This is a genomic window from Bradyrhizobium sp. FW305-F6 (assembly GCF_058782905.1).
In genome coordinates, this window is the sequence record NZ_JBYSYD010000006.1 from 224,923 (window position 1) to 282,100 (window position 57,178).

General features: G+C 64.5%; 48 protein-coding genes, 1 tRNA gene and 1 pseudogene (1 of these 50 cut by a window edge). 23 read left to right on the top strand and 27 right to left on the bottom strand.

The features are described from left to right. A protein-coding gene (locus AC3WLX_RS31430; RefSeq protein ID WP_492338850.1) for an indolepyruvate ferredoxin oxidoreductase family protein crosses the window boundary here: on the top strand, positions 1-447 show its end. Its footprint begins 3,003 nt before the window's first position; the window shows 447 of its 3,450 coding nt (coding positions 3,004-3,450); its start codon lies beyond the left edge, outside the window; its stop codon occupies positions 445-447. A 76-nt stretch (positions 448-523) separates the two neighbouring features. Beyond that, positions 524-1,948: an indoleacetamide hydrolase gene (gene iaaH / locus AC3WLX_RS31435; RefSeq protein WP_492338851.1), complete on the top strand. Its 1,425-nt coding sequence runs from the start codon at positions 524-526 to the stop codon at positions 1,946-1,948. Here the strand turns inward: iaaH and AC3WLX_RS31440 are convergent. Next, the gene (locus tag AC3WLX_RS31440; protein ID WP_492338852.1) at positions 1,943-2,854 is read right to left on the bottom strand and encodes a LysR family transcriptional regulator; all 912 of its coding nucleotides are present in this window, start codon (positions 2,852-2,854) and stop codon (positions 1,943-1,945) included. The genes iaaH and AC3WLX_RS31440 overlap by 6 nt on opposite strands. Positions 2,855-2,996: 142 nt before the next feature. Between AC3WLX_RS31440 and AC3WLX_RS31445 the strand changes: the two genes are divergently transcribed. The 3 genes from AC3WLX_RS31445 to AC3WLX_RS31455 are packed head-to-tail and all read left to right on the top strand — an operon-like array spanning position 2,997 to position 6,254. Further along, complete coding sequence (locus tag AC3WLX_RS31445) at positions 2,997-4,145, top strand: HlyD family secretion protein (protein ID WP_492338853.1); 1,149 nt, start codon at positions 2,997-2,999, stop codon at positions 4,143-4,145. Positions 4,146-4,149: 4 nt separating this feature from the next. After that, positions 4,150-5,766 carry an MDR family MFS transporter gene (locus AC3WLX_RS31450; protein WP_492338854.1) on the top strand — a complete coding sequence of 539 codons (1,617 nt, stop codon included), beginning with the start codon at positions 4,150-4,152 and terminating at the stop codon, positions 5,764-5,766. Between the two features lie 26 nt (positions 5,767-5,792). Beyond that, positions 5,793-6,254, top strand: coding sequence for a carboxymuconolactone decarboxylase family protein (locus AC3WLX_RS31455; RefSeq protein WP_492338855.1), 462 nt, complete (start codon positions 5,793-5,795; stop codon positions 6,252-6,254). 125 nt (positions 6,255-6,379) lie between these two features. Here the strand turns inward: AC3WLX_RS31455 and AC3WLX_RS31460 are convergent, their stop codons facing one another. The 6 genes from AC3WLX_RS31460 to AC3WLX_RS31485 form a co-directional block, all read right to left on the bottom strand. Next, a complete protein-coding gene (locus AC3WLX_RS31460) occupies positions 6,380-7,240 on the bottom strand; it encodes a D-amino-acid transaminase (protein WP_492338856.1) in 861 nt (286 codons plus the stop codon). Between the two features lie 188 nt (positions 7,241-7,428). Beyond that, positions 7,429-8,160, bottom strand: a complete 732-nt coding sequence (locus tag AC3WLX_RS31465; RefSeq protein ID WP_028180573.1) for an amino acid ABC transporter ATP-binding protein — start codon at positions 8,158-8,160, stop codon at positions 7,429-7,431. 190 nt (positions 8,161-8,350) lie between these two features. Further along, positions 8,351-9,043: an amino acid ABC transporter permease gene (locus tag AC3WLX_RS31470; protein WP_194391420.1), complete on the bottom strand. Its 693-nt coding sequence runs from the start codon at positions 9,041-9,043 to the stop codon at positions 8,351-8,353. 3 nt (positions 9,044-9,046) lie between these two features. Then, a complete protein-coding gene (locus tag AC3WLX_RS31475) occupies positions 9,047-9,778 on the bottom strand; it encodes an amino acid ABC transporter permease (RefSeq protein WP_291622275.1) in 732 nt (243 codons plus the stop codon). Positions 9,779-9,896: 118 nt separating this feature from the next. Continuing rightward, positions 9,897-10,808, bottom strand: coding sequence for an amino acid ABC transporter substrate-binding protein (locus tag AC3WLX_RS31480; protein ID WP_291622277.1), 912 nt, complete (start codon positions 10,806-10,808; stop codon positions 9,897-9,899). 87 nt (positions 10,809-10,895) lie between these two features. Further along, on the bottom strand, positions 10,896-12,293 hold the full coding sequence (locus AC3WLX_RS31485) for a M20 family metallopeptidase (RefSeq protein WP_492338857.1): 1,398 nt from the start codon (positions 12,291-12,293) through the stop codon (positions 10,896-10,898). Positions 12,294-12,493: 200 nt separating this feature from the next. On the opposite strand from AC3WLX_RS31485, the gene AC3WLX_RS31490 reads away from it, so the two are divergent. Continuing rightward, entirely contained in the window at positions 12,494-13,873 is a 1,380-nt protein-coding gene (locus AC3WLX_RS31490; protein WP_492338858.1) for an LLM class flavin-dependent oxidoreductase, read from the top strand. Between the two features lie 147 nt (positions 13,874-14,020). On the opposite strand, the gene AC3WLX_RS31495 is transcribed toward AC3WLX_RS31490, so the two are convergent. The 4 genes from AC3WLX_RS31495 to AC3WLX_RS31510 all read right to left on the bottom strand — a co-directional run bounded on the left by AC3WLX_RS31495 (position 14,021) and on the right by AC3WLX_RS31510 (position 19,348). Continuing rightward, complete coding sequence (locus AC3WLX_RS31495) at positions 14,021-15,682, bottom strand: thiamine pyrophosphate-binding protein (protein WP_492338859.1); 1,662 nt, start codon at positions 15,680-15,682, stop codon at positions 14,021-14,023. Between the two features lie 271 nt (positions 15,683-15,953). Then, entirely contained in the window at positions 15,954-16,457 is a 504-nt protein-coding gene (locus AC3WLX_RS31500) for a GFA family protein (RefSeq protein WP_492338860.1), read from the bottom strand. Between the two features lie 159 nt (positions 16,458-16,616). After that, positions 16,617-17,744, bottom strand: coding sequence for an alkene reductase (locus AC3WLX_RS31505; RefSeq protein ID WP_492338861.1), 1,128 nt, complete (start codon positions 17,742-17,744; stop codon positions 16,617-16,619). A gap of 107 nt (positions 17,745-17,851) precedes the next feature. Then, a complete protein-coding gene (locus AC3WLX_RS31510; RefSeq protein ID WP_492338862.1) occupies positions 17,852-19,348 on the bottom strand; it encodes an aldehyde dehydrogenase family protein in 1,497 nt (498 codons plus the stop codon). A gap of 182 nt (positions 19,349-19,530) precedes the next feature. On the opposite strand from AC3WLX_RS31510, the gene AC3WLX_RS31515 reads away from it, so the two are divergent. Then, positions 19,531-20,376: an SDR family NAD(P)-dependent oxidoreductase gene (locus AC3WLX_RS31515; RefSeq protein ID WP_492338863.1), complete on the top strand. Its 846-nt coding sequence runs from the start codon at positions 19,531-19,533 to the stop codon at positions 20,374-20,376. A gap of 62 nt (positions 20,377-20,438) precedes the next feature. On the opposite strand, the gene AC3WLX_RS31520 is transcribed toward AC3WLX_RS31515, so the two are convergent. From AC3WLX_RS31520 to AC3WLX_RS31530, 3 genes are all read right to left on the bottom strand, one after another. After that, a complete protein-coding gene (locus AC3WLX_RS31520) occupies positions 20,439-20,645 on the bottom strand; it encodes a hypothetical protein (protein WP_453949573.1) in 207 nt (68 codons plus the stop codon). Between the two features lie 169 nt (positions 20,646-20,814). Beyond that, positions 20,815-21,090, bottom strand: coding sequence for a YiaA/YiaB family inner membrane protein (locus AC3WLX_RS31525; RefSeq protein WP_097657431.1), 276 nt, complete (start codon positions 21,088-21,090; stop codon positions 20,815-20,817). Positions 21,091-21,129: 39 nt separating this feature from the next. Further along, complete coding sequence (locus AC3WLX_RS31530; protein ID WP_492338864.1) at positions 21,130-21,825, bottom strand: PspA/IM30 family protein; 696 nt, start codon at positions 21,823-21,825, stop codon at positions 21,130-21,132. Between the two features lie 102 nt (positions 21,826-21,927). Between AC3WLX_RS31530 and AC3WLX_RS31535 the strand changes: the two genes are divergently transcribed. From AC3WLX_RS31535 to AC3WLX_RS31545, 3 genes are all read left to right on the top strand, one after another. Further along, a complete protein-coding gene (locus AC3WLX_RS31535; protein ID WP_492338895.1) occupies positions 21,928-22,560 on the top strand; it encodes a TetR/AcrR family transcriptional regulator in 633 nt (210 codons plus the stop codon). 122 nt (positions 22,561-22,682) lie between these two features. Continuing rightward, positions 22,683-23,954, top strand: coding sequence for a DUF892 family protein (locus AC3WLX_RS31540; RefSeq protein ID WP_291627502.1), 1,272 nt, complete (start codon positions 22,683-22,685; stop codon positions 23,952-23,954). 131 nt (positions 23,955-24,085) lie between these two features. Then, on the top strand, positions 24,086-25,708 hold the full coding sequence (locus tag AC3WLX_RS31545; RefSeq protein ID WP_492338865.1) for an ABC transporter substrate-binding protein: 1,623 nt from the start codon (positions 24,086-24,088) through the stop codon (positions 25,706-25,708). Here the strand turns inward: AC3WLX_RS31545 and AC3WLX_RS31550 are convergent. Further along, positions 25,705-27,048, bottom strand: coding sequence for a glycoside hydrolase family 3 N-terminal domain-containing protein (locus AC3WLX_RS31550; RefSeq protein ID WP_492338866.1), 1,344 nt, complete (start codon positions 27,046-27,048; stop codon positions 25,705-25,707). The two genes, AC3WLX_RS31545 and AC3WLX_RS31550, sit on opposite strands and share 4 nt — an antisense overlap. Before the next feature lie 188 nt (positions 27,049-27,236). Here AC3WLX_RS31550 and AC3WLX_RS31555 point away from each other — a divergent pair, with 188 nt between their 5' ends. The 3 genes from AC3WLX_RS31555 to AC3WLX_RS31565 are packed head-to-tail and all read left to right on the top strand — an operon-like array spanning position 27,237 to position 31,039. After that, complete coding sequence (locus AC3WLX_RS31555) at positions 27,237-28,739, top strand: DUF4153 domain-containing protein (RefSeq protein ID WP_492338896.1); 1,503 nt, start codon at positions 27,237-27,239, stop codon at positions 28,737-28,739. Positions 28,740-28,751: 12 nt separating this feature from the next. Then, complete coding sequence (locus tag AC3WLX_RS31560; protein WP_492338867.1) at positions 28,752-29,456, top strand: response regulator transcription factor; 705 nt, start codon at positions 28,752-28,754, stop codon at positions 29,454-29,456. Next, entirely contained in the window at positions 29,453-31,039 is a 1,587-nt protein-coding gene (locus tag AC3WLX_RS31565; RefSeq protein ID WP_492338868.1) for an ATP-binding protein, read from the top strand. Before AC3WLX_RS31560 ends, AC3WLX_RS31565 begins: the two co-directional genes overlap by 4 nt. Positions 31,040-31,061: 22 nt before the next feature. On the opposite strand, the gene AC3WLX_RS31570 is transcribed toward AC3WLX_RS31565, so the two are convergent. Next, complete coding sequence (locus AC3WLX_RS31570) at positions 31,062-31,202, bottom strand: hypothetical protein (protein ID WP_492338869.1); 141 nt, start codon at positions 31,200-31,202, stop codon at positions 31,062-31,064. Between the two features lie 79 nt (positions 31,203-31,281). Between AC3WLX_RS31570 and AC3WLX_RS31575 the strand changes: the two genes are divergently transcribed. Further along, positions 31,282-31,851, top strand: a complete 570-nt coding sequence (locus AC3WLX_RS31575) for an alpha-ketoglutarate-dependent dioxygenase AlkB (protein ID WP_492338870.1) — start codon at positions 31,282-31,284, stop codon at positions 31,849-31,851. Between the two features lie 300 nt (positions 31,852-32,151). Then, entirely contained in the window at positions 32,152-33,081 is a 930-nt protein-coding gene (locus tag AC3WLX_RS31580; RefSeq protein WP_492338871.1) for an alpha/beta hydrolase, read from the top strand. 486 nt (positions 33,082-33,567) lie between these two features. Here the strand turns inward: AC3WLX_RS31580 and AC3WLX_RS31585 are convergent. The 3 genes and pseudogenes from AC3WLX_RS31585 to AC3WLX_RS31595 all read right to left on the bottom strand — a co-directional run. Further along, positions 33,568-33,824, bottom strand: a pseudogene (locus AC3WLX_RS31585) (adenylate/guanylate cyclase domain-containing protein); the annotation flags it as partial. Between the two features lie 88 nt (positions 33,825-33,912). Next, positions 33,913-35,646: a hypothetical protein gene (locus AC3WLX_RS31590; protein WP_492338872.1), complete on the bottom strand. Its 1,734-nt coding sequence runs from the start codon at positions 35,644-35,646 to the stop codon at positions 33,913-33,915. Between the two features lie 341 nt (positions 35,647-35,987). After that, positions 35,988-37,550: an adenylate/guanylate cyclase domain-containing protein gene (locus AC3WLX_RS31595; protein WP_492338873.1), complete on the bottom strand. Its 1,563-nt coding sequence runs from the start codon at positions 37,548-37,550 to the stop codon at positions 35,988-35,990. Between the two features lie 192 nt (positions 37,551-37,742). Here AC3WLX_RS31595 and AC3WLX_RS31600 point away from each other — a divergent pair, with 192 nt between their 5' ends. Beyond that, complete coding sequence (locus AC3WLX_RS31600) at positions 37,743-38,834, top strand: enolase C-terminal domain-like protein (RefSeq protein WP_492338874.1); 1,092 nt, start codon at positions 37,743-37,745, stop codon at positions 38,832-38,834. Between the two features lie 84 nt (positions 38,835-38,918). Here AC3WLX_RS31600 and mdoH read toward each other — a convergent pair whose 3' ends face one another. The 4 genes from mdoH to cpdR all read right to left on the bottom strand — a co-directional run bounded on the left by mdoH (position 38,919) and on the right by cpdR (position 43,307). Beyond that, the gene (mdoH, locus tag AC3WLX_RS31605; RefSeq protein ID WP_492338875.1) at positions 38,919-41,042 is read right to left on the bottom strand and encodes a glucans biosynthesis glucosyltransferase MdoH; all 2,124 of its coding nucleotides are present in this window, start codon (positions 41,040-41,042) and stop codon (positions 38,919-38,921) included. Next, a complete protein-coding gene (locus tag AC3WLX_RS31610) occupies positions 41,030-42,409 on the bottom strand; it encodes a glucan biosynthesis protein G (protein ID WP_492338897.1) in 1,380 nt (459 codons plus the stop codon). The genes mdoH and AC3WLX_RS31610 overlap by 13 nt, the downstream gene beginning before the upstream one ends. 389 nt (positions 42,410-42,798) lie before the next feature. Further along, a tRNA-Val gene (locus tag AC3WLX_RS31615) sits at positions 42,799-42,873 on the bottom strand. A 74-nt stretch (positions 42,874-42,947) separates the two neighbouring features. Continuing rightward, positions 42,948-43,307 (bottom strand): cell cycle two-component system response regulator CpdR, encoded by a 360-nt coding sequence (gene cpdR / locus AC3WLX_RS31620; protein ID WP_007597092.1) that lies wholly within the window; start codon positions 43,305-43,307, stop codon positions 42,948-42,950. Between the two features lie 330 nt (positions 43,308-43,637). Between cpdR and AC3WLX_RS31625 the strand changes: the two genes are divergently transcribed. Together AC3WLX_RS31625 and hisN are read left to right on the top strand one after the other, a co-directional pair. Continuing rightward, positions 43,638-44,528, top strand: coding sequence for an N-formylglutamate amidohydrolase (locus AC3WLX_RS31625; protein ID WP_492338876.1), 891 nt, complete (start codon positions 43,638-43,640; stop codon positions 44,526-44,528). A 550-nt stretch (positions 44,529-45,078) separates the two neighbouring features. Then, positions 45,079-45,864, top strand: coding sequence for a histidinol-phosphatase (gene hisN / locus AC3WLX_RS31630; RefSeq protein ID WP_492338877.1), 786 nt, complete (start codon positions 45,079-45,081; stop codon positions 45,862-45,864). Positions 45,865-46,130: 266 nt separating this feature from the next. Here hisN and AC3WLX_RS31635 read toward each other — a convergent pair whose 3' ends face one another. After that, positions 46,131-47,021, bottom strand: coding sequence for a LysR substrate-binding domain-containing protein (locus tag AC3WLX_RS31635; protein ID WP_492338898.1), 891 nt, complete (start codon positions 47,019-47,021; stop codon positions 46,131-46,133). 142 nt (positions 47,022-47,163) lie between these two features. Here AC3WLX_RS31635 and AC3WLX_RS31640 point away from each other — a divergent pair, with 142 nt between their 5' ends. After that, positions 47,164-47,916 carry a sulfite exporter TauE/SafE family protein gene (locus AC3WLX_RS31640; RefSeq protein WP_492338878.1) on the top strand — a complete coding sequence of 251 codons (753 nt, stop codon included), beginning with the start codon at positions 47,164-47,166 and terminating at the stop codon, positions 47,914-47,916. A gap of 5 nt (positions 47,917-47,921) precedes the next feature. Here the strand turns inward: AC3WLX_RS31640 and AC3WLX_RS31645 are convergent, their stop codons facing one another. Then, the gene (locus AC3WLX_RS31645) at positions 47,922-48,554 is read right to left on the bottom strand and encodes a LysE family translocator (protein ID WP_492338879.1); all 633 of its coding nucleotides are present in this window, start codon (positions 48,552-48,554) and stop codon (positions 47,922-47,924) included. Between the two features lie 214 nt (positions 48,555-48,768). Between AC3WLX_RS31645 and AC3WLX_RS31650 the strand changes: the two genes are divergently transcribed. After that, the gene (locus tag AC3WLX_RS31650) at positions 48,769-50,565 is read left to right on the top strand and encodes an adenylate/guanylate cyclase domain-containing protein (protein WP_291631368.1); all 1,797 of its coding nucleotides are present in this window, start codon (positions 48,769-48,771) and stop codon (positions 50,563-50,565) included. A 185-nt stretch (positions 50,566-50,750) separates the two neighbouring features. Then, complete coding sequence (locus AC3WLX_RS31655; protein ID WP_492338880.1) at positions 50,751-53,507, top strand: di-heme-cytochrome C peroxidase; 2,757 nt, start codon at positions 50,751-50,753, stop codon at positions 53,505-53,507. Between the two features lie 171 nt (positions 53,508-53,678). Here AC3WLX_RS31655 and AC3WLX_RS31660 read toward each other — a convergent pair whose 3' ends face one another. Beyond that, entirely contained in the window at positions 53,679-54,626 is a 948-nt protein-coding gene (locus AC3WLX_RS31660) for an alpha/beta fold hydrolase (RefSeq protein ID WP_492338881.1), read from the bottom strand. Between the two features lie 230 nt (positions 54,627-54,856). On the opposite strand from AC3WLX_RS31660, the gene AC3WLX_RS31665 reads away from it, so the two are divergent. Continuing rightward, a complete protein-coding gene (locus AC3WLX_RS31665; protein ID WP_036036693.1) occupies positions 54,857-55,321 on the top strand; it encodes an Hsp20 family protein in 465 nt (154 codons plus the stop codon). 163 nt (positions 55,322-55,484) lie between these two features. Next, the gene (locus AC3WLX_RS31670) at positions 55,485-56,255 is read left to right on the top strand and encodes an alpha/beta fold hydrolase (RefSeq protein WP_492338882.1); all 771 of its coding nucleotides are present in this window, start codon (positions 55,485-55,487) and stop codon (positions 56,253-56,255) included. Positions 56,256-56,412: 157 nt separating this feature from the next. On the opposite strand, the gene AC3WLX_RS31675 is transcribed toward AC3WLX_RS31670, so the two are convergent. Beyond that, entirely contained in the window at positions 56,413-57,165 is a 753-nt protein-coding gene (locus AC3WLX_RS31675) for a hypothetical protein (RefSeq protein WP_492338883.1), read from the bottom strand. Positions 57,166-57,178: the final 13 nt, after the last annotated feature.

The following is a 57,178-nucleotide window of genomic DNA, read 5'->3' on the forward strand; positions in this document are numbered from 1 at the left end:
AGCGGCTTCCTCGACGAGCTGAAGCGCGAATTCGAGGATGGCTTCAGCGTTCAATATCACCTTGCGCCTCCCTTCCTGCCCGCAAGGCGCGACGCACGCGGACGTCCTCGCAAGCGCGCTTTCGGGCAGTGGATCCAGGTGCCCCTCGCCATGCTGGCGCGCTTGAAGGGGCTGCGCGCGACGCCCTTCGATCCCTTCGGCTACACCAGGGAACGCCGCGCCGAGCGCGAGCTGATCGCCTGGTATGAGGGCCTGATCGGACGGATGCTCGGCAAGCTCGGCACGGCGCGCCTTCCGGATCTCGTGGCGATCGCGGGGGCGCCCATGGAAATCCGCGGGTATGGCCCGGTCAAGGACGCCGCGATCGCGAAGGTGAAGGCGGAGGTCGAGCGGCGACTCGCCGAATTGCCCACGCCGTTGGCGGCAAGGGTACGCGCCACCGGTTGACGCGGCGCCGGCGAAGCTTCAGCCTCTGAGCCTGGAGGGAGGCCCTGATGGCGCTCCCGCGATCGGGTGACGCATCATGGATTTCGACCAGCTGACACTGACCGAGGCCGCGGACAATCTCGGCGCCGGCAAGGTGACGAGCACCGCACTCACCAGGGAAGCTCTCGCCCGCGCCAAAGCCAACGCCGACCTCAACGCCTTCGTCACGCTGGACGAGACCGGCGCCCTGAAAGCCGCCGCGGCGTTCGACGCAGAGGGAGACAGGAGCAAGCCGCTCGGCGGCGTGCCCGTCGTGATCAAGGACAATATCGAGGTGGCCGGACTGCCCTGCAGCGCCGGCACACCCGCACTCAAGAACTACGTTCCAAAAGCCGATGCGCCAGTTGTGGTAAAGCTGCGCGATGCCGGAGCGATTATTCTCGGCAAGACCAGTATGCACGAACTGGCCTTCGGCATCTCCGGCTACAACACCGCGTTCAAGACCGGTGCCGAGTTCGGCGTGCGCAATGCCTATGACCGCACCCTGATCGCCGGCGGCTCGTCGTCCGGCACGGGCGCCGCAATCGGCGCGCGGATCGTCGCGGGCGGGCTCGGCACCGACACCGGCGGATCGGTGCGCGTGCCTGCCGCGCTGAACGGGTGCGCCTCGTTGAGACCAACGATCGGGCGCTATCCGCAAGAGGGCATCGCGCCGATCTCGCATACGCGCGATACCGCCGGGCCGATGGCCGCGACCATGGTCGACGTCGAGCTGCTCGATCGTGTGATCGCGGGCGGCGATGCGGTCGCGGCGGCCGACCTGAAGCAGGTTCGGGTCGGCATCGTGAAGACGATGTTGACCCGTCTCGATGCGGACACCGAAGCCGCTTTCCAGGCTGCCGTCGCGCAGATGAAGACCCACGGGGTCGGGATCGTCGAGATCGAGATCCCGCAGCTCGCCGAGCTCAACGGCCCCGTCGGCTTTCCCGTCGCACTGTATGAAGCCTATGACGACATGGTCTCGTATCTGAAGCATACCGGGACGGGCCTCACCATCGAAGCGCTGGCGAACGAGATCTCCAGTCCCGACGTGAAGGGCACCTATGACGGCCTCGTCATCCCGCGCAAGCTGCCGGGTCCCGACGGCACGCTGGTCGATGCCAAGCCAATCTACGATGCCGCAATCAAGACCGCGCGGCCCGCACTTCAGGCGCTCTACAGCGATATTTTTTCGCGCAACAGGCTCGACGCCATCGCATTTCCAACGACGCCGCGCGTTGCCATCCCCTCCAACCCGGACTCCAGCAGCCCCGAGAATTTCGCGCTGTTCATCCAGAACACCGACCCGGGCAGCAATGCGGGCATTCCCGGCATCCAGATCCCGATCGCGCTCGGCGCCAGCAGCGGGCTGCCGATCGGGCTCGAGCTCGACGGTCCTGCCGGCAGCGATCGCCGCCTGCTCGCGATCGGCATGGCGCTCGAAGCCGTGTTCGGTCGATTGCCGCCGCCGCGCCGCTCATGAATACGGGTTGATCAGCTTCTGCTGCTCGGCGCTGTGGTGCACGAGCAGGTCGATGAAGGTTCTGACCTTCGCCGACAGGTGATGACGGTGCGGATAGACCGCGTTCATCGAGAGCTCAATCGTGCGATATTCCGGCAAGAGGCGTACCAGGCGGCCGGCTTCGAGGTCGTCCTGGATCAGAAACCCCGCCATCAGGCAGACGGCGGCCCCCGCCAGCGCGACCTCGCGCAGCGCTTCGCCGCTGTTGGTGACGAAGGTGCCCGAAATGCGCACGGAAGCCGGCGTACCCTTGCGATCGAGGAAGCGCCATTCGTCGCCGAACGGATAGTTCAGGTGCCGGCCACAATTGTGCCCGGTGAGCTCGTCGAGCTTCTGCACCCGGCCGTGCTTCTCGATATAGTCATGCGAGCAGCACAGGACGTGGCGCCAGGTGGCGAGGCTCCGCACGATCAGGCTCGAATCCGGCGGTTGCGTCATGCGCAGGGCGACGTCGTAACCTTCCTCGATCAGATCAACCTCGGCCTCCCCCATGCGCAGGTCGATTCTGAGCTCTGGATAGGTCGATAGAAGTCGCGCCACGACCGGCGCGACCAGAGGCACCATGTGCGTGGCGAGGTGAATGCGCAGCGTTCCACGCGGCACCGACTGCAGTTCGCTCGCGATGTCGTCGGCCTGTTCGAGGTCGGCGAGAATCTGTGTTGAGCGGTCGTAATAGGCTTTGCCGATCTCGGTCAGGCTGACCTTCCTCGTGGTGCGGTTGAGCAGCCGCACACCCAGCCGATCTTCGAGCGCCTGAACGTGGTTGCTCACCATCGTCGTGGACATGTCGAGCCGGCGGGCCGCGGCCGAGAAGCCGCCGCTGTCGACCACGCGGACGAAGGCCGTGAGGCTGGTGAAACGGTCCATCTCGCAGCTCCGCGATTATCAAGTTCTGATGGATAATCCTTCCAATAGGTGGCGGATTATCACATCTGCCGGGATGACGCATCTTAATCCCATCAAGAAGGCGTCACGCCGAGGCGGGGCGCGCGGGGAATTCGAGGATGCCATGTCGAACGCTTATGTTACTGAAACCAATGAGAAAATCAGCCTTCGCCCATCCCGCCGAGCGATCCAGCGCGTGGCCCTCGCCTTGGCGTCGGCGCTCGGAATCGCCGCGGCCGGGCATTTCGGCTACGACTACGTCACCACCGGCCGCTATCTGGAATCCACCGATGACGCCTATGTGAAGGCGGACTCGACGATCATCGCGCCGAAGGTCTCCGGCTATATCGCAAAAGTGCTGGTCGGCGACAACGAGAGGGTTCGGGCCGGCCAGGTGTTGGCCAAGATCGACGACCGCGACTTCAAGGCCGCCCTCCACCAGGCCCGAGCCGAGGTCGCCGCCGCGCAAGCCTCCGTGCGCAACCTCGACGCACAGCTCGAACTGCAGCAGCCGATCATCGAGCAGAGCACCGCCGATGTCGCTGCCGCGGATGCCAACGCGAAATTCGCGCAGGAGGAGCGTGCCCGCTACGACGATCTCATGAAGACAGGTTCGGGCACGGTCCAGCGCGCGCAGCAGACCGATGCCGCGCTGCGCGCCAGCAATGCGCAATTGCAGCACGCCAAGTTCGGCCTGCTGGCCGCGCAGCGCAAGATCGAGGTTCTCACCACCCAGCGCGCCCAGGCTGCCGCACAGCTCGAACGCGCACGCGCGGTCGCGGAGCAGGCCGAGCTCAATCTGTCCTACACCGAGATCACTGCCCCGGTCGAGGGCACGGTCGGCGCCCGCAGCGTGCGCGTCGGCCAATACGTGCAAGCCGGCACGCAGCTGATGGCGGTGGTGCCGCTCGACGCCGTCTATGTCGTCGCCAATTTCAAGGAGACGCAGCTCACGAACGTACGCCCCGGCCAGCCGGTCGAGTTGCACGTCGACAGCTTCCGCAACACCACCCTGCGCGGCCATGTCGACAGCCTGGCGCCGGCCAGCGGACTGGAATTTGCGCTGCTGCCGCCCGACAATGCGACCGGCAACTTCACCAAGATCGTGCAGCGCGTGCCTGTGAAGATCGTGCTCGATGATCACCGCCTGACCGGCCTCCTGCGGCCCGGGATGTCCGCAGTGCCGACTGTCGACACCAAGCAGACGGTGCTCGCCGAACGCGGGACCGCCAAGCAGATCGCCGGCACGACGACGCGTCCGACCGGAGGCTGATGCCATGAGCACGCTCCAGCCGACGCGCGAAACCGCCGCCGATGCCGGGCACCCCGCCCGCGGCGAGGCAACCGCCCCCTCGGTATCCGCGAAGACCTGGATCGCGGTGATCGGCGCGACGCTCGGCGCCTTCATGGCGGTGCTGAACATCCAGATCGTCAACGCCTCGCTCGCCGACATCCAGGGCGCGATCGGCGCCGGCATCGACGACGGCGGCTGGATCTCGACGTCCTATCTGGTCGCCGAGATCGTGGTGATCCCGCTGTCGGGCTGGCTGGCTCAGGTGTTCTCGATCCGGATCTATCTGCTCACCAACGCGATCCTGTTCCTGGCTCTGTCCGCGGCCTGCGCGCTGGCGCAGGACCTGTCGCAGATGATCGTGCTGCGCGCCATCCAAGGCTTCACCGGCGGCGTGCTGATCCCGCTGGCCTTCACGCTCATCATCACCTTGCTGCCGCGCAGCAAGCAGCCGATGGGCCTCGCGCTGTTCGCCCTGTCGGCAACGTTCGCGCCGGCGATCGGCCCGACCATCGGCGGCTATCTCACCGAGAATTTCGGCTGGCAGTACATCTTCTACGTCAATCTGGTGCCCGGCGCGATCATGGTCGGCATGCTCTGGTACGCGCTCGAGGCCAAGCCGATGAAGCTGTCGTTGCTGCGCGAGGGCGACTGGATCGGCATCGTCACCATGGCGATCGGCCTCTCCGCGCTCCAGACCGTGTTGGAGGAGGGCAACAAGGACGACTGGTTCGGCTCGCCCTTCATCGTCAAGCTCAGCGTGATCGCATCGGTGGCACTGATCGCGTTCCTGGTCATCGAACTGACCGTGAACAAGCCGCTGCTCAATCTGCGCCTGCTGGTGCGACGCAATTTCGGCTTCGGCATGCTCGCGAACTTCCTGCTGGGGATCGCGTTGTACGGCTCGGTGTTCATCCTGCCGCAATACCTGGCCCGCATCCAGGGTTACAATGCCGAACAAATCGGCATGGTGCTGGCATGGACCGGCCTGCCGCAGCTCCTGCTGATCCCGCTGGTGCCACGCCTGATGCAGCGCGTCGACGCGCGGATCATCATCGGCATCGGGTTCGTGCTGTTCGCCGCCTCGAACTTCATGAACATTTATATGACAGCCGACTATGCTGCGGATCAGCTGCTGTGGCCCAACGTGGTCCGCGCGATCGGCCAGGCGCTGGTGATGGCGCCGCTGTCGGCGGTCGCCACCGCCGGCATCGAGGCCGAGAATGCCGGTTCAGCCTCCGGCCTTTTCAACATGATGCGCAACCTCGGAGGCGCCGTCGGCATCGCGCTGCTTCAGACGGTGCTGACCAAGCGCGAGCAGTATCACTCCAACGTGCTGATGCAGTCGGTCTCGGTGTTCGAGCAGGCGACACGCACGCGGCTGGAGCAACTCACCCAGTATTTCGTCAATCACGGCATCCTCGACCATGCCGAAGCGCTGCATCGCGCCTATGTCGCGATCGGCCGTATCGTGCAGAAGCAGGCCTATATACTCGCGTTCAGCGACACCTTCTATTTGCTCGGCATGGCGCTGATCGTGGCCCTGCTGGCCGTCCTGTTCCTGAAGAAGCCCGGCCAGACCTCGCCCGGTGCCGCCCACTGACCCCACCTCGAGAAGGGAGAACGACGATGAAGCCTCGCATGAACTACTACCAGGCCGCGCCCGATACGATCAAAGCGCTGATGGCGCTGGAGGCACAGATCCAGTCGACGGGCCTCGAAAAATCGCTGATCGAACTCGTCAAGATCCGGGCGTCGCAGATCAACGGCTGCGCCTTCTGCATCAACATGCACACCGAGGACGCGCGCAAGCGCGGCGAGACCGAGCAGCGCATCTATCTGCTCAACGCCTGGCGCGAATCACCGCTCTACACCGAGCGCGAGCGCGCCGCACTGGCCTGGACCGAAGCGGTGACGCTGATATCGGAGACACATGCGCCCGACGATGTCTACGAGCAGGTCCGCGCGCAGTTCTCCGAGGAGGAGACGGTGAACCTGACCGTGCTGATCGGCGCGATCAATGCCTGGAACAGGATCGCGATCGCTTTCCGCGCCGTGCATCCGGTGAAGGCAAAGGCGTCGGTGGCGTGAGCTAACCACGATGGTCGCGTAGGGTGGGCAAAGGCGCACTTGCGCCGTGCCTACCATCTCTCCACGAACTCAAAAAACGTGGGCACGCTTCGCTTTGCCCACCCTACGACAGGTGAGTGCGCGGCTCATACCGCCGTCGCCTTGGCGAACTCCACGTAGATCTCACGCAAGCGCGTTGCCACGGGGCCGGGCTTGCCGTCGCCGATCGTCTTGCCGTCGATGGCGACCACCGGCTGCACGAAGGAGGATGCGCTGGTGATGAAAGCCTCCTTGGCGGCGAGCGCCTCGGCCACCGTGAAAGAGCGCTCCTCGACGCGGAGTTGGCGCTCCTCGGCCAGCGTGATCACGGCCTTGCGGGTGCAGCCCGGCAGGATCGCATTCGAATTCTTGCGGGTGACGATGACATCGTCCTTGGTCAGGATGAACGCCGTGGACGAGCCGCCTTCGGTCACATAGCCGTCTTGCAGCATCCAGGCTTCGCCGGCGCCGGCTTCGGCGGCGGCTTGCTTGGCCAGCACTTGCGCCAGCAGCGCCACGCTCTTGATGTCGCGGCGCTCCCAGCGGATGTCGGGCACGGTGATGACGCTGATGCCGGTCTTCGCTATCGGGGCGTTGATGATGTCCTTCTCGGACGTGAACATCACCAGGCTCGGCTTGATGTCGCCTTTGGGGAAAGGGAAGTCGCGGCCCTTGTCGGCGCCGCGCGTGACCTGAAGGTAGACGAGGCCGCTCACGAGCTTGTTGCGCGCGATCAGTTCCTTTTGAATCTCGGTGATGCGCTCGATCGTCTCGGGCAGCCTCAGCTTGATCTCGCCGACCGACCGCTCCAGCCGCGCCAGATGCGAGGCATTGTCGACCAGCTTGCCGTCGAGCACAGCCGAGACCTCGTAGATGCCGTCGGCGAACAGGAAGCCGCGATCGAGCACCGAAATCTTCGCTTCCGAGAGCGGGACGAATGAGCCGTTGACGTAGGCGATCGAGTCCAAGGCGGGTCTCCTGGGAAGAAGGGGAATTTGGCGCGCTTATACGCGAAATGGGGGCGGCAAGCACCCCTCTATCCGTCATTCCGGGGCGGCGCGAAGCGACGAGCCCGGAATCCATTCCACCCCGGGCGTTGCCGCCCGATGGATTCCGGGCCTGCGCCTTCGGCGCATCCCGGAATGACGGCGGTAAATTAATGCGACAAAATCTTCGACAAGAACTTCTGCGCGCGGTCGCTACGGGGCTTGCCGAAGAAGTCTTCCTTCGCCGCGTCCTCGACGATCTCGCCGCGGTCCATGAAGATGACGCGGTTGGCGACCTTGCGGGCAAAACCCATCTCATGGGTGACAACCATCATGGTCATGCCCTCATGAGCGAGATCCACCATGACGTCGAGCACCTCGCTGACCATTTCCGGATCAAGCGCGGAAGTCGGCTCGTCGAACAGCATGACGATCGGATCCATGGCGAGCGCACGGGCGATCGCAACGCGCTGCTGTTGGCCGCCGGACAGGTTCGCGGGATACTTTTGCGCCTGTTCCTTGAGGCCGACACGCTCCAGCAGCTGCATGCCTTTCGCCTTCGCCTTGTCGCGCGAGCGATCGAGCACCTTCTCCTGCGCGAGGCAGAGATTGTCGATGATCTTCAGGTGAGGAAACAGCTCGAAGTGCTGGAACACCATGCCGACCCGCGAACGCAGCTTCGGGAGGTTGGTCTTGGGATCATTGACCTTGATGCCGTCGACCAGGATGTCCCCGCTCTGGAACGGCTCCAGCGCATTGACGCATTTGATCAGCGTCGACTTGCCCGAACCCGAGGGGCCGCAGACGACGACCACCTCGCCCTTGGTGACATTGGTGGTGCAGTCGGTCAGCACCTGGAAGCTCGGGCTGTACCATTTGTTGACGTGGCTGATTTCGATCATGAGCTTCTCAAATGCCTCAGCTGGCTCGGTTCACCTCTCCCTTGGGAGAGGTCGGCGCGGAGCGCCGGGTGAGGGGTACAGGTCTATCGTTGGAGCAAAACCCCTCACCCGGATCGCTGACGCGATCCGACCTCTCCCTATGGGAGAGGTGAAGAGGAGCTCGCTTCGATAGCTGAAATCCAATTTCCACCTAGCGAATGATGGCGATGCGCGCCTGGAGGCGGCGGACGCCGTAGGACGCGATACAGGAGATGGTGAAGTAGACCACGGCTGCGAACAGATACATTTCGACCAGGCGCCCGTCGCGCTGCGCCACCTTGCTGGCTGCGCCCAGGAAGTCCGTGATCGAGAGGACGTAGACCAGCGAGGTGTCCTGGAACAGCACGATGGTTTGCGTGATCAGCACCGGCAGCATGTTGCGGAAGGCCTGCGGCAGCACGACGTAGCGCATGGTCTGGGCGTAGGTCAGCCCCAGCGCACTCGCCGCGGCCGGCTGTCCGCGCGAGATCGACTGGATGCCGGCGCGCATGATCTCGGAGAAATATGCCGCCTCGAACATGATGAAGGTGATGAGCGAGGATGCGAAAGCGCCGACGCTGATCGGGCGCGAGGCGCCGGTCACCCACTGCCCGATATAGGGCACCAGGAAGTAGAACCAGAAAATCACCAGCACCAGCGGCAGCGAGCGCATGAAGTCGACATAGACGCCGGCGATGCGGCCGAGCAGCTTGTAGCCGGAGAGCCGCATCAGCGCGAGTGCCGTGCCGAAGATGAGGCCGCCGAGGGCGGCGAGCCCCGTCAGCGTCAGCGTGAAGGTCATGCCCTCGAAGAACAGGTAGGGCAGCGCGCGGCGGATGACGTCAAAATCGAGATTGCCGAACATCGCTTATTTCCCCGTGATGTAGCCGGGGATCGCGACCCAGCGCTCGAGGAAGCGCATTCCGGTCACGACGACGGCATTGACGAGGAGGTAGAGGATGGTCGCGGCGGTGAAGGCCTCGAACACCTGGAACGAGAATTCCTGCATCGAGCGCGCCTGCCCGGTCAACTCCAGCAGGCCGATCGTGATGGCCACCGCGGTGTTCTTGATGGTGTTGAGGAATTCGGAGGTCAGCGGCGGCAGGATGATGCGGAACGCCATCGGCAGCAGCACGTAGCGATAGCCCTGCACGGTGGTGAGGCCGAGCGCAGTCGCAGCCATCTTCTGCCCCCGCGGCAGCGAGCCGATGCCCGCCTGCAACTGCACGGCCACACGCGCGGACATGAAGAAGCCGATGCCGATCGCCGCCGTCCAGAACGGCGCGTTGGGCAATTGCTTCAGCCAGGTGCCGGCCGCCTTTGGCAACAGCTCCGGCAGCACGAAGAACCAGAGGAAGAGCTGCACCAGCAGCGGCATGTTGCGGAAGAATTCGACATAGGCGAAGCCGAACCAGTTCGCGCCTTTCGACGGCAGGGTGCGCATCACGCCGACGAGCGAGCCGGTGATCAGCGCGATGATCCAGGCCAGCGCCGCCGTCTTCAGGGTCAGCGCCAAGCCCGACAGCAGCATATCGAGATAGGTGCCGGTCCCCATCGGGTTCGGCTGGAAAAAGATTCCCCAGTTCCAGTTGTAGTTCACGTGTCCCCCGCGCGAACGCGCCCGTCATTGGACGTCTTGAGCGCCTATGCAAATGTCCGGCCACTCTGGTGTCAAGAGTGGCCGGACATGATTCCGATCGAAAGATCGAGGTTTTATCTTACTTGTAGTCGTCCGGGTTCGGCGAGTCCGTCGGCTTGGCGAACTCGTTCTTCAGCTCGGCCGAGATCGGCGTGTTGAGGTTCAGGCCCTTCGGCGGGATCTTCTGGGTGAACCACTTGCTGTAGATCTTCTCGGCTTCGCCGGAGGTGTAGAGCGCAGCCGTGGCCGCATCCACGACCTTCTTGAAGGCGGGGTCGTCCTTGCGCAGCATGATGCCGTAGGGCTCGGGCTTGGAGAACGCGTCCTTGGACACCTCATAGTCGCCCGGAGACTTCGAGCCGGCGACCAGGCTGGCGAGCAGGATGTCGTCCATGACGAAGGCGACCGCGCGGTCGGTCTCGACCATCAGGAAGGCTTCGGCGTGGTCCTTGGCCGGGATGATGTTGGCGCCGAGGCCCTTCGCAGCGTTGGCTTCGGTGAGCTGCTTGATGTTGGTGGTGCCGGCGGTCGAGACCACGGTCTTGCCCTTGAGGTCGTCGATCGACTTCAGGCCGCTCGACTTCTTGAAGACGTAGCGGCTGGCGGTCAGGAAGTGGGTGTTGGTGAAGGCGACCTGCTTCTGGCGCTCGGCATTGTTGGTGGTCGAGCCGCATTCGAGGTCGATGGTGCCGTTGGCCATCAGCGGGATGCGGGTTGCCGAGGTCACCGGGTTGAGTTTGACCTCGAGCTTGTCGAGCTTGAGCTCCTTCTTCACGGCCTCGACGATCTTGTAGCAAATGTCCATCGCGAAGCCGACGGGCTTCTGGTTGTCGTCAAGATAGGAGAACGGAATTGAGGAGTCGCGGAAACCGAGCGTGATGGCGCCGGTGTCCTTGATGTTCTTCAGGGTGCCGGTCAGCTCCTGGGCCCCGGCCTGGCTGACGACGAAGGTCGCGGCGAGCGCGAGCCCGATGTGGCGGAAATGTTTCACGTTCTTCTTCCCCTTTCGGATGATGCGGCCCGGATGCAAGCACAAATCGGGCCGGATTAGAATGTTACTTTTGGCTGGACCAAAGGCTCAGGTTAACGGGCCCGTCAGCGGCTTTGGCAACTCGCCGAGATCCCAGAACAGCCCGGCCATCACCGTCAAGGCCTCTTCCGTCAATGGCAGCAGGATGTGCTCATTGGGCGCATGCTGCGAGCAGCCGGGATAGGAGTGCGGCACCCAGATCGTCGGCAGGCCCAGGATTTCGGAGAACACGTCGTTGGGCAGCGAGCCGCCGAAATTCGGCAGCACCGCGGGTGCCTTGCCGGTGGTCGCTTGCACCGAATCCGCCGCCCATTTGATCCAGGGACTGTCGAAATCGGTCCGCGATGCAGCAAAGCTCTGGGCCGCCCGCACCTCGACCATCGGAAAACCCTTGGCGACGAGGTGCGCCCGGATGGCCTCGATCAGCCCCTCGATCCTGGTCCCGACCACGAAACGCAGTTGCAGCACAGCATTGGCATGGCCGGGAATGGCATTCGCCGGCTTCTCGATATTGCCCGAAGACATCGCCAGCACTTCCAGCGTGTTCCAGGCATAGAGCCGTTCGGCCGCCGACAGCCCCTCCTCGCCCCAGTTCTCCGCCAGCGCCGGCTCGTCCGCGGTCGGCACCACCTGCACGTCGGCGAGATAGGAGCGGATCTGGTTGGTCAGCCGCGGCGGCTTCAAGGCATCGAGCAGGAGACGGCCGCGCCCATCGACGAGTGTCGAGATCGCATTGACCAGGATGGTCGCGGGGTTGGCGAGCACGCCGCCCCAATTGCCGGAATGGTGTCCCCCGTCGCGCAGGTTCACGTCGAGGTGGATGCGGATGCCGCCGCGGCAGCCGAGAAACAGCGTCGGCCGTTCCGCGGACAGGCGCGGCCCGTCGGAGGCCATGAACAGGTCGGCCTTGAGCGCATCGCGATGAAGATCGCAGACCTTGCCGAGATCGGGCGAGCCGATCTCCTCGCCCATCTCGATGATGAATTTGGCGTTGAAGCCGAGCTTGCCGCCGCGAGCGTCGCGTACCGCACGCAGCGCCGCTATATTAATGCTGTGCTGGCCCTTGTTGTCGGCGGTGCCGCGGCCGTAGAGCCTTGTCCCCGCAACATTGGTGCGCCAGGGATCGCGGCCATCACGCCACTCGCCTTCCATGCCGTCGACGACATCGCCATGGCCGTAGACCAGCACGGTCGGCGCGGTCGCGCTCTCGTGATGCTCGGCGAACAGGAACGGCGCCTTGCCGCTCGGGGATTCGACGATACGGCTGGAAAAATCGAGCGCGGCGAAAGCCGGCTGCATCTCCTGCTCCAGATAGGCGCGCAACTCGGCGCCGCGCTGCGGGTTCTGGCTCTCGGTCTTGTAGGCGACGCGGCGGTCGAGTTCAGCGAGGAACGCGCCGGACTTGAAATCCTCACGGGCGCGGGCGATGGCGTCGGCTCTGGTCATACTGGCTTTTCGAGACTCTGAAGCGAAGGACCTTACCCCATATGGGTTGGCCTTCGAAAGTGGCGGGGACTTGGATCGTTGTGCTGCGCTTGTCGTGACTTTGGCCTTGCCAAGCGCAAGCGATATGCAAGAAGTTCGCCAAGTTGGGGCGCACCTCTATCATTCGAAGAGCGCTCAGTACAGGGCGCCGAAGGACCAGCATGGCCAAACAGATCAGGCTCAACGCCTTTGCGATGAATTGCGTCGCGCACCAGTCACCGGGCCTGTGGACCCATCCGCGCGACCGAACCGCCGATTATAACCGCCTGCCCTACTGGATCGATCTTGCCAAGACCCTGGAGCGCGGCCGCTTCGACGGGCTGTTCCTGGCGGACGTACTCGGTGTCTACGACGTCTATGGCAACAGCCCTGACGCAGCCTTGCGCAATGCAGCGCAGACGCCGTCGAACGAGCCGCTGCTGCTGCTGTCGGCGATGGCCGCGGTGACGCAAAATCTCGGCTTCGGCGTCACCAGCAATCTGTCGTTCGAGCCGCCCTACCCGTTCGCGCGCCGGATGTCGACGCTCGACCACCTCACCGAGGGGCGGATCGGCTGGAACGTCGTGACCGGCTATCTCGACAGCGCCGCGCGCGGTGCCGGCAAGGACAAGCAGACCGGGCACGACGACCGCTACGACATTGCCGACGAATATATGGAGGTGGTCTACAAGCTCTGGGAAGGCAGCTGGGAGGACGATGCCGTGCTGCGCGACCGCGAGCGCGGCATCTTCACCGATCCGGCAAAGGTTCATCGCGTCAATCATGACGGCGTGAACTTTCGCATCAACAACACCATTCATCTCAGCGAGCCCTCGCCGCAGCGCACGCCCGTGCTGTACCAGGCCGGCACCTCGCCGCGCGGCCGGCAATTCGCGGCCAAACATGCCGAATGCGTGTTCATGTCGGGACCTTCGGCCAAGATCATTGCGCCGCGCGTGTCGGCGATTCGCCAGGAGGCCGCCGCGCTCGGCCGCGATCCCGCGGAAATCCTGATGTTTAACATGATGACGATCATCCTCGGCAATACCGAAGCCGAGGCCGCGGCGAAATATGCCGACTACCGCTCGCACATCAATCCCGAAGGCGCGCTCGCGCTGATGTCGGGTTGGACCGGCATCGACTTCTCCGGCTACGAGCTCGACCAGCAAGTGCGTCACGTCCAGAACGATGCCGGCCGCAGCGCGCTCGACAACGTCACGCGCGGCGATCCGGACCGGGTCTGGACTGTGCGCGACGTCATCGAGCATGTCGGCATCGGCGGCGCCGGCCCGGTCGTGGTCGGCACGCCCGAAAGCGTCGCCGACAAGATCGAGGACTGGTTCGAGAAGACCGACGTCGACGGCCTCAACGTCGCCTTCGCGATCTCGCCCGGCGATTTCGAGGATATCGCCGACATGCTGGTGGCGGAGCTGACCCGGCGCGGGCGGTACAAGAGCGAGTATGCGAAGGGCACACTGCGGGAGAAGCTGTTCGGCGGCGGGCGTGCAAGGCTCGACGCGCCGCATCCGGCGGCGGGGTATCGGGTAGGGAAGAAGGGTTAGTATCCCACACACCTGCGTGTCATGCCCCGGCTTGACCGGGGCATCCAGTACGCCGCGGCATCTCGAGGAATCACAGCCGTCTCTGGAATACAGGATCGCCCGATCAAGTCGGGCGATGATAGTTGAGAGCGTGGAGGCAGCGCTGCCTTACACCTTCCCGTCCACCACCACCTCGATCAGCTTCGTCCCCGGCCGGCGAAACGCCGACGCCAGCGTGCCCTTCAGCTCTCTGGGATCGCTGATCTTGATCGCCTCGCAGCCTAGCGCCTTGGCCATGCCGGCGAAATCGACGGGCGGATCGACGAAGTCCATGCCGACGAAATTGTCGTCGCCATGGAAGGCGAGCAGGCGCTGCTTGATGATGCGATAGCCGCCATTGTTGACGATGACGACGTTGAGCGGCAGCTTGTGATGCGCCGCGGTCCACAGCGACTGGATCGAGTACATCGCGCTGCCATCGCCGGAGAAGCACACGACGGGGCGATCCGGATTAGCGATGCTGGCGCCCACGGACGCCGGCAGGCCCCAGCCGATGCCGCCCGAGGCAAGGCCATGATAGCCGAAGCGATCGCGGTGCGGCCGAAGCGCGGTCACCTGGCGACTGGAGGTGAGACCTTCGTCGACGAGAATGGCGTTATCAGGCATCGCATCGAGCATTTCCAGCACCAGGAAGTCCGGATCGATCGGTGTGTGGCCGGCGCTCTTGCTGATCTGCTCGACCAAAGCGGCGCGGCGCGCGGTCCAGTTGTTCGGCGCGAGCTCGGCAAGACGCTGCTTTGCGCGCCTCGCGAGGGTCGCGCCGCCTATCTCCTTCAACACCGGGATCAGCGCGCGCAGGGTCTCCTTCAGATCCGCTTTCAGCGCGATCTCGACGCCGTAGTTCTTGGCGATCTCCCAATCGACGAGTCCGATCTGCACGATGGCGAGGCCATCGGGCAGCGCGTCGACCTCGCTATAGACCGACATCCGCAGGGGATCGCCGCCGAGCGCGATCAGGAGATCGTAGGGCGCCAGCGTGTCGCGCGCGACCTTCTGCACGCGCGCCAGGGTGCCGGCGAAGCTCGGGCTTTCGGAGAGGAAATGCGCGCCATAGGGGGTCGACGATTGGTAAGCGGCCGCGCCCAACAGCTCGGCGAACTCGGCGGTCTCCGCGAGCGCATCGCTCTTGACCACCTCGTCCATGGTGACGATCACCGGGCGTTCGGCCTTGAGCAGACGTGCGGCAAACGCCCTCAATGCCTCGTCCGACGGTCGTGCGCGCGCATCGACGCGGGTGGAACGACCGAGATCGATGCCGGCCTCGCTGTTGAGGATGTCGCCGGGCAGCGAGATGAACACCGGTCCGGTCGGCGGCGTGGTCGCGACCTTGGCGGCGCGGCGCACGATGCGCGGCAGGTCCTCCAGCCGCGTCACCTCGACCGCCCATTTCACCAGCGGCTCGGCCATGCGTACCAGCGGGCCATAGAGCACCGGCTCCATCAGCCCATGGCCCTGCTCCTGCTGGCCCGCCGTGAGGATCATCGGCGTGCCCGTGAACTGGGCGTTGTAGAGCGAACCCATGGCATTGCCGAGGCCGGGCGCGACGTGGACGTTGCAGGCGACGAGCTTGCCGGAAGCGCGGCTGTAGCCGTCGGCAATCGCGACCACCAGGCTCTCCTGCATCGCCATCACATAGGTGAGATCGGGATGGTCCTTCAGCGCGTGCATGATCGGCAGCTCAGTAGTGCCGGGATTGCCGAACAGGTGCGTGATGCCTTCGTCCTTGAGCAGCGCGAGAAAGGCGGAGCGGCCGGTGATCTTGTTCTTCATGTTTCCTCCAGGAGCGGACCGTTGCCGCAAGGACGGAAAGCATGATGGCCGAAGTATCGGCTGAGGCGCAAGGAAGCGCGGTCATGGCTGCGTTGCGCGGGAGAGGCAAACTATTCTCTCGTGTCCCGGACGCGACGCAACGTGCAACGTTGCGGCGCAGAGCCGGGACCCACCTTTAGCGAGGTTGCCGATGCATGGGCCCCGGCTCAGCAGCGCACCGCTTCGCGCTGCGCAGCGTCCGGGGCACGAGAGGTGAGTGCGCGGCCCCGCGCTACATCTCCTCGCGCCCGAGCTCGAACGGATCCTCTCCGCTCGTGCGCTTCTTCTTTGTCGAGCGCTGCCAGACCACGCCGGGAAAGCCCTTCAGCGGCACCAAGGGCTCGCCCGCATAGGCCCATTCCTGCAGCTCCTCGATGGCGATGTGATAGAGCGGCTGGCGGCCGGTACGTTCCCTGAACAGCGCGCGCGGGATGTTGACCATGTGCGGCCCGCGCGGGCGCTCGTAGGCGATCGGGGTGCCGCAATGCGAACAGAAACTGCGTGCGGTCCTGGTCGCCTTGTCCTCGTAGCGGGCCAGCGTGGTCTTGCCGGACGTGATGCGAAAGCGCTTCTTCCAGCTTCCGACATAGGTTGCGTAGGCCGCGCCATGGGCGCGGCGGCTGGCGGCGGAGTGATCATGCCAGGCCCAGCGCGCGGGGACGTCGATCTCGAACGTGACCTTGCCGCAGAGGCACTGGCCGGTGGCGATCCCTGCGGCGGCTGCGGCTTTGGCCATGGGAGTCTCTCCGTCGTCATTGCGGCTGACGGTCGCGAGACACCCCAGCTCGTCATTCCGGGGCGATGCGAAGCATCGAGCCCGGAATCCATTTCACCTCCGGGCGCGCGGCCCGATGGATTCCGGGCTCATCGCTACGCGCCGCCCCGGAATGACAGATCAGGCCGGCGTCAGCTCATCATAGACCGGATAATCTGTATATCCCTTCTCCTCACCGCCGTAGAACGTCGCGCGGTTGTAAGGCGTGATCGGGTAGCCATGCTCGAGACGGCGCGGCAGATCGGGATTGGAAATGAAGATGCGGCCAAAGGCGATGATGTCCGCATGCCCTTCGGCGATCGCAGCATTCGCGGTCTCGCCGGTGAAGCCGCCGGCGGTCATCAGCACGCCGTTGTAGAGCGGACGGAACAGCACCATCGCCGACGGCACGTTCTGCCAGTTGACCTCGGCGCGTCCCGAGCCGCTCGAGCGCGGCTCGATGAAATGCAGGTACGCTAGGCCCAGCTTGTCGAGCGCCTTCACCACATGGGTGTAGAGCGGCATCGGATCGGGCTCGCCCGAATCATTGGCGATGCCATAGGGCGACAGCCGCACGGCGACGCGGTTCGCACCCCAGACGTCGATCGCGGCCTGAGTCACCTCGAGCAGCAGCCGCGCGCGGTTCTCGATCGAGCCGCCATATTGATCGGTGCGCTGGTTACTGCGCGACTGCAGGAACTGCTCCAGTAGATAGCCGTTGGCGCCGTGGATCTCGACGCCGTCGAAGCCTGCGGCGAGCGCGTTCTTGGCGCCCTGCCGGAACGCCTCGACGATGCCCTTGACCTCCTCGGTCTCCAGCGCGCGGGGCGTCTCGTAATCGGCGATCTTGCCGTCGGCGGTCATCGCCTTCATGCCCTCAGCCTTGATCGGGATCGCCGAGGCCGAAACCGGCAGAGCGCCGCCGTGGAAGGAGGAATGCGAGACGCGGCCGACATGCCAGAGCTGGAGGAAGATGATGCCGCCCTTGGCGTGCACGGCATCCGTCACCTTGCGCCAGCCCGCGATCTGCGCCTCCGAATAGATGCCTGGTGTCGCCGGGTTGCCGCGGCCATGCGAGAGCACCGGCGAGGCTTCGGCAATGATCAGGCCGCCTTTCGTGGCGCGCTGGCCGTAATATTCGGCGTTGAGCGGACGCGGCGAAAAGCTCTCGCGCTCGGCCCGCATGCGCGTCAGCGGCGCCATCGCGACGCGATGCGCAAGCTTGTACGGACCGACCTGCAACGGCTTAAACAACGCTTCGAATGTCATGGGGTCCCCGGATATCTGTGAAAGGATGCGGATCATAGAGCGAGGGGCGGCACCCGAAAAGGCGCCGCCCCAGGCAGATATTCTCTCTGACGGAACGGGACAGAACCTTACGCCGTCTTGATCCAGACGGCCTTCACGTTGAGATATTCCTCCACATGCTGCTTGCCGGATTCGCGGCCGTAGCCGCTCATCTTGTAGCCGCCGAACGGCACGGCCGGATCCATCGCCTGATAGCAATTCACCCAGACCGAGCCGGCGCGCAGCGATTTTGCCACCGCATGGGCCTTGCTGACGTCGCGCGTCCACAGGCCGGAGCCGAGACCGAACGTGGTGTTGTTGGCGCGCTTGACCAGTTCGTTCATGTCCTTGAAGGCGATCGCCGAGATGACGGGACCGAAGATTTCCTCCTGCGCGATACGCATGTTGTCCTCGACGCCCGCGAACACGGTCGGTGAGACGAAGAAGCCTTTCGACAGCGCGCCCTCGGTGGCGCGGCCACCACCGGCGAGCGCCTTGGCGCCTTCCTTCTGGCCGATGTCGAGATAGCCGGTGACGCGCTTGAGTTGCTCCTCGGACACGAGCGGGCCGATCTGCACGTTGGGATCGAGGCCGTTGCCCACCTGCAGCTTCTTGCCGAACTCGGCGACGCGGCCGACGAACTCGTCATAGATCGACTGCTCGACGAACAGGCGCGTGCCGGCGCTGCAGATCTGGCCGGAATTTGCGAACACCGCCATCGCGGCACCAGGGACGGCGGCATCGAGATCAGCGTCCGCGAAAACGATATCCGGCGACTTGCCGCCGAGCTCGAGCGACACGCGCTTGAGGTTGCCGGCGGAGGCGCGGATGATCGACTGGCCCGTCACATGCGAGCCGGTGAAGGCGACCTTGTCGACGTCATGATGCGAGGCGAGCGCCGCGCCCGCGGTCTCACCATAGCCGGGAACGACGTTGATGACGCCGGGCGGCACGCCGGCTTCCATGGCAAGCTCGGCGATGCGCAGCGAGGTCAGCGGCGCCTCTTCGGCGGGCTTGAGCACGACGGTGCAGCCGGTCGCGATCGCAGGCCCGATCTTCCAGATCGTCGCGGTGAGCGGGCCGTTCCAGGGGATGATGGCGCCGACGACGCCGACCGGCTCCTTGAGCGTGTAGGAGAAGATTTCGCCGGGCAGCGAATTCTCGATGGTCTCGCCATGGATCGCCGTGGTCTGGCCGGCATAGTAGCGCAGCATGCCGACGGCGCGCAGGCGGTAGGCGCGGGTGCGGCTGAGCGGCGCGCCCATGTCGAGCGTGTCGAGCTGCGACAATTCGTCAAAGTTCTTCTCGACGAGATCGGCGAGCTTCAGAAGCAGGTTCTGCCGCTCGAACGGCTTGACCTTGCTCCAGGGACCTTCGAAGGCGCGGCGGGCGGCGGCGACCGCGCGATCGATATCTTCCTTGTCACCTTCAGCGACGGTTGCAAGCAGCTCGCCGGTCGCGGGATTGCGGGTCTCGAAACGCTTGCCCGAGGCCGCGTCGACCCACTTGCCGTCGATCAGCATCTGCTTGTAGGACCCGTTTGCGAACGGATGGCGCGTGATCGGAATAGCCTGCGACACAGCCATGGCTGCACTCCCTGTCAGAAAATTGATTGGTTCGATCTGGGCGGGATCGTTCGTCCAGAGGATACAGCCGTGCCGGAGAGGCGTAAAGGCAGCGTCGAACGAAGACCTCCCATGCCGACTTGTGCTGGGTCGCGCACCCGACATGTTATCATGCGAGCACGCCCCTCTTGCGGAGACATCCCATGCCACACCCAGCCATCGTCAAAGACAACGTTGCCGTGATCACGGGTGGCGCAGCCGGCATCGGATTTGCCGCTGCCTCCGCGTTTGCGCGCGCCGGAATGAAGGTGTGTATCGCCGATGTCGACGAGACGCGGCTCGCAGAAGCCGCAACGAAACTGTCATCGATCACGGGTGCCGCCGACGTGATGACCGCAGTCGTCGATGTCGGCAAGGTCGAGAGCCTGACGGAACTCGAGCGCGTGGTCCGAGCGCGGTTCGGCGGCACCGATATCCTGATGAACAATGCCGGAATCCAACCGGGCAGCACGCTGTTCGGAGAGCCCGATCATTGGCAGCGCATCATCGATGTCAACATGTGGGGCATCATCAACGGCTCGCGGATATTCGCGCCGGGCATGATCGCGCGCCGCAGGCGCGGCCTCATCATCAACACGGGATCAAAGCAAGGCATCACCACACCGCCGGGCGATCCCGCCTACAACGTCTCGAAGGCCGGCGTGAAAGCGTTCACCGAGGCGCTTCAGCACGAGCTGCGCAACACCAGGGACTGTCACGTCACGGCACATCTGCTGATTCCCGGCTTCGTCTTCACCGGCCTCACCGCGAAGGGACGAACCGAGAAGCCGGCCGCCGCCTGGACGCCGGAACAGACCGTCGATTTCATGCTGGCGCGGCTGGAGGCTGGCGATTTCTACATCCTGTGCCCCGACAACGACGTGCCGCGAGCGCTCGACGAGAAGCGCATGTTATGGGCCGCCGGCGACATCGTCGAGAACCGCCCGCCGCTGTCGCGCTGGCATCCGGATTACGCGGATGCGTTTACGAGATTTGTAAAGGAAAACTGACTGTCAGATCCTCATGGTGAGGAGCTGCCAGCGGGAAGGCTCGGCGAAATCAGATTGCTAGCCTACAGCGTTTCCTGCTGGTGGCCGCAATTCTTGCAGGCGAACTTGACGCGGTTCTGGCCCTTCTCGGCCTGCACCCGGTTCGGGGCACCGCATTTGCCGCAGACCGCCTCGATGCGGGTCGTGCCCTGCTTGACGACGATGGTCTTCTTTTCCATGGATTCGCGGATCAGGCGCTCGGCCTCCTCACGCAGCGATTGTTTCGACAAAGCTCGTCTCCGCCTCTGGAAAGCGCGCGAGCCATATCGCACCTGCGGTCGCAGCACAATGCGGGATACGAATCCGAGGTGCGATCAAGACGTCATGGCCAGACAGAAAGCCGCGGGACGGTGCTCCGCGGCTCTCTCGTTGTCGCCCTCGCTTTCAAGCGGCCTTCGCCTAGGCGGCCTTGGACACTTCCATCAGCAGGCGCTCGGCCTTGGCGTCCTCGATGCGATTGACCAGCCGGCTGCTCTCGTGGTTGTCGCGCACGGTCTTGGTCAGAGTGATGCAGGTCTGGACCAGCATGACGATGCCCATGGTGAGGTAGCCCTTCATCCAGACGTCGATGGGCAGGAAGAAGACGCCGATGGCGACGAGGAAGGCGGAGGCTGCGAAGGATGCGTAGGTGAAGGTGACCCAGGCACTGCTGTGGGGCTGGCCGTTCTGATTCATGATGGTCTCCTGTTGGTTCGATGATGATGGGAACTGGGGTCAAGCGGCCGGCGCGCGCTTGGACTTCAACCTGGCGAGCACGTCGTCTGCCGTCGTCTTGAGCCGCGGGCCAAAGCCCTGCTCGGCCAATCTCTCGGCGGTCGCGATGGGACCCGTGGCCGCATCCAGCTCGACCAGCGCATCGTCCGCGGCCTGGGCCTCCATCTGCCGCTCGCGCAGACGCCGCAGCGTGCCCTCGGCTTCCGGCAATGTGGATTCGTAGGGACGCGCAGCCTCGATGCCGCTGCGACGAAGCGAGCGCACCGCCTCCGAGGCACGGGCGAGGCGCCGGCCACGATCGAGTTCGGTGATCCGGGCCTGTGCGGTGGTCACGTGCCGTTTCAGCCGGGCGATCTCGGTTGCGAACAGCGCGCGCGCCGTCATCGCCGCATCGCGGTCGGCCTCCAGGCCGGCGATGGCGTCGGCGGCGTCCCTGGCGAGGTCATCACGGCCACCGTCCAGCGCGGCGACCGCGCGGGTCTCGAGGTCGGCGATGCGGGCGCAGGTCGCCTCGAGTTTGCGGCCCTCCTGCTGGTCCTGCGCAATCGCCAGCGCCAGCGTTCGCTTGCTGCGTTCGAGGGCGGCGGCTGCATCGCGCATCTGCTGGTCGAGGACCAGAAGGGCAGTACGGTCCTCTAGTTCCTCTCCAGCTGCGGCCACGCTGCCGCGGAAAAGTGTCACGACTGTCTTGAACATTGTCTGCTCCCTGTTATGAGCGCTGCTCACAACAGCTTTGTAGCAACAACCTTGAACATCGTTCAAGAATTATTTGAGCATCGCTCAAGAATTCGGTTAGAGATGACTAAAGCCTTGGCACGGCGGGAAAAATTACGGACCGAACTGATCCAGGCGGCCGAACAGATGATCGCGGAGCGGGGGTTGGCGGGCCTGAAAACCCGCGACCTAGCCCGCGAGATGGGCTGCGCCAATGGCGCGGTCTACAATCTCGTGGCGGATGTCGACGAGCTGATCCTGCGCGTGGGCTCACGCACTTTGCACCGGCTCGATGAGGCGCTCAGTGTCGCCATCGGTGCGGGCGAGCCGTCGCCGCGCGACTCCCTGGTCCGCATCGCAATCGCCTATTGTGATTTCGCAGCCGCAAACCTCCAGCTTTGGCGCGCGCTGTTCGAACACCGCATGGCGGCCGACAAGCTCGTCCCCGATTGGTCCGCCCACGACCAGATGCAGCTGTTCCGTCACATCTACCAGCCGTTGGCAGCGCTGTTACCGGAGCGAAGCCCGGAGGAACTCGGCATCACTGCCCGCAGCCTGTTCTCGGCTGTGCATGGCATGGTGGCGCTGGGATTGGAGCAGAAGCTGGTTGCCGTGCCTCTGCCGGCCTTGCGCGAGGAAATCGCCACCCTCGTGCGTGCGATGATCGACGGACTGATCGCGCAAGCAGCGGAAAGCCGGCTGACACAAGCCCGCTGACTGGGCGCAGGACCGGCATCACGTCAGGCTACGTGCCCAACCTCAATCTCGCGGATTGCTAGGAACGAACATTCCGAGGGCTCGTTGTCGCGCATAGATTCCCTCACAGCGCGAGCCCTCCCATGTATCACCACGTCAAGAAGCTGATGTTCACCGTGCGCGTCGACGAACCCGATCCGCGCTTCGGCAATATGCTCCTCGAGCAGTTTGGCGGCGCCAACGGCGAACTTGCGGCGGCGATGCAATACTCGATTCAAGGGCTGAATTGCGAGGACCCCGATCGTAAGGACCTCTTGATGGATATCGGCACCGAAGAGCTCAGCCATCTCGAGGTCGTCGGTTGCCTTGCCCGCATGCATCTCGCGCCGTCGAAGAATGACCGCCAGGCAGCCGAAGCCGATCCGTTGATTGCGATCGCCGGCGGCGGCGGCGTCAATCTGTTCAACTCGCAGGGAAATCCCTGGACCGCCGACTATCTCAAGATCACCGGCGAGCTCGACGTCGATCTCCGCAGCAATATTGCCGCCGAGGCGCGTGCCAAGATCGTCTATGAGCGACTGATCAATTTCTGCGACGATGCCGGCAGCAAGGACGCGCTGCAGTTCCTGATGACGCGGGAGATCACACATATGAAGGCGTTCGCGCGCGCGCTCGAAAGCCTGTCCAAGCCGGCCTTCAGCATCGGCAGGCTCGCTCCGACGCCTGGTCTCGTGAACCAGTACTTCAACGATTCCACCGGCAGCGGCGAGCACGGCGAAATCGACACCCGCGGCCCCTGGAATGAAGGTGAAGACTGGGTCTTCACGGAATCGCCGGCGTTGCAATCCACCGATCCCAACGGTGCGACACCGATCGTCACCGAGAGCTCGTCGCCCGTCGACGAGTCCGGCCTGACCGACCTCCTGCTCCACGAGCTGCGCGACATTCTCCATGCCGAGAAGCAGCTGACGAAGGCGCTTCCCAAGATGGCGCAGGCCGCGCGCTTCGACCAGCTGCGCGAGCTGTTCGAGCAGCACCTGGTCGAGACCGAGAACCAGGTCGAGCGCATCAACGAATGCTTCGAGCTCCTCGGCGAGACGGCCCGCGCCAAGCCTTGCAAGGGCATGATGGGCCTGATCGAGGAAGGCCAGGAGGTCATGAAGGAAGCCGAGGAGAAGGAGGACGCGGCCGCCGACCTCGCGCTGATCTCCGCGGCCCAACGCGTCGAACATTACGAGATGTCCGGCTACACCACGGCGCGCAACCTCGCACAGCAGCTCCGGCACAGCGCGGTTGTCGCGCTGCTGTCCAAATCGCTGGCGGAGGAGGAGAATTCCGATCTCCTGCTCAACCAGATCGCACGCTCGTTGATGTCGGTCGCAAAGATGCCGGCCGCGCTGGAGCAGGCTGAATAAGGAGCGCCGCTCGAGCAACGCGTATCCGATCAGTTAAGCCGCCTCGCATCTGGTGCGGGGCGGCTTGGCGCTTCTTTGCTATGGCATACACCTTGCCTCTCGATGCCCGACAATGCGGACAGGAGGCACCCTTGAGCGTTTCACCCTTCGATTTGAGCCGCCGCAAGGTCCTGCTCGGCGGCCTCGGTGCCGCCGGTATGGCAACATTTGCTCCCCACCTTGCTTGGGCGCAGGGGCGCAGCGAGACGTTGCTGGTGGTGCAGGAGCTCGGGCCGAACTCGCTGGACATGCAGGGTGTTGGCTCCAACCAGACCGTGAACGGCCTGTCCTGGAATTGCTACGACCGGCTGCTCACCTATGCCGCGAAGACACTGCCGGACGGCACGTTGTCGTATGACCGCGAGAAGCTCGCGCCGGAGCTCGCCGAGAGCTGGGAGGTCGCGCCCGACGGCATGTCCTGCACCTTCCGCCTGCGGAAGGATGCTAAATTCCACGACGGTACGCCGGTGACCGCCAAGGACGTCAAATGGTCGTTCGACCGCGCCGTGAAGGTCGGCGGCTTCCCGACCTTCCAGATGTCGGCGGGGTCACTGGAGAAACCGGAACAGTTCGTGGTGGTCGATGACCACACTTTCCGCATCGATTATGTGCGCAAAGACAAGATGCTGCTGTTCAACCTCGCCGTCGTCGTGCCCTTCATCATCAATTCCGAGCTCGCCAGGAAGAGCGCGACGCCGGAAGACCCGTGGGCGCTGGCTTGGCTGAAGAACAACGAGGCCGGCGGCGGCGCTTACAAGATCGAGAGCTGGAAGCCGGGCAGCGAGACCGTGCTGATGCGCTTCGACGACTGGAAGAGCGGGCCGCTGCCGAAGGTGAAGCGCGTGATCGCGCGCGACGTTCCTTCCGCCGGCACGCGCCGTGCCATGCTGGAGCGGGGCGATGCGGATATTTCCAGCGGCTTTGCGCCGCGCGATTTCGAGCAGATCATCAGGGAGGGCAAGGTCAAGGTCTCGGGCGTGCCGATCCCGAACGCGCTGTGGTACGTCGCACTGAATACCGCGAAGCCGCCGTTCGACAATGTCAAGCTGCGCCAGGCGATCGCTTGGGCCATGCCGTATCAGCAGATCCAGACCAGCGCCTTCTTCGGCCGCGCCGTTCCCATGTATGGCGGCCCGACCCACGCCTCAAAGGCGGTCTGGCCGCAGCCGTTTCCTTACGTCACCGATCTCGACAGGGCCAAGGCTTTGCTGAAGGAGGCAGGCTTCGAATCCGGCCTAGAGACGACGCTTTCGCTGGACGCCGGGACCGCGACTGTCGGCGAGCCGACAGCGATCCTCATCCAGGAGAGCCTCGCGAAGATCGGTATCAAGGCCGCTATCGAAAAGATCCCTGGCGCCAATTGGCGCACGACGCTGAACAAGAAGGAGCTGCCGCTCGCCCTCAACCGCTTCAGCGGGTGGCTGGATTATCCCGAATACTACTTCTACTGGAACTTCCACGGCAACAACTCGATCTTCAACATTTCCTCCTACCAGAACAAGGAGATGGACGCGCTGATCGACAAGGCGCGCTTCAGCACCGATGCCGCGGAGTACGACAAGGCGGTGAAGGATTTCATCACGCTCTGCATGCGCGACGTTCCCGTCGTTCCGCTCAACCAGCCGATCCACGACGTTGCCATGCAGAAGGCCGTCACCGGCTACCAGTTCTGGTTTCACCGCGAACCGGACTACCGGCAGTTCGCGAAGGGCTAATCCCTATCGACGACTCGTATCGTACTTGACGCTGCGCGCGCCTGCTCGATTGAAAAGGCGCGCACCAGCCGCGCCGCGCTCGCGCGCAGCATCGCGACGCCGAGCTTGCCTTGTCGCGATCCTTCGAGAGCACAGGCAAAGACCCTGTAGAACTGCGCGCCGTCATAGGCAACCAGCAGCAGATCGACGCCGGCATTGATCGCTTCGACCACGGCCTTGCAGACGTCGTTCTGGTAGATCGCGCCCATGACGAGGTCGTCGGTCATGACCACGCCCTGGTAACCCCACCTCTGGCGAATGATGCCGTCGACGACGCGTTTCGAATGCGAGGCGGCGCGATCGGGGTCGACGGCGGTCAACGTGACATGACCGACCATCAGCGCGCTGCGCGAGTGCGACAGCACCTGCCGGAACGGCAGCCAGTCCGTTGCTTCCAGCTCCGTCACCGGCGTATCGAGATTGGCGCTGAAGTGGTGGGTGTCGCTGCGTACGCGGCCGATGCCCGGAAAATGCTTCAGCGTGGCACCGACGCCGGATTCCTCGAGGCCGCTCACATAGGAAGTCGCGATGGCGCTGACCACGGCGGGATCTGACGCGATCGCACGCTGTCCTATCAAGGTATGGAAATCGAGACGGTTGCGCTGCGCCTGCGGCTTCAGATCGAGCACCGGCGCGAGGTTGAGGTTGACGCCAAGCCCTGCGAGCTCGCGCCCGTGAATGCGGCCGAACTCTTCGGCCTTGGCCCGCCGGTCGTCGGGGGCGAGCCCGGCGAGCGTTGCCAGCGCCGGCAGCTTCGTCAGCGGCGGCGCGAGATGCCCGACGATGCCCCCTTCCTGGTCCGCGGCGACGAGCAGCGGCGGCAGGTCGGCTGCGCGCCTGATGTCCTGGAGCGCCGCGATCTCGTCGCGCAGCGCGTCGACCATCCGTCCCCGGATATTGTGCCGGGTGACATAGACGCCGCCGATCAGGCCCAGCTCGGCGAGGCGAGCGACCTCGGGGAAGGAGGAATAGCCGACCATGAAGTGAGGCCCGAGCTGCCGCGCCTCGGCGGTGCCGGCGCCGAGAACCCGATGCTTGCGCAGCTCGAACGTCAGATGCGCTGCGAACATCAACACCGGTGGCAGGCACCAGAGCATGATCAGCGCCTTGCCGGCAAAGCTGCGCCAGCGCCCTCCCCACAGCAGGACCAGCACGATCGCCACGCTTGCGACGACAAGCGCGACGTTTCCGGCGCCACGCAGCACGAGCAGATAGGGATCGTTCTTGTTGAAGGCTACGAATGCAACGATGGGTGCGGTCAGCCAGAGCAGGACGAGGCCGATTCGGCGGAGGAATTTCATGGTGCGTCACACGTGATGAGTGGCGAATGCTTCGCACCTAACAAGGCGAACCATGTTGCGCGAGAGCCAAATCCGCGCCTGCACGAAATCTGCAAAAGACTCCTGAAGCCGTGCAGACGATGGACCCGCCTTCTGCACAAGCGCCGTTCAGACTTGCCATGCCATCCATTACGAAGGGTTTTCTGGACATGACGAGCCTGGCTTCGACGATCGCAGCCGACATCCAACCGGACAAACATTCCGCAATTCCGGCCAAGCTCGGCTGCGCGCTGGTGCTGGCCGCGCTCGCCGACTGGCTGTTCTATGGCGAGCGGATCGGGCTGTCGCTGACGCTGTTTGCGATCGTGATCGCCGGCGTGTCGTTGTTCTTCAATCACGCAGCGCTGGACCTGCGGCGCGGCGTGATCGGCTCGGTCATTCTCGTTGCCGGCCTCGTGCCGGCCGTCGAGGAGCTGAACACGCTGTCGTTCCTGATCCTCATTGCCTCGCTGACGATTGCGCTGCTGCTCGTGACCAATGCGGAAACGACCGACCTTGCCGACAGAGCACGGGCGATACGCAACTTCGTCCTGTTCGGCCCCTTCAGGTTGTTCCCCGAGGCGCTCCAGATTTTCGACATCTCGGCCTTCACCCGCAGCGTCGCGCTCTGGCTGCTGCCGGCGACGCTCGGCACCGTATTCGTCGCATTGTTCGCGGCGGCCAATCCGGTGATCGAGCAGTGGATCTCCCTGCTCAATCCGAAGGTTGCCTTGGAATATGTCCGCGTGTGGCGTGTGCTGTTCTGGGTCTTGATGCTGGCCCTGGTCTGGCCGTTCATCCATGTGCGCTGGCGGCGCCGGAAGGTGGTCATGCCGGCCGCGGCCGATGAACCCGTGCCGCCGCCGCTCCCGCCCTTCGTCTCGGCCGAATTCCTCGGCCCCGCCACCGTCCTGCGCTCGCTGATCCTGTTCAACCTGCTGTTCGCGGCGCAATCCGTCCTCGACGGTCTCTATCTCTGGGGACGCGTGGCGCTGCCCGACAACATGACTTATGCGGCCTATGCCCATCGCGGCGCCTATCCGCTGATCGCAACCGCCCTGCTCGCCGCCGCCTTCGTGCTGGTCGCGATGAGGCCGGGAGGACCCGCGGAGCAATCGAAAGTGATCAGGCCGCTGGTCTATCTCTGGGTCGGCCAGAACGTCCTCTTGGTCGCGTCCTCCATCCTCCGGCTCGATCTCTACGTCGACATCTATATGCTGACCTACTGGCGCGTCGCGGCCTTCATCTGGATGGGGCTGGTGGCGCTGGGGCTGATCCTGATCGTGGCCCGAATCGCGCTCAACCGCTCCAACCGCTGGCTCATCAGCGCCAACCTGATCGCGCTGACGGTCGTGCTGTACGGTGCTTCGCTGGTGAACTTCGATGCGTTCATTGCCGACTATAATGTGAGCCACAGCAGTGAAACGTCGGGCAAGGGCGTGTCGATCGATGCAAACTATCTCCTTACGCTCGGACCGCAGGCGCTGCCGGCGCTCGACAAGGTCATTGCCCATCGTCCTGGCGATGACTGTCTTGCGCGGCGCCGCGATCGGCTTGTAGAAACCCAACGGCTGGACATGGAATGGCGAGCCTGGGGCGTCCGGAGCTGGCGGTTGCAGCGCAGGCTCGATGCGCTTGCCAGGCGCCCGCGTGACAGTCAGCCGGCAGGGTGAGCGGAGAGACCTTTGGCGCATCGCATTCTGATCGTCGACGACGAGAGCCACATCCGCGAGGTCGTCCGCGTCGCGCTCAAGAAGGCCGGCATGGACGTCATCGAGGCGCGCGACGGCAAGGAGGCGCTGAGCCGCTTTGCCGCCGACAAGCCCGACCTGATCGTACTCGACATCGGCATGCCCGAGTTCGACGGTCTCGAGGTCTGCCGCGAGATTCGCAAAGGCTCCGACGTGCCGATCCTGTTCCTGTCGGCGCGCGACGAGGAGATCGACCGCATCCTCGGCCTCGAGATCGGCGGCGACGACTACGTCACCAAGCCGTTCAGCCCGCGCGAGCTGGTGGCGCGGGTCAACGTCATCCTGCGCCGCCTCAGCCCGCGCAACGGCGAGGCCAAGGCCGGGCCCACCGCACTGGCGCAAGGCGGCCTGCTGATCGATCCCGAGCAGCATCTGGCCTCATTCGCCGGCACGCCGCTGAAGCTGACCGCGATCGAGTTCGGCATCCTCCGCGCTTTCCTGACGCGGCCGACCTCGGTGTTCAACCGCGAGCAGCTGATGCGGGCGGCCTACCAGCTCAACATCCAGGTCTCCGACCGCACCATCGACAGCCATATCCGCAACATCCGCGCCAAGCTGGCGGCGCTGAATTGCGAGAGCGTGATCGAGACCATCCATGGCGTCGGCTTCAAGCTCGGCCGTTGCGAGCAAGAGGCATGAGCGCAGCGCCTGAGAAATGGCGGCCCTCGCTTGGGCTCGTCATCTTCACGGTGCTGGCCACCGTCGCCATCCTGCCGCTGGTCGGCCTGTTCTTCTTCCGCCTCTACGACAACCAGCTGATCCGCCAGACCCAGGCCGAGCTGATCGCACAGAGCCGCGTGCTGGCGACGATCTATGCGCAGGAGGTCGCGGCACGGCTCGACGGCGGCCTGACGCTCGGCCCGGAGGTGCCGCCGGGCGTGTTGCCCGACCCAGGCGACCCCGTCACGCCGATCCGTCCCGCGCTCGACCTTACCGCGAACGACCTGTTGCGGCGGCGGCCCGATGCGCTCCGTGCGCCGCAAGCCGCGCAGGCAGCCTATGTCGAGATCGGCGCCCGGCTGACGCCGATCATCCGCGAGACCCAGAAGGTGACGCTCGCCGGCTTTCGCATCCTCGATTGGCAGGGCGTGGTGATCGCCGGGCGGCAGGAGGTCGGGCAGTCGCTCGCCCATATCGAGGAGGTCGCGGATGCGCTTCACGGGCAGTACCGCGCCACCTTGCGCAACCGTGTGCCAGACAAGCCGCCGCCGCCGATCTATTCCTTCAGCCGTGGCCTCGGCGTTCACGTGTTCTCGGCGATGCCCGTGATCGTCAACAACCGCGTCGCCGGGGTGATCTACACCACGCGGACGCCGAGCAATATTTTTGACCACCTCTACCAGGAGCGCGGCAAGTTCGTGCTGGCCGGGCTCGCCGTGATCCTCGGCACGATCGCGATCGGCCTCGTGTTCGCGCGGACCATCACGCTGCCGATGCGCGAGCTGGTCGAGCGTGCCGCGAGAATCGGCCGCGGCGACCGCGAGGCGTTCCAGCCGCTGAAGCACTACGGCACGCGCGAGTTCGCCCAGCTCTCGCACAGCTTCCTCGGCATGGCCGAGCAGCTGGCGCGCCGCTCCGACTACATCGCGACCTTCTCGGCCCATCTCACCCACGAGCTGAAATCTCCGCTGACCTCGATCAAGGGCGCGGCCGAGCTGTTGCAGGATTCGGTTCAGGGCAAGGCCGGGGGCCTGACGCCGGCCGAGCAGAACACGTTCATCGCCAACATCCTGTCGGACACAAAGCGGCTGGAGGCGATGGCGCAGCGGCTGCGGGAGCTCGCCCGCGCCGAGAGCCTGCCGCAGAACGAGCGCACCGAACTGGCGCCGGTGATCGCCGATCTCAGGGCCAGGTTTCCGGCAAGCGCGATCGAGGCCAGCGGCAGTCTCGACCGGGCGATCGGCATGTCCGGCGAGAAGGCGCTGATCGTGCTGTCGCACATCACCGACAATGCGATGCGGCACAAGGCGCGGACGATCCGGCTGGAGGCGGTGGACGAGCGGACGACCCTGCGGCTGACCGTGAGCAATGACGGCGAGGCGATCTCGGCGCCGAACCGCGACAGGATCTTCGATGCGTTCTTCACCACCCGCCGCGACCAGGGCGGCACCGGGATGGGTCTCGCGATCGCGCGCGCGGTGATGGCAAGCCATGGCGGCTCGATCAGCCTCAAGCCGACCGGCGACGGCGCGGCCTTCGAACTCCAGTTCCCTGTGATCTGAGGCGCGACGCGCGGATCATGCCTCAGATCGCGAACACCCAGGCGGCGACGATGGTGCCGATGGTGACGAGACCAGCGATGGTCCAGCCAGCCGCGTATTCCAGCTCCGGATAACCGGTCGCGCGCATGATCTCGACCGGATCGGCGGTATGCTTCTCTGCCATGACAGCCTCGCACGTTTCTTCCCGCGTCATAGATAAGTCGCAGCAGCCGCCACTAGGTTCCATCACGGAAATGCGAGGAATGACGCAGCTCGGATTATTTTCCGACCCGCAAGCAGGTCCTGTCGGCCTTCGCTATGCGGACGATTTCATCGAGCGCGCCGCCGAGCAGGAGCTGATCGGCCGCATCGCAGCATTGCCGCTGCAGCGCTTCCAGTTCGGCGCTTTCGAGGGCAATCGCCGCGTGGCCTCGTTCGGCTACCGCTACGACTACACCCTGCAGCGCTTGGCCGAAGCCGAGCCCATCCCGGACTGGGTACGGCCGGTCGCGCAACAGGTCGAGGCGTGGGCGGGGCTGTTGGAGGGCAGCGTCCGGCAGGTGCTGTGTACCGAATATGAGGCCGGCGTCGGCATCGGCTGGCACCGCGACAAGCCGCATTTCGACAAGGTGCTCGGCCTGTCGCTCGGCTCGCCTTGCAAATTCCGCTTCCGCCGCCGCACCGGCGAGACGTGGGAGCGCCACACGATCGAGGCCCTGCCGCGCTCGCTCTACATGATGGACGGCGAGGCGCGCTCGGGGTGGGAGCACAGCATTCCGCCGGTCGAGGCGCGGCGCTATTCCATCACCTTCCGGACCATGAAGCGGGCCTGACCGGTCGTCCAAAACAAAGCCGCGAAAACAACCCCATGCACAGTAGACAGCCGTTTCCTGCTCGCGGCCGGGCGGCGCGGGACAAGGCCCTGACGGTTCGAGACAAAATGGCCGCGCGCCGCAATTCGACCGTGCTTGCGTCCTGAGGCGACGGCATGCGAGGAAGTTGCCTGGTTGCGCGCCGGCGGCGTTCCGGCCAAGGCGCCGCGAATTCGCCTCAAGGCGGCTGACTAATGAGGCAAATTGAAAAGACAGACCGGATCAGCGAGCCCATATGAGCCCGGCAGCGCCGACAGCACCATGAAGCATTATCTGACAGTTTGCCTGTTCCTGACCATGACCGCGGCCTCCGCCCACGCGCCGGTGCCGGGCCGGCTCTCGCCGCGGTCCGACCTCATGCAGGTGGGCCTCACCGATTCCGACACCATCGCCGGCGGCACCGCGCGGCTGTGCGAGCAGGTGAGCTTCTCGCGCGGCCTGCGCTATGGCGAGAGCGAGGCCAATGTGCTCGACGTCGCGACCAGCGCGACCAAGGCGGATACGCCGCGGCCGGTGCTGCTGTTCGTGACCGGCGACACCTTCACCGGCGACCGCTCCGCGCCGGAGCTGTCGCGCCAGATCCAGGACCAGGCCATGTGCTTTGCCGCGCGCAACGGCATGATCGGGGTCCGCGTCAATTATCGCCTGGCGCCCGCGGCGACCTGGCCGGCCGGCGCGTCCGACGTGGCGGCGGCGCTGTCCTGGGTCCACGGCAATATCGACCTGTTCAACGGCGATCGCCGCGAGATCGTGGCCGTCGGCTACGGCGCCGGCGCCTTCCATCTCGCGACGATGCTGGCGCATCCCGAGTTGCAGAGCGAGGGCGCCGACGTCGCCGGCGTTGTGCTGGTGTCCGGGATCTACCGGGCCGGCAAGGACGCCAGCGACAGCGAGAAGGCCTATCTCGGCACTGACGCCGCCAAGTACGACAAGCGCTCGGTCTTCCCCGGCATCCTCAATGTCGACGTGCCGATCGTGCTGGCCTGGGCCGCGGACGATTCCGCCGGCCTCGTGGCGCAGGGCGAGACCTTGAAAAAGACGCTGTGCGGTGCCGGCCATTGCCCACGCAGTACGCTGCTGCGCAGCCGCGAAGGTATCGCGAGCGCCTTCGGCCTCGACGGCTCCGGCGAGAGCCTCGCCGAGCCGACGCTGCTGCTGGTGCGTCAGCTGGAGGCGCGGGGGCTGCCGTAGACGAGGCGCGGCTCCGCTATTGACAAGCCACACCCTGGCTGGCCCTTCCTGCACCTTCCCTCGCGAGAAGGTCAGGGAGTGCGGCATCGCACGGGGACTCGCTCAGTGAGAGAGCACCCCGCGCGCAATACCCTGTCAACATCCCTGCCGTTTCGTTCATCTTTACGCGCTCGTTGAAGGCGTCCCGAGCCACAGGATTGCCAAACGTTCGACTTACATCCGTTTGCCTCGGTGCGGATTGAGCCGACTTCGTGGGGCCGGCGATGCCGGGGGCCAACAAGAGGTATCGTCGAATTTCACGACGGCGGAACAGCTACTAATCTTTCTCAGATCGTCGCCGTTACCCACGATAACATCCGGCCAAATTCAGTCAAAATGATATGGGCACCGCCTTGCGGAGAGAGTTAGGAGACGAGTGCTCATACGCTTCCTAGTCGGCAATTACGCAAGTCTGATCACACCCATGCCGGCTTGAGCGACGCCGGCTGCGCTGCCGAAATTCCCACATTGCAATAGTCGGAATCTGATACCCATGAGAGAGTGGAACGGCTGCTCGATGCAGGACGCCCGCCGTTTTGCGTTGAGCTCCGCAAGGCGCTGCTGCATGCACCAAGCCATTGCAGACAGGCCTCTGCGTCCTCGCGGTCGCCCTTGGTCCTGGGGTCGCCAAATAAGATCCGCAGGGCATCACCGATGAACTTGTCGACGGCACCACCATATCCGAGGGCGATCGCCCGCGCCTCTTTCTAGACCTCAGCGGGCAATTCAAAATGAAGCAAGGACGAGGAGCGCCGGGCCTTGACGGTTGAACGTAGACGCCGACCGCTCCGGTCACCATCCAAGTATTGCTCGCACGTCCGCAAGTGCCGCTGTTGGCCCGCGTTGCCAGACGATGATAGAGGCAGCAGCAACCAACGAAAGGAACACAATACCGACAAAACGCCTCCACGGCCGCTTTCTCTCCTCTGCTGCTATTGCCTGCGCTTCCATCGCGGCCGGTAACGAAGGCGGAGGAGGCGGCGACCTAGGCTCGGGCTTTGCTTGGGGCTGCTTATTTTGGGGCCATAGGAGTTCAAAGTCTGCTTCTTCGCCACCCATTGTCGCCGTATCCCAAGGTTCGCTTTCCACAAGGGTTTTCAACGTTTGAACGGATAGCTTTGAAACGATTCTCTTAAGCTCTCGATCCGTCGGTGGTTCATCCAGTCGGTCCCGAAGTCGATTACGGATTTGAATCAATCGATCCAGAAACAAATCGCCGTAATTTTGGACAACGGCACCGTCCCGGTAAGATTGGCCAATTATCTGTTGGATCGGGACCAACGTGCCCCTTTGATCTGTGGTAACCATGGCTCGCCAAGCACGAGTTTTGTGTCGGTATTGCAGCATGGCCATTGCTGCCTCATGCCGCATAAAATCGGCATCTCGCAGATTACCATCCTCGGTCCATCGTTCCGCGAGCGTCTTCGCCAATGATTGAGCGGAAGCAAATCCGCTGTTCAATCCCCGACCGGGCCAGAAGTGTATGGCGCTTGCGGCATCACCCAATAGCGCGCCGTAAATGGCATTCGATGACCGCGTCGGCGGAATGAGCTCTGCCGTAAAGCGGGGCCTTTGTGCCATTTGCAGACGAAAGGCCGTTATGCCAGTAAGGTTGTCTGCATCGACGTCGAACAGCTTGAGACCTTCCAAGACGCGCGGCCACAGCGCCGACGCGTTTACTTTAGCGTCCAGCGCGGGTTTAAAATAAGTGTTGTGCGTAGGGCAAACAAAATCGTCTTGCGGCCGCCTTCTTACCATCAAGCACGGATTAGACTGAATACAGTCGAGAAATTCCATCCTTTCCTTATTGAACCCAACGACCTCCCTCACCTCTTCAGGTGCTAGGCGCATGTTGAGAAAACCGTCGCCCCGAAGGGAGTTCAGTAGATATCGGTTCTGCGCTACAGTTAGAACGACGGCGGTAGAGTCGGGCAGCTTGGACTTAACTCGCAGACCCAAGACGGTATCTTGAAGGGGTGCCGTACCGTCGATCGAATAGATGCCTAAGTCCTCTCGACCAAAGCGGGTGAGATAGGCTGCTCGGGTAGTCCCTGAAATTCCGTCACAGATTACCAACACCCGCTTTCCATTAAGATTGGCACCTTCTGGGTCAGGCTCAAAATTTTGAGCGATAAGCGTAATATGGCTCGTGCCTTCTGCAAGCTCCAAGAGCTTGTCTTCAACATAAGAGATGCGGATGTTCCTTGGCGGCCCCAAGCTTGCGGGAGAGTCGGGCCCAATAGGCCACATCTCGGAAAAGGCTTCCTTGTCAGCGAACAATGCTTCCTTTACGCTTTTCGGAAACCGCGAGTACTGTCGGCTTTGAATGGTTACGACTTGTTGTCTTCTGGCGTTTCCATCCTCTTTCCCGCGCCAAACAATATCTCCGGCCTTTGATCTGGTCCAACGGCCATCGAAGATCTCGATTGCAACATCCTCGGGCATCAAATCGCGAAGCGTCAGCGCGAAAAGAAGACCAACGGGTCCACCGCCGGCCACCGCTACGTTGAGAGTTGGTCTTGGCATGCACAAAATTCCGCAAGGCATCAACAAATTATGGTTGCAACTTTAGTTTGCCTCGCCACAAGTTCAAGAGACTTTTTGCCATCCTTCACGTTGCCCGTAACGCGCCCCACCGACCAACCGGACGTATTCGCCGACGAGCAGAGGGGTTACCTTTTGGCCTTCAAGCGCGCTGCTTTTACTCGATAGGAGGCTACGCCAGAGACCATGCGTCGCTTCTAGTACAAATCGCCGCCGAGCAACTGCGGGAGCTCACCTCAGGGAAAACTCGCCGGCGGGGGCTAACACCTGCCAAACCAACAGCTGCCTCACCGCAAGCGGTAGAGGCGCCCTCCTTTGCCCTTTCACGCCGGCTTCAGCGAGGCCAGCGCGTTCTCCAGCAGCGAGCGCACGCGTGCGGCGTCGCCTGATTTCACCACGGCGGGATCGAGGTAGAGCTCGAGGCCCGGTGCGCGCTCGGTGATGATGCCGCTGCTCTCGGCCGCTCCGTCGGACAACGCATCGACCGAATAGGGGATCACCTCGCGGCTGATGCCCTTCATCGTGATCGCCGGCAGCGCGTGGGCGCGGACGATGTCGCTGACCAGCGCGAAGGTCTCGTAGCTCAAGACGATGCCGCCGGGCTCGGCGATGGATTGCAGGCGCGCGGCGAGGTTCGCCTCCGCGCCGATGATGGTGTAGTCCATGCGGTCGGAGCTGCCGAAATTGCCGACATTGCAATAGCCGGAATTGATGCCCATGCGCGAGCGGAACGGCTGCTCGATGCCGGATGCCCGCCATTTCGCATTGAGCTCGGCAAGCCGCTGCTGCATGCGCCAGGCCATCTGGAGACACGCCTGCGCATCGGCGCGGTCGCCCCTGGTCTCGGGATCGCCGAAGAAGATCAGCATGGCGTCGCCGATGAACTTGTCGACGGTGCCGCCATATTCATGAGCGATCACCGACATCTCCGTGAAATATTCGTTGAGCAGCTGCGTCAGCTGCTCGGGCTGGAGCCGCTCCGCGGTCGCCGTGAAGTTCTGGATGTCGGAGAAGAAGATGGTGAGCTTCTTGCGCTCGGTGTGGATGGTAACGTCCTTCTGGCCCGAGAAGATGCCCTTGTAGACCTGCGGCGGGATGTAGCGCGAGATCTTCATCGACAGCGACGCCAGGAAGTCGTTGGCGGATTCGAGCTCCTTGTTCATGTTCTTGATGCGGCGCGCCTGGCGGCGCTGCAGCGACAGGAACGCCAGCCCGCTCCCGGCGGCGATCAGGAAATAAGCCAGCAGGAACTTGAACGAGAAGATGTTGGCGGCGATCGGCTGGGCGATGATCACCTCCTGGATACCTCTGACGTCGCCGACCTTCCAGTCCTTCTTCGGGCTCTCGGGATGGCTGTTGTGGCAACTGACACAGGCCGGCCCCATCGTCACGGGGGCGACGAGACGGACCTTGTCGTTGAACAAAGAAGTCTCGGTCTCCACGATCTTCTGCTCGGGATCCTTGCGAAGCGCCTCCAGGGCATCCTTCTCGAACTTGTCGAGCTGGTGCGGGGCGCGGTTCTGGAACGGAAAGTCCGAGACGAAGCGATAGGTGATGTTCTCCTGCTGCGCGCCGATCACCCGGCCGAGCTCCAGCGACAAGGTCGCCGGGATCGGGATCGCGCCGGGGATGGATTCGTAATTGTGCGCGACCTTGGTGCTTCCATTGGGGTTGGCGAGCACGCGCCCGACCACGTTGGAGGCGTAATAGCTGCGCACGCTCGTGATCACCGAGTTGAGATCGATCGCCTGCCGACGCAGCGCCGTCTTGCTCAGCTCGGTCAGGTCCAGCCACACCGCGAGCGGCAGGGCGAGCAGGAGGAAGACGATCACGGCACCCGTGAAGATGCTGCTCTTGCGCTGTTCTCCGGAGATCTCTTGTTTCACCCTGTGGCTCCGTTGTGTGCGATTTTGTCGCAAATCTTCTGGAATCCGCGGCAAACACTGCGGCGGCACAGAGCCAAGATTTGCCGGCCGGCGCAACCCCATTTTATGGTGGGTCGGACCAGGCGCCTTTTCGTTTGATCACGGATGCTTAAGATCGGCGCCGACCTGCATCCGCTCCGCCGGGAGAGACCCATGACCGAGACCATCCGCATCAAGCGCTTCCGGGCACGTCCCGTGATCGTGCCGATGAACCTGCCGCTCCAGACCGCGACCGGGGCCGTCGCAAAGGCCCCGCTGGTGCTGATCGACTGCGAGACCGACCAGGGCGCAGTAGGCCATTCCTATCTGTTCTCGCTCACGCCCTCGGCCTTGAAGCCGCTGGCCGCGATGGTCGCGGAGATGTCGGACCTGCTCGCCGGCGACGAGCTGCTGCCCTTCGAGATCGAACGCAAGCTGAGCCAGCGCTTCACGCTGCTGGGCCTCGCCGGCCTGCAGCGGCTGGCGCAATCCGGCATCGACATGGCGGCCTGGGATGCGCTGGCGCGCGCACGCGGCCTGCCGCTCGCGCGCCTGCTCGGCGGCGCGCCAAAGCCGGTCCAGGCCTACAATTCGAAGGGCCTCGGCATCATGCCGGCCGGCGCCGCGGTGGACGAAGCCCACAAGCTGCTGGCCGAGGGATTTCGGGCGGCCAAGATCCGCGTCGGCCGTCCCGATGCGCGGGAGGATCTCGCCGTCGTGCGCGCGGTGCGCAAGGCCGTAGGCGATCGGGTCACGCTGATGTGCGACTACAATCAGGCGCTGACGGTGACCGAGGCCATCCGCCGCGGCGAGATGCTCGACGACGAGGGCCTCACCTGGATCGAGGAGCCGATCCGCCATGACGATTATGCCGGCTGCGCCCGCATTGCCGACGCGCTGCGTACGCCGGTGCAGATCGGCGAAAACTTCGACAGCGCCTTCTCGATGCAGTCCGCGCTCTCCGCGGAAGCCTGCGACTACGTGATGCCTGATGTCCAGCGCATCGGCGGCGTCACCGGCTGGCTCCGAGCCGCCGCGCTGGCGCATGCCGCCGGCATCGAGATGTCCACGCACCTGTTCTCGGAAGTGAGCGCGCATCTGCTCTGCGTCACGCCGACCGCGCACTGGCTGGAATATGTCGACTGGGCCGACGCGGTGCTGGCGACGCGGCTCAAGATCAAGGACGGCTTTGCGCTGCCGGGCGAGGAGCCGGGCAACGGGATTGCGTGGGATGAGGCGGCGGTGAAGAAATATCTGGTGGGATAGGCCTTGATCGGCAGACGCTCCTTCGCGTCTTCTTCATTGCTGATGTTGCAACCGGTGAACAGCCGACCACCCGCCGGCGCGTGTTCATTGTTTCTGCAATATCGCCGGCAACACCGAACCGTCGTTCAAGATCGAAAAAACTTCCCGGGAGGACAGATGGGCGATGGCCTCCTCGAAAGTATCGCTCGCATCGACCTTGGCACGGCCGACCGCCAGATTCGCGTCGATCGTGTCGGGCCGGACGGCGCGTGGAAGCGGCAGCTGTGCGACGTGGAAGGCCAAAAGCCTGGCATCTTCGCGCAGTTCCAGCAACGCGGGCCTGATCCCTGCATCCGGCGATTCGCTCAGTTGGTTTGCTCGACGTAGCACCGAAGGCGGCGCTACCTCCTCGGGCGTGACGAACAATTTGTCGGACGCGGGCCTGGCAGTCAGCGCGCCGATGGGAACCGCGAACAGCAGCCCAACGACGACCGGGGACATCCAGAGCAGAAGGGGCAGCGAAACCGCGTACGCACTTGCCGCCATCGCAACGCCGCACAAGGTCGGGACGCTGTATTTTCGATAGAGCTCGCGGCGCTCCACCGTGCCGTCGTCCCGCCTTTGCGTCTGCCAGCCAGCATCGCGGCCGGCCAGGATCTCGACCACCGCGATCGACTGAAAGATCATCATCACGGGCGCCATCAACGCGGATACCACGACCTCTGCGAAGACTCCGGCCGAGGCCCGCAAAGCGCCGCCGAATTGTCGTCGCACCGGGCGCCGTATCCAAAGCAGCACCAGGCTGAGCAGCTTGGGCAACAGCAGCAGCGCCATGGTGGCGACGAACACCCAGATGGCGAGCACCGAATCCTGGGCCGGCCAGGTCGGAAACAGGGAGAAACCCTTGGGAAAATACTCCGGACGCGCGAAGCGGGCCTGCAGCGAGATCAGCATTCCCAACAGCAGGAACAGCAGCCACAGCGGCGCCGTCAAATATGCTCCGATTCCCACCATGAAATGCAGGCGCGACACCCAATGCAGGCCCCGCGCAGGCACGACAGCGAGATGCTGGAGATTGCCCTGACACCAGCGTCGGTCGCGCGCGGCGAAGTCGAGCAGCGACGGCGGCACCTCTTCGTAGCTTCCGCCGAGCATCGGCAACATGTAGATGCCCCACCCGGCTCGCCGCAGCAGCGCGGCTTCGACGAAATCGTGGCTGAGGATGTGTCCTCCGAAGGGCTTGCGCCCGCGCAGCTGCGGCAGTGCCGCCGCTTCGGCGAACGCCCTCACGCGGATGATCGCATTGTGGCCCCAGTAGTTGCCTTCGGAGCCGTGCCACCAGGCAACGCCGGCGGCGATCATCGGTCCGTACAAGCGGCCCGCGAATTGCTGGACGCGGCTGAACAGACTTCGCGCGTTGACGATCATCGGGAGCGTCTGGACGAGCCCGGCACTGGGATTGGTCTCGATGGCATTCACCAATCGGACGACGGTCTGGCCGCTCATGAGACTGTCGGCGTCGAGCACGATCATGAAGTCGTAGACGCCGCCGAACCGCGTGATCCACTCGGAGATGTTGCCGGCCTTCCGCTCCCTGTTCTCGGCGCGGTGGCGATAATACAGCCGTGTTCCGACGTCCTGCCGCAGCGCGAGCAGCGCTTTTTCTTCGGCGACCCAGATGTCGGGATCGGTGCTGTCGCTCAGAACGAACCAGTCGAACAGCTCTCCGTGCGCGGTCGCCTCCAAGGATTCGATCATTGCACGGAGCCGCGCCGTCAATCGGTGCGGGTCTTCGTTGTAGGTGGGAAGCAGCATGGCGGTGCGGCTTGCAATGGCAGGCAGTTCCGCGCCGGAAGCCAAGGCACCCTCGTCCGGACGATGGGTCAGCAGCACAACGAAGCCCGCCACGGCGGAGGCGAACGAAAACGCGACCCAGGCGAGCAGGACCAGAAAGAGCGCCAGCACCATGCCTTCGAGGACCGTGACGCCGCCGACCTGCAGCACGCGATACATCTCGTAGCCGCCCGCCCACGTGAGCGCCGCCGTCGAGAGCAGGATGAGGCCGCGCCGCCAAACCATCGTGCGGGCGATCTGCGCAGGAATGCGGTCCAATACCCGGTTCTTTCCGAGGTCGCCCGGCGCCATCGGAAGGGGGGACTCGTGCGGCAGCAGGCGTTGGCTCGCGATCTCGCCAACAACCGGCCGCGGTGCCGTGCTCAGGGGGCCCATCGGTAGACCCAGACTTCCGACAAGGGCTTGTCGCCTTGGGCCAGAAACGCCCGAAGCTCGATCGGCTCACCCTTCACCTGGCACTGGAAGCTGAGCCGCCAACCGCCGGTATAGGGATTGGGCTGCGTGACGATGTTCTTGATCTCGGATTTTTCCGCCGCCACCACGCCCTTGACGCCGGCAGGATCGATCCCTTTCAAGTTGTCGCCGAGCAGATCGAGCACGAAGAGGCGCGCATCCTCGCCCTTTGCCCCTATCGCGCTTCGCGTGAACCTGGCGAGCGAATGCGGCTTCGGGCTATCTGGTCCCCAATGCAGCCGATAGGTGTAGTTGTGCTCGCCCTTGGCCTGCAGCGGATTCTTCGGCCGCCAGAATGCGGCGATGTTGTCGTGAACTTCCTCCTTGGTCGGGATCTCGAACAGCATGACCCCGCCCTCGCCCCAATCGCCGATCGGCTCCATCCAGAGGCTTGGGCGTTTCTCGAAGCTGGATTCGATGTCCTGGTAGGCGGCGAAGTTTCTCTCCCGCTGCATCAAGCCGAACCCGCGCGGATTGAGATCCTGGAAGGTGCTGATCTGGAGGTCGCGGGGATTGCTGAGCGGCCGCCACAGGCTTTCGCCCTGCCCGTTGAAGATCGCAAGTCCATCGGAATCGTGGACCGAGGGGCGGAAATCGTCGATGCCGTTGCGGTCGTTCGGACCGTAGAAGAACATGCTGGTCATGGGCGCGAGTCCGGCCCGCTGCAGTTCGACGCGCGGGTAGACCGACATTTCGACGTCGAAAACCGTCGTGTCCCCTGGCCGCACCGTGAATCGGTAGCTCGCTGCGCAGCTCTTGCTGTCCAGCAGGGCATGGATCACCAGCGAGGTCGCACCCGGCGCCGGCCGCTCGAGCCAGAAGGTCTTGAAGAGCGGAAATTCCTCGCCCTTGGCTTCGCCGGTATCGATCGAAAGTGCCCGGGCGGAAAGCCCGTAAGTCTGTCCCTTGGCCACGGCGCGGAAGTAGCTCGCGCCCAGGAAGACGCAGACTTCGTCGTAATAGTCGGCGCGGTTCATGGGCGCGTGTATGCGGAAGCCCGCGAACCCAAGATCGGCATCCTCGAACGCCGGCACCTTCTCACCGAACGAAAAGTCCGCCTTGCGATACTTGAGCTCGGTTGCCTTTCCGTCCGCGACCTCGAAAATGTTCACTCTGTTCTTGTAGAGGAAGCCGCGATGGAAGAACTGCGCTTCGAAGGGAAGCTTCGTGCCGCGCCAGAGCGCGCGCTCGGGCAAATAGCGGATCGAACGATACTGATCGTAGTCGAGCTCCTGTAATCCACCCGGCAGCTTCTCGTCCGGCGCCTCGTACGGCTTCCCGGCCAGCATACGGGCAAGATCCCTCACCTTGGACGATCCGAATGCCTCCTCCGACGCGCGAGCGGCGGCAAAACCGCTTCGCGACGCGAGCAGCAACGCCGGCAGCGCTGCCGACCCTTGAACAAGCTGGCGTCGGTTCACGCGTTCTCCTCGCTCCTGCTGCCGCGGCCAAGCAACGGCCGCCGCGCCCGCGAGTTCCACAGGCTGCGAGATAGAGAAATATGCCAGGGCCGCAGCGCCGAAAGAGCAGAGCAAGCGGCCCTGTGCGTGACCTTCGGAGTGATGTCCGAATTCGGGCACCAACCCCATCTCAATGGGGCAGCCCGCACGGATATGGAAATCTCGTGGAAACCACTCCTTCAAGCCTCAGGCGCGGAGCGCCAAATCATTGAAGAAAATGGTGGGCACGACAGGGATCGAACCTGTGACCCCTACCATGTCAAGGTAGTGCTCTCCCGCTGAGCTACGTGCCCTAATAGTCCACTTGTGTCGGGTGGGGTCCCTATAACGGCTCAGGGGAGCCGGCGCAAGGACGGAAGGGGCCGATTCAGGCCGCCAGCATCTTGTTCACTTCGCTGACCAATTCGCGCAGGTGCACCGGCTTGGACAGCACCTTGGCGTTCTTGGGGGCATCCGAATCCGAGTTCAGGGCGACCGCGGCAAAGCCGGTGATGAACATGATCTTGATGTCGGGGTCGAGTTCCGAAGCCCGGCGGGCGAGCTCGATGCCGTCCATCTCGGGCATCACGATGTCGGTGAGCAGCATCTCGAACGGCTCTTCCCGCAGCCGCTGATAGGCGGCCATGCCGTTGTCGTGGGACGAGACCTGAAAACCGGCGTTTTCCAGCGCCTTGACCAGGAAGCGGCGCATGTCGTTGTCGTCTTCGGCGAGCAGGATCTTTGGCATGGCAGGAATCGTCGCATCCCCAGAGGATATCAGCAGAGGTCACTAAGCCCGACAGACGGTAAATTTGGGGTGAAAATCTTTACCCTGGGCCGGCGGCGCGACCGCACTCTTGTGAACCCGAAAGCGGCGCGAATCAATCGAGCTGCCCAAGCATGTCCCCGCCTCCCTGCCTGCAAGGTTAAGACCTGTTCCAATGACCATCACATCTTTTCGCTTGGCAGAATGGTTGCGATTCCGGACAATGAGGACACATAAGAGCCGCTCGATCGGCCGAATCGATGCGATCCGGCCCCTGCCGGATCCCGGCGCGAAGGGACGAAGCCTGAGAAGATGACCCGGTTTGACGGCGACATGTCGCCCGCCTTCGAGATCTTCGAGCCTGCCGAATGGCGCGCGCCCGTCATCTTCAACTCGCCCCATTCCGGCTCGATCTATCCGGACGAATTTCTGGCGGCCTCGCGGATCGACCTGCCGACGTTGCGGCGCTCGGAAGACTCGTTCATGGACGAGCTGATCGGGCATTTGAGCGAGCGCGGCTTTCCGACCGTGCGGGTCAACTTTCCCCGCTCCTATGTCGACGTCAACCGCGAGCCCTATGAGCTCGACCCTCGCATGTTCAGCGGGCGGCTGCCGAGCTTTGCCAATACCCGCTCGATGCGGGTCGCCGGCGGGCTCGGCACCATTCCACGCGTGGTCGGCGACGGCCAGGAGATCTATCGCGAACGCATCCTGGTCGACGACGCGCTGGGCCGGATCGAGACGCTGTACAAGCCCTACCATCGCGCGCTGCGCCGGCTGATCAACAAGGTGCACCAGATGTTCGGCACCGTGGTGCTGGTCGACTGCCACTCGATGCCGTCGGTCGGCGTCAGCAGGGACGAGCCGCGCCGGCCCGACGTCGTGATCGGCGACCGCTACGGCACCAGCTGCACGCCGCTGCTGCCCGATCGCGTCGAGGAGACCATGAGCGGGCTCGGCTATTCGATCGGCCGCAACAAGCCCTATGCCGGCGGCTTCATCACCGAGCATTACGGCAATCCCGCAAGCGGCCTGCACGCAGTGCAGCTCGAGCTCAATCGCGCGATCTACATGGACGAGCGGCGCCGCGAGCGGAGCGCACGCTTCGCGCAAGTCGCCTCCGACTTCGGTGTTCTTGCCGACGTGCTGGCGACCACGATCCCGTTCGCCGATCTCGGCCCGTTCCAGGCCGCGGCGGAGTAGCTCCTCTCCAACGTCGATGTCTCGGTCGGTCCCTTGGGAGTCCCTCGGGAGTCCCTTGGGTGCGCGCGTGTTTCGCTTCTCAGCCTTGCGCGCCTTGAAATGAAAGCGGCGGCGGCAAGAAAAAAGGGCCGCTCGCGAATGACGCAAGCGGCCCAAGTCTAGGGAGGAAACGCCCAAGGAGGGCAGCGGTAACGCCAAGCGCTACCGCACCGCAACAATATGCGACCGCGACGCACAAAGCGCAAGGGCTTTTGCGCTGTTTCCCATGCAAAACGCACATGGCTCAAATGCTCTCGCGGAAACCCAGATTCAGTTCCTTTGATAAGGGAATTCAATGGGTTGATAGTCGTTTGCATACGAACAAGGCAAGCGCGGAACTAAGTTTTCAAGTCAATGATCGATTTTTGGCCAGCAGGTGACCGGGATGAGGCAGCGCACCCCGGAATGCAAAATACCGGGGTGCAAGATCAAGACAGCGCTGCACGCCGCAGGCGAATTGAGCTAGGCAGGGGCGAGCTTCATCCAACTTTCGCTTCCTAGGATTCGCCCCGTGACGGTGATCGACTTCTCCGCCTTCATCGGACGGCTCGCCACCGCCTCCGGCGAAACCATCCTGCCGTTCTTCCGCACCTCGCTGTCGATCGACGACAAGAGCAAGACCAGGGATTTCGATCCCGTAACGGAGGCCGACCGCGCCGCGGAGGCGGTGATGCGGCGGCTGATCAAGGCCAACTTCCCCCAGCACGGCATCGTCGGCGAGGAATTCGGCAACGAGAACGAGGACGCAGACTATGTCTGGGTGCTCGATCCCATCGACGGCACCAAGTCCTTCATCGGCGGCTTTCCGATCTGGGGCACTCTGATCGCGCTGCTGCACAAGGGCGTGCCGGTGTTCGGCATGATGCACCAGCCGTTCATCGGCGAGCGCTTTTCCGGCGACAACGGTTCAGCCAATTACAAGGGCCCCTCCGGCGAGCGCCGGCTCCAGGTCCGCCGCTGCGCGTCGCTGTCGGAAGCCACGACCTACACCACCAGCCCCCTGCTGATGAACGAGAACGACCGCGCCGTCTTCAGCCGTATCGAGAGGAGCGCGCGGCTGTCGCGCTATGGCGGCGACTGCTATTCCTATTGCATGCTCGCCGCGGGTCACGTCGACCTCGTCGTCGAGACCGAGCTGAAGCCCTACGACATCGCGGCACTGATCCCGATCGTGACCGGCGCTGGCGGCGTCGTCACCACCTGGGAGGGCAAACCGGCCCAGGGCGGTGGCCGCATCATCGCCGCCGGCGACGCGCGGGTTCACGAGGAAGCGTTGAAGCTTTTGAACCAGTCGTGAGCGGGCGGAGAGCTTGCATCACCGACGCCGGAGCCGAGACGGCGAAGTAGGTGTTCTTACCCTCCCCTGGAGGGCTACTATGTTCACACATCTCTGTCGGAGCCTTCTGCCCGCCAATCCGGAAATGCGAGTCATTCGAGTCACTTGCTTCGATTCCGTCGCATGTGAGTGCCCAATATTGGCCTTCAGCTAACTCATTGAAGAAGATTCTCTTTTCGAGATGTGTGAATCCGATAGCCCCTGGAGGGGGAGGGTAAGAGCCCCCCTCACATCGCCTCAGTCCGCAGGTGCTCCACCAGCATCCTGGCCGGCTTCGGCAGCGTCTTGAAGCTGCGCGCACAGATCACGAGCCTCCGGTTGGCGAAGGCATCGCGCAGGCGGACCATAGCGAGCGGCATGGTCCTGGCGCAGCGGCGGGCGGCGGCCTCGGGCACGAGGGCGACCCCGACATCGGCGGCGACCATCTGGCAGATCGCGTCGAAATCGCGCAGCCGCGCCCGGACGTGCAGACGCATGCCGAGCCGCGCTGCGTGCTTTGCGATGTGCATCTGCAGCGCGATGGCGCCGGTCAGGCCGACGAAGTCACAAGCAGCAGCCTCCTGAAAGTCGATCTGGCGGCGGCTGGCGAACGGGCCACGGCGCGACGTCACCAGCGTCAGGCGATCCTCGCTGAACACGAAGCGCTCGATGTGATCGGGCAGCGCGTGCTCGGCGGCAAAGCCGAGATCGGCGGCCCCTGCGGTGATCGCCGCCGCGATATCGGTGCTCTCGCGCTCCTCGATGTCGACGGCGATGTCGCGATGCGCGCGCAGGAAGCCGGCCAGCGCCTTGGGCAGATGCTCGGACAGGCCCGAAGTATTGGCCAGAAGGTGCACGCTGGCGCGGACGCCACTGGCAAAGCCGGCTAGATCGCCGCGCATCGCGTCGATCTGGTGGACGACGAGCCGGGCATGATCGAGCAGGCTTTCGCCGGCCGCGGTCAATTCCACGCCGCGACGCCCGCGCTTGAGCAGCGCGACGCCGAACGCGTCCTCCAGCCCCTTGATCCGCGCGCTGGCCGAGGCCAGCGCCAGGTGCGAACGCTCGGCACCGCCCGTGATGCTGCGCTGGTCGGCCACCGCGATGAAGAGCTGGAGATCGACGAGGTCGAAGCGCATGGCGGTCTTCCTCCCGTTGTTGTGCATGATCTGGTCGGAACCGTTGCGCACGTCCCCATCACGCTCAGCCTTCGTTCACGGCGAAGGCTGTCTCCGTAAGCTCCAGATTGTGCCGGCGCGCGGCTTCGGTCAATGTGCCGGCATGATCGACCCGCTGCTCATCGTGATCGCCGCCGTCTTCCTGCTCGCCGGATTCGTCAAGGGCGTGATCGGGCTCGGCCTGCCGACGGTGTCGATGGGCCTTCTCGCGGTGAGCATGTCCCCCAGCCGCGCGATTGCCATCGTGATCGTGCCGGCCATCGTCACCAATATCTGGCAGACCTTCGTCGGCCCATATTTGCGCGACATCCTGCGGCGGCTGTGGCCGCTGATGATCGGCACCGTGGTCGGCTGCTGGCTCAATGCCGGCGCGCTGACCGGCCCTCATGCGCGCTACGGCACGATCGTGCTCGGCGTCCTGCTCGTCATCTATGCCGTGATCGGCTTGAACAAATTCCAGTTCCATGTCGCGCCCCGGAACGAGAAATGGGTCGGCGGCGTGGTCGGCGTCGTCACCGGCGTGATCTCGGCCTCGACCGGCGTGCAGGTGATCCCCTCGATGCCGTTCATGCAGGCGATCGGCATGGAAAAGGACGAGCTTGTGCAGGCGCTCGGCGTGTTCTTCACCACCGCAACGCTGGCGCTCGCCTTCAACCTCACCACGGCCGGATTGCTGACGCCGGCCAATGCCGTGCCGGGCGCGATCGGCCTCGCCATGGCCTTTGCCGGCATGTTCATCGGCCAATCGGTGCGGGCGCGGATGCCGGCGGAAGCGTTTCGCCGCTGGTTCCTGATCGCCATGATTCTGCTCGGCCTTTATCTTGTCGGCAGTGCGCTGGCGAAGGAGTTTGCCTGAAATCGCTAGCGTGTCTCCAGCATGGCGACGCGGATGCCGAGATAGATGAAGAGGCCGCCGAGCGCGCGGTTGACCCAGGCGATGGCGCCCTCGGACTGCCGCAGCCGGTGGGCCGCCCTGGCGGCGAACGCCGCGAGCACTAGGCACCACAGCGTTCCCGTGAAGATGAAGATCAGTCCGAGCGTCAGGAAGGCGAGCGGCTTGTGCGGGGCATCGGCTGCGACGAATTGCGGCAGGAAGGCGAGGAAGAACAGCGCGACCTTGGGATTGAGCGCGTTGGTGAAGACGCCCTGGAGAAAGACCCGGCGCAGCGAGCCCCGCACCGGCTCGTCGATGCTGGAAGCCAGCGAAGGGCGCGACCACAGCATCTGAAGCCCGGTGACGACGAGATAGGCCGCGCCGACCAGCTTCAGGAGCGAGAAGGCGGTCGACGAGGCCATCAGCAGGGCCGAAAGCCCGATCGCCGCGCCCGCGACATGGACAAAGCAGCCGCAACTGATGCCCAGGGCGGCAGCAGCGCCGCCCCGCCAGCCCATCTGCATGCTGCGGCCGATCACATAGACCGAATCCGGCCCCGGCGTGATGTTGAGCAGCACCCCCGACAGGATGAAAAGCCAGATTTCGTGGATGCCCAGCATGAAGATGCCCTCGTTGCCCCGTCCCGGTTCCGCTTAGTCGGTTCGCCCGTCCCCGTCCACCGCCCTGGATCGCGTGGGATTTACCTCGAATTTGCATCGCGGATCATGCTTCCGCTCGGCTGCATCTGCTTTATAAAGGCGGGGTTCTTGCAATGCGGGATTCGAGGCGACTGCCCGCCGTGGCCGGTCCCCTCTCCCTTGGAGCTTCGCGGATATGGAAAGACGTCTGGCCGCCATCGTCTGCGCCGATGTCGCCGGCTATTCGCGCATGATGGGCAGCGACGAGGCCGGCACCCATGCCGCCTTCAAGGCCCATCGCGCCGCGATCCATCCCATCATCCTCAATCACGGCGGCCGCGTCGTGAAGAACACCGGCGACGGCTTCCTGCTCGAGTTCCCCTCCATCGTCGGCGCCACCGAGGCTGCGATCGCGATGCAGACGGTGATGGCCGAGCGCAACCGCCATCTGCCGACGGACCGCGCCATGCAGTTCCGGCTCGGCGTCCACATGGGCGACGTCATCGCCGACGAGGACGAGGTGTTCGGCGACGACGTCAACATCGCCGTCCGGCTGGAATCGGTGGCGAGCCCGGGCGGCTTCGCCATCTCGGCCAAGGCCTATCGCGAGGCGAGCAAGCACCTCTCGGTGCCGCTGACCGATGCCGGCAACCATCGCTTCAAGAACATCAAGGATGCGATCGGGGTCTTTACCTGGACGCCCGAGGGCGCGCCGGCGCTTGCCCCCGAGCTCCGTGAAGCCTCGGCACTGTCGCAGCAGTACCGCACCGCCATCGTCGGCGTGCTGCCCTTCGCCAACCTCAGCGACGCCCAGGACGAGTATTTCTCCGACGGCCTGACCGAGGATTTGATCCACGCGCTGTCGCTGCAATCCTTCTATCGCGTGCTGAGCCGCAACTCGACCTTCGCCTTCAAGGGCAGGAACACCAGCACGCGGCTGATCGCGCGCGAGATCGACGCCACCTATCTGATCCAGGGTTCGGTGCGGCGCGCCGGCGCCAAGATCCGCGTCACCGCCGAGCTGATCGCGCCGGAAACCGGCGAGCAGCTCTGGACCGGCCGCTACGACCGCGACATCGGCGACTTGTTCGCCATGCAGGACGAGATCACGACGAACCTGTCCGCCGCCATCGCCACCGAGATCGTCCGCGCCGAGGCGTCGGCACCGGCGCGGCTGTCGACCGACGTCAGCGCCTGGGACCGCTTCCTCAAGGGGCTGTCGCACTACTACCGGCAGACCAAGGAGGATCTCGCCGCCGCCGTCGAGCTGTTTCGCGAGGCCATCCGGCTCGATCCCAAACTGTCGATCGCACACGCCTATCTCGCCACGATCCAGATCCAGAGCATCCAGTTCGGCTGGGTCAAGGGCACGCGGGAGATGTGGGCCGAGGCGATGAACCTCGCCGAAACCAGCGTGCGGCTCGATCCGCGCTCCTCCTTCGCATTCTCGATCCTGTCCTGGGCCCATTCGCTGGAGGGACATCACGAGGCCGCGATGGATGCCGCCAGGCGCGCGGTCGCGCTCAACCCCTATGACAACGGCGCGCGCGGCGTGCTCGGCATCTGCCATTTCATGATCGGCGAGCATCGCGAGGCGATCGAGCTGTTCTCGATGGCGTCCCAGCGCGACAACAGCGACCCTCGTTACCAATGGGCGGCGCTGAACGCCTTCAGTCACTACCTGTTGCGCCAATACGACGCGACCCTGTCTTGGGCCCGCGAGCAGCTCTACATCAACCCGAACCACATGCAGGCGCTGGCGATCCGTGCCGCCGCATTGGCGCAGCTGGGGCGTGGCGACGAGGCGAGCGAAGCCGCCCACGTGCTGATGGGCAACTACCCGACCCTCAACGTCGACCGTCACCTGCGCAACTTCCACTGGAAGCGGCCCGAGGACGTCGCCCATTATCGCGAGGGGCTGCTGAAGGCCGGCGTGCCGCTCGGCAGGCTGACCCTGGTGCAGGGCGAGGCCAAGCGCGCCGCCGAGTCCTGAACTGCATTCCGCGGCCCATCTGGTTTCTCGCGACCTCGGGCCTGCTCTTATTGACCCGATAGTGAAATCCGCCACACGTCGCCACACGCCGAAGTAGTATATCTTGCTGTCGGTTTGTTAGAACTTTCCGGGCTTTAACGCCGCGCGCCTGTTTTTCACGATTCGCTGTTTTCAGGATTTGGGCCATGCACGACCCCGTTTCGAAGCCGCCGCTCGACCCCTCGATCCCGGTCTCGCCGAACAATCCGTGCCCGTTCCTGCGCGGCCTCGTCGGTGAAGGATTCGTCGAGGGCGGGACGGTCCCGCTCAACACGCTGTCCCAGACGATCGCGAACGCGACCGGCGAGACCGGGCTGAAGAAGGTCTCGGCCCGCATTCAGGTCCGCGGCGTTGCGATGATCGCCAACGGCATCACGCACATCCTGAAGAGCATCTGGTCGGGAGCGCAGCTCGACGCGGTGCGCGGCGGGCCGCTCGACAAGCGCGGCGCCGGCTCGCGCATCCTCGGCGTCAACGGCAAGGTCAACGAGGACGAGATCGCGCGGCTCGCAAGCTTCGGCCGGACCTACATCGATCCGAACACCGGCAGCAGCGAGCCCGGCCTCAACGCCACGGAAATCAAGACCTTCATGCGCGACAACCTCGAGCGCGCCGGCAGCGCCGCGCGCTGGTACTACCCGCTGCTGATGAAGTTCGAATGGCCGATCCTCTTGAAGATAATCGGCAAGGGCAAGCAGGGCGAAGAGCGCTATCTCAGCGTGGCCGACGTGCGCACGCTGTTCGAGCAGCGCCAGCTCCCCCAGCGCATCAACCAGAGGATCCTGTCGCAGCCGGTGCTGTCCTCGTGTCAGCTCCGCTTTCGCTGGGCGGCCGCGCTCTCGGCATTCGTCATCGGCCTCGGCCTCGCCCTCCTGGTGGCGGTCGCCGAATTCCCCAATCAGGTCCGCGCCATGCTGCCGCAGAAGGGCGTGCTCGTGAACCTGCTACCGCCACCCCTGCCGACGGTCCCCGAGACCAAGGCGGCCTACTGGCTCGAGCAGAACTGGTCGCTGAAGGACCGCCACTGGTTCCACCATGCCAGCCAGGGCACTGCCACCTTCCCCGTGCCCTACGAGTGGTTCGTGGCACTGGAGCAACCGCGGCTTCATCTGTTCTCGAAGCCCGGCCTGATCAAGGACAGCGCCTATCTCGAGCGCTTCGGATTCATCCCAAGCCCGCAGACGATCCAGGCCGATACGGCGACGCTGCGTCGCTTCGGCTATGCCAACGTCTACGAGACGACACAGGTGTCGGACTGGTCGACCCGGTGGACGCCGGCGGAGAACGTCGACGGCCTGCCGGTCGGCTTCGCCCGCATGACCGGCGTGGTCGATCCCGCGACGGGCCGACGCGAAGACGACATGATCGGGCTGACCTGTGCGGCCTGCCATACCGGCCAGATCCACTACCAGGGCGTCGACGTCCGCTTCGACGGCGGCGCGGCCATGACCGACCTGAAGAAGCTCGAGCTCACGACAGGCCTGTCGATCGCCTACACACTCTACGTTCCGTTCCGCTTCCAGCGCTTCGCCGATCGCGTGCTCGGCCCGGAGGCCAGCGCGACGGACCGCGCCGCGCTCAAGCAGAAGCTCGGCGCGATCGGCAGCTTCCTGATCGACTGGGCGAAGAACTATGACAAGACGATCGAAGGCAAGCAGCAGCAGGACACCGAAGAAGGGTTCGGCCGCCTTGATGCGCTCAACCGCATTGGCAATCAGGTGTTCTCGCAGGACCTCGCGATGAGCGGCGTCAAGGGATTCGACAAGAACCTGCACGCCCAGGACGCGCCGGTGAGCTACCCTCCGATCTGGACGGTGCCGTGGTTCAAATTTGCCCAATACGACGCCTCGATCGAGCAGCCCCTGATCCGGAACGCCGGCGAAGCCCTCGGCGTCACAGCGCTGCTCAATTTGTCCGACGCCTATCCGGAGGACAGGCTGTGGCGCTCCTCGGTCAACATCAGGACGCTCGGCTGGATCGAGGACATGTTGAGAGGCCCCGACCCGTTCAAGACGGCTGATACTGCCACCGGCCCGAAGTTCGGCGGCCTGCTCGCGCCGAAATGGCCCTCGCAGATCCTCGGCGACGCCTGGCGGCTGAAGCCCGACCGCGTCGAGCGCGGCCGCGCCGTCTATGCCGAGATGTGCTCCGGATGCCATTTGCCTGATACCAACACGCCGGCCTTCTGGTCGTCGAAGCACTGGGAGCCGAGTGGCGACAGCAAGGTGCTGAACGCGGTGACGATCCCGCTCGACGAGATCAAGACGGATCCCGAGCAGTCGCTCGTTCTCAGCAAAAGGACCGTCGACGTGCCCGGCTTCCTGAAGGTGAACACGGCCGACCTGCAGACATGGTGGGCGTGCGAGATCCCGACCGCGAGCAAATCGCCGAACGAGATGGTCTACGCGCTCGGCCTCATGACGGTGGTCGATCTCGTCGCCCGCAAATGGATGGACGACGAGAAGATCCCGGAGGCCGAGCGGGCCAGGATCTGGAATCTCGCGCGCAAGAACTGTCTCAATCCGGCGCCCGATCCGCGCTATCGCGCGCGGCCGCTGAACGGCATCTGGGCCACGGCGCCCTACCTGCATAACGGCTCGGTGCCTTCGCTGTACTGGCTGCTGAAGCCGGAAAGCGAACGGCCGCGAAAATTCTGCATGGGCCGCCGCGACTATGACCCCGAGACCGTCGGTTTCGCGGTCGCCACCAACGAGCGTTGCAAGACGGGAGAGACCGAGTTCTCCGCGACGGATGCCGACGGCAAGCCGATCAAGGGCAACAGCGTGCTCGGCCATTCCTTCGAGCGCAAGGACGGCGAGCCGAAACGTCCTGGCGTGATCGGCCGCATGTTCAAGGACGATGCCGAGCGCTACGATCTGATCGAGTATCTGAAGACGCTGTAACGCGACCGGCTTCCTTCGTCGTCATGGCCGGGCATAGCCGTCCGAAGGACGGCGTCGCTTCCGCTCGCTATGTCCCGGCCATCCACGAACTTTTCCCCCGCACCAAGAACGTGGATGCCCGGGACAAGCCCGGGCATGACGAGCTCGTGGCACGATCCCTCGGTCAAGCTCTCACTTGAACAGCGGCGTGCCGGGCACGAAGGCGTCGAAGGCGGCCCAGAATTGGGAGCGGTAGCGGTCCTGCTCCTGCAGGATCTCGTGCTTGGCGCCGGCGATGACGAGGTGCGAGCCGGCGCGCAAATGATAGGCGAACTCCTCGGTCGCCGCGGTCGAGACCACGGTGTCATTGGAGGCCGCCAGCATCAGGATCGGCTGGCGGATCTGCGAGGGGTAATTCACGCGCTTGAAGGTGTGCATGGCGCGAAATGCGGTATCGGCCCAGGCGACCGTGGGCGAGGCCAGTCCGAGCGTCGGGTCTTCCTCCAGGATCGCGGCGTTGCGCGCATAGCGCACGGGATCGCTGGTGAGGGGATTGTTGATAAAGGGCTCGAGCCCGGTGAGGCGGTCGCTGCCGCCGGGCACGTAGCGGCCGCCCTGCCCGAGCAGGCGCATCGTCTTGAGCAACGCACGCACGGGCAACGAGGTGGTGCGCCCCGGCAGGTCGATCATCGGCGCCGACAGCACCATGCGGTCGAACCAGCGCTTGCCGGCATGTGCCACCCGCAGCAGCACCGTACCGCCCATGGAATGGGCGAGCGCGAAGAAGGGCGGCGGGCAATCCGGCAGCACCACCTGTTGCACGAAGGTCTCGACGTCGATCTCGAAATCGGCGAAGTCGCGCACATAGCCCTTGCGCGGATCGCGCAGGCGGCGCGAGGAATGCCCCTGCCCGCGCCAGTCGATCATCGCCACCGCAAAGCCGCGGTCGCGCAAGTCCCGCACCGTCTCGAAATACTTCTCGATCTGCTCGCTGCGGCCGGTGAAGACGCAAACCGTGCCCTTGCGGCCCGCCGGCGGCGCCCAGCGCGCAAAGCGCAGCTCGGCGCCATCGGGGGTCTTGATGGTGCCGCTGACGACGTTTTCGGGGACCGGGTTGGACGGAATCGAGACCAGCGTCATTGGGCGTGCTTGGGCGGCAAGTCCTGCAAATCAAGTCCTGCGAATCAAGGGGCTAAAGCGCCGAAAAGGCGCCAATGCCGCCCTCTTGAACGCCGTCTCACCCCACCCATATCATTTTCGTGCAGGCCGCTACCAGTGTTTCGGAACCGGAACATCAGGCTGCACACAGACTAAAGCCCGGCCCGATTGGCGGGCGGGTTACCAACAGTCGCTCAATGGAGGACTTGACCATGCGTAGCTACGATCTCACCCCGTTCTATCGTTCCACCGTCGGCTTTGACCGCCTCTTCAGCCTACTCGACCAGGCCAGCTCGGACGGCAGCCCCGGCTATCCCCCCTATAACATCGAGCGCACCGGCGAGAACGCCTACCGCATCACGGTAGCGGTCTCCGGCTTTGCCAAGGATGAGCTCTCCATCGTCGCGAAGGAAAACACGCTGACGATCAAGGGCGAGAAGGTCGCGAACGAGAACTCGAAATCCGAAGTGCTGTACCGCGGCATCGCCGCACGTGCCTTCGAGCGCGCCTTCCAGCTTGCCGACTTCGTGCAGGTGAAGGACGCCTCGCTCGAGAACGGGCTGCTTCACGTTGACCTCGTCCGCGAGATTCCCGAGGCCAAGAAGCCGCGCCAGATCGCGATCAACGCCGGCGCCAAGGCGCAAGTGATCGAGAACTCGGCCGCACAAGCCGCCTGAGCCAGGCATTAGACCCACGCGACTTCCAGGTTGCGAGAACGCCCCGGTGCCCCGGGGCGTTTTTTCGTTGTGCATTGCATCACAGAGCGGTGAAGACGTGTAACGCGGCAGTGTTGCCCTCCGTCCTTGGGACATCGAACGCAAAACAAGACGGAGATAGATCATGTCACTCTGGCGCAGCCTTTTCGTCGCCGCGAGCCTTCTGTCGGCTCCCCTCAGCCTTGCGCATGCGCAGGCCCCGCAGACGGTGAAGGCCAAGAATGTCGTGCTCGTGCATGGCGCCTGGGCCGACGGCTCGAGCTGGTCCGAGGTGATTCCGATCCTCCAGGCTGCAGGCCTGCACGTCACCGCCGTGCAGAATCCGCTGTCGTCGCTCGCCGACTCCGTCGACGCGACCAAGCGCGCGCTAGCCGAGCAGGACGGGCCGACGGTGCTGGTGGCGCATTCCTGGGGCGGCACCGTGATCAGCCAGGTCGGCACCGACCCGAAGGTCACCGGCCTCGTCTACGTCGCCGCCCGCGCGCCCGATGCGAACGAGGATTTCGTGGCGCTGTCGAAGCAGTTTCCAACCGGACCCGCGCGCGCCGGCATCGTCGAGCGCGACGGCTATACCAAGCTCTCGGAAGACGCCTTCCTGAAGTACTTCGCCAACGGCGTGAAGCCCGAGCAGGCCAAGGAGCTCTATGCCGTGCAATGGCCGACAGCGGCCTCGATCTTCGCCAGCCGCACTACGGAGGCGGCGTGGCGCTCCAGGCCGAGCTGGTACGCGGTGTCGAAGAACGACTACACCATCAACCCCGATCTCGAGCGCTTCCTCGCCAAGCGCATGAACGCCACCACTATCGAGCTCGACGCCGGCCATCTCTCGCTGGTGTCGCATCCGAAGGAGGTTGCGGATTTGATCCTGGAGGCGGCGGGGTATCCGCGGAGCTGAGGTAATCGCCGAAATGCAAAAGGCGCCTGAATTGCTCAGGCGCCTTTTGTTTTGGCAGTTCTCTCCCCGATGTCGTCCCCGCTAGTGCGCAATTGCGCACTAGGCGGGGATGACAGCGAGGGCGTGATCAGCACTGTTGCGTCAAACTCGCGGCGCGCTAATCCAGGCCCTGCGCTGGCGGCATCTCCTGCGTGGGCAGGATCGTCGGGGCGGGCCTGGCCTGTCCGACCGTCGGCGCGGCTGCATCAGCCGGCTTCGCCGGCGCGGCGGCGGCTTGCTGCGCCGGTTGCGGGGCCTGGGCCTGCGGCGCCATCGGCTGTGCCGGCTTGGCAAGGGCAGCCGGCGTCTCGGCGCGCCGCGGGGCTGCCTTGGGCAGCGGCACGGCGCGGCTTGCTACATGCGGGATGGGAGCCGGCGGGCGCGGCGGGCCGCTGCGGATCATTGTCGGCGGCGGCAGCGCGCTTTGCGGCCCGTAGGGCGGGGCCGGGCGTACGTCCTCGGCCGGCGCCATGCCGTAGGCCTCGGCGAACGGCATGAAGCGGATGATCCGGCCGTCGCTGGCATCGATCACCAGCCGGCCATCGTCGCCGCGGCGGTCGATCACCGCGATGGTATAGACGCTGCCGCGCAGGCGCGGGATGCCGAGCGGCAGGAAGCCGTTTTCACGCAGGACCGCGTAGACCTCGGTGGACGGCAGCAGCGCAACCGCCGGGCCGCGCTCCTCATAGCCGTACCCGTAGCCGTGACGCGGCGGCCGTGGCGCGGCTTCGCCCGGTACGTAGGGTCCGTCGAAATCCGACACCGCAACGTAGCCCCCGCCTCCAATACCGCTCGCGGGAACTTGCGCCTGAGCGGCAGGTGCGGCCAGTGCCAGCGTGGCTGCGGCCACACATCCTGTGAAAAACTTCATGGTCGAGACGCTC

Excerpts from the sequence above, each read along its gene's own strand:
- AC3WLX_RS31665 (WP_036036693.1), top strand. The coding sequence starts at position 54,857 with ATGCGTAGCTACGATCTCACCCCGTTCTATCGTTCCACCGTCGGCTTT.
- AC3WLX_RS31650 (WP_291631368.1), top strand. The coding sequence starts at position 48,769 with ATGGAAAGACGTCTGGCCGCCATCGTCTGCGCCGATGTCGCCGGCTAT.
- AC3WLX_RS31450 (WP_492338854.1), top strand. The coding sequence starts at position 4,150 with ATGAGCACGCTCCAGCCGACGCGCGAAACCGCCGCCGATGCCGGGCAC.
- AC3WLX_RS31675 (WP_492338883.1), bottom strand. The coding sequence starts at position 57,165 with ATGAAGTTTTTCACAGGATGTGTGGCCGCAGCCACGCTGGCACTGGCC.
- AC3WLX_RS31490 (WP_492338858.1), top strand. The coding sequence starts at position 12,494 with ATGGCCAAACAGATCAGGCTCAACGCCTTTGCGATGAATTGCGTCGCG.
- AC3WLX_RS31655 (WP_492338880.1), top strand. The coding sequence starts at position 50,751 with ATGCACGACCCCGTTTCGAAGCCGCCGCTCGACCCCTCGATCCCGGTC.
- AC3WLX_RS31635 (WP_492338898.1), bottom strand. The coding sequence starts at position 47,021 with ATGCGCTTCGACCTCGTCGATCTCCAGCTCTTCATCGCGGTGGCCGAC.
- AC3WLX_RS31575 (WP_492338870.1), top strand. The coding sequence starts at position 31,282 with ATGACGCAGCTCGGATTATTTTCCGACCCGCAAGCAGGTCCTGTCGGC.
- AC3WLX_RS31485 (WP_492338857.1), bottom strand. The coding sequence starts at position 12,293 with ATGACCAGAGCCGACGCCATCGCCCGCGCCCGTGAGGATTTCAAGTCC.
- AC3WLX_RS31525 (WP_097657431.1), bottom strand. The coding sequence starts at position 21,090 with ATGAATCAGAACGGCCAGCCCCACAGCAGTGCCTGGGTCACCTTCACC.
- AC3WLX_RS31550 (WP_492338866.1), bottom strand. The coding sequence starts at position 27,048 with ATGAAATTCCTCCGCCGAATCGGCCTCGTCCTGCTCTGGCTGACCGCA.
- AC3WLX_RS31625 (WP_492338876.1), top strand. The coding sequence starts at position 43,638 with ATGACCCGGTTTGACGGCGACATGTCGCCCGCCTTCGAGATCTTCGAG.
- AC3WLX_RS31640 (WP_492338878.1), top strand. The coding sequence starts at position 47,164 with ATGATCGACCCGCTGCTCATCGTGATCGCCGCCGTCTTCCTGCTCGCC.
- AC3WLX_RS31555 (WP_492338896.1), top strand. The coding sequence starts at position 27,237 with ATGACGAGCCTGGCTTCGACGATCGCAGCCGACATCCAACCGGACAAA.
- AC3WLX_RS31445 (WP_492338853.1), top strand. The coding sequence starts at position 2,997 with ATGTCGAACGCTTATGTTACTGAAACCAATGAGAAAATCAGCCTTCGC.
- iaaH (WP_492338851.1), top strand. The coding sequence starts at position 524 with ATGGATTTCGACCAGCTGACACTGACCGAGGCCGCGGACAATCTCGGC.
- AC3WLX_RS31590 (WP_492338872.1), bottom strand. The coding sequence starts at position 35,646 with ATGCCAAGACCAACTCTCAACGTAGCGGTGGCCGGCGGTGGACCCGTT.
- AC3WLX_RS31535 (WP_492338895.1), top strand. The coding sequence starts at position 21,928 with ATGACTAAAGCCTTGGCACGGCGGGAAAAATTACGGACCGAACTGATC.
- AC3WLX_RS31500 (WP_492338860.1), bottom strand. The coding sequence starts at position 16,457 with ATGGCCAAAGCCGCAGCCGCCGCAGGGATCGCCACCGGCCAGTGCCTC.
- AC3WLX_RS31660 (WP_492338881.1), bottom strand. The coding sequence starts at position 54,626 with ATGACGCTGGTCTCGATTCCGTCCAACCCGGTCCCCGAAAACGTCGTC.
- AC3WLX_RS31440 (WP_492338852.1), bottom strand. The coding sequence starts at position 2,854 with ATGGACCGTTTCACCAGCCTCACGGCCTTCGTCCGCGTGGTCGACAGC.
- AC3WLX_RS31515 (WP_492338863.1), top strand. The coding sequence starts at position 19,531 with ATGCCACACCCAGCCATCGTCAAAGACAACGTTGCCGTGATCACGGGT.
- AC3WLX_RS31455 (WP_492338855.1), top strand. The coding sequence starts at position 5,793 with ATGAAGCCTCGCATGAACTACTACCAGGCCGCGCCCGATACGATCAAA.
- AC3WLX_RS31510 (WP_492338862.1), bottom strand. The coding sequence starts at position 19,348 with ATGGCTGTGTCGCAGGCTATTCCGATCACGCGCCATCCGTTCGCAAAC.
- cpdR (WP_007597092.1), bottom strand. The coding sequence starts at position 43,307 with ATGCCAAAGATCCTGCTCGCCGAAGACGACAACGACATGCGCCGCTTC.
- AC3WLX_RS31580 (WP_492338871.1), top strand. The coding sequence starts at position 32,152 with ATGAAGCATTATCTGACAGTTTGCCTGTTCCTGACCATGACCGCGGCC.
- AC3WLX_RS31495 (WP_492338859.1), bottom strand. The coding sequence starts at position 15,682 with ATGAAGAACAAGATCACCGGCCGCTCCGCCTTTCTCGCGCTGCTCAAG.
- AC3WLX_RS31565 (WP_492338868.1), top strand. The coding sequence starts at position 29,453 with ATGAGCGCAGCGCCTGAGAAATGGCGGCCCTCGCTTGGGCTCGTCATC.
- AC3WLX_RS31540 (WP_291627502.1), top strand. The coding sequence starts at position 22,683 with ATGTATCACCACGTCAAGAAGCTGATGTTCACCGTGCGCGTCGACGAA.
- AC3WLX_RS31610 (WP_492338897.1), bottom strand. The coding sequence starts at position 42,409 with ATGCTGGCCGGGAAGCCGTACGAGGCGCCGGACGAGAAGCTGCCGGGT.
- AC3WLX_RS31530 (WP_492338864.1), bottom strand. The coding sequence starts at position 21,825 with ATGTTCAAGACAGTCGTGACACTTTTCCGCGGCAGCGTGGCCGCAGCT.
- AC3WLX_RS31505 (WP_492338861.1), bottom strand. The coding sequence starts at position 17,744 with ATGACATTCGAAGCGTTGTTTAAGCCGTTGCAGGTCGGTCCGTACAAG.
- AC3WLX_RS31470 (WP_194391420.1), bottom strand. The coding sequence starts at position 9,043 with ATGTTCGGCAATCTCGATTTTGACGTCATCCGCCGCGCGCTGCCCTAC.
- AC3WLX_RS31570 (WP_492338869.1), bottom strand. The coding sequence starts at position 31,202 with ATGGCAGAGAAGCATACCGCCGATCCGGTCGAGATCATGCGCGCGACC.
- AC3WLX_RS31465 (WP_028180573.1), bottom strand. The coding sequence starts at position 8,160 with ATGATCGAAATCAGCCACGTCAACAAATGGTACAGCCCGAGCTTCCAG.
- AC3WLX_RS31645 (WP_492338879.1), bottom strand. The coding sequence starts at position 48,554 with ATGCTGGGCATCCACGAAATCTGGCTTTTCATCCTGTCGGGGGTGCTG.
- AC3WLX_RS31600 (WP_492338874.1), top strand. The coding sequence starts at position 37,743 with ATGACCGAGACCATCCGCATCAAGCGCTTCCGGGCACGTCCCGTGATC.
- AC3WLX_RS31670 (WP_492338882.1), top strand. The coding sequence starts at position 55,485 with ATGTCACTCTGGCGCAGCCTTTTCGTCGCCGCGAGCCTTCTGTCGGCT.
- mdoH (WP_492338875.1), bottom strand. The coding sequence starts at position 41,042 with ATGGGCCCCCTGAGCACGGCACCGCGGCCGGTTGTTGGCGAGATCGCG.